Source organism: Pantoea sp. X-Soil-TKNS-1280 (assembly GCF_059730475.1).
The window spans coordinates 976,029-1,032,329 of the sequence record NZ_AP035962.1; the positions used below are offsets into that span (position 1 = coordinate 976,029).

General features: G+C 55.0%; 56 protein-coding genes and 1 tRNA gene (1 of these 57 cut by a window edge). 38 read left to right on the forward strand and 19 right to left on the reverse strand.

The annotated features are described in order from the left end of the window. Positions 1–998: the 5' portion of a pyridoxal phosphate-dependent aminotransferase gene (locus AC6I8X_RS04420; protein WP_299457210.1), read on the reverse strand. Its footprint begins 163 nt before the window's first position; only the first 998 of its 1,161 coding nucleotides appear in the window; the start codon lies at positions 996–998; its stop codon lies beyond the left edge, outside the window. A 132-nt stretch (positions 999–1,130) separates the two neighbouring features. Between AC6I8X_RS04420 and AC6I8X_RS04425 the strand changes: the two genes are divergently transcribed. The 3 genes from AC6I8X_RS04425 to AC6I8X_RS04435 are packed head-to-tail and all read left to right on the forward strand — an operon-like array spanning position 1,131 to position 2,969. Then, on the forward strand, positions 1,131–1,745 hold the full coding sequence (locus AC6I8X_RS04425) for a methylthioribulose 1-phosphate dehydratase (RefSeq protein ID WP_313690314.1): 615 nt from the start codon (positions 1,131–1,133) through the stop codon (positions 1,743–1,745). Continuing rightward, the gene (gene mtnC, locus AC6I8X_RS04430) at positions 1,742–2,425 is read left to right on the forward strand and encodes an acireductone synthase (protein WP_313690312.1); all 684 of its coding nucleotides are present in this window, start codon (positions 1,742–1,744) and stop codon (positions 2,423–2,425) included. The genes AC6I8X_RS04425 and mtnC overlap by 4 nt, the downstream gene beginning before the upstream one ends. Before the next feature lies 1 nt (position 2,426). Further along, positions 2,427–2,969, forward strand: coding sequence for a 1,2-dihydroxy-3-keto-5-methylthiopentene dioxygenase (locus tag AC6I8X_RS04435; RefSeq protein WP_497840632.1), 543 nt, complete (start codon positions 2,427–2,429; stop codon positions 2,967–2,969). 48 nt (positions 2,970–3,017) lie between these two features. Here the strand turns inward: AC6I8X_RS04435 and mtnA are convergent, their stop codons facing one another. Beyond that, entirely contained in the window at positions 3,018–4,037 is a 1,020-nt protein-coding gene (gene mtnA, locus AC6I8X_RS04440) for an S-methyl-5-thioribose-1-phosphate isomerase (protein ID WP_497840633.1), read from the reverse strand. Between the two features lie 105 nt (positions 4,038–4,142). Between mtnA and mtnK the strand changes: the two genes are divergently transcribed. After that, on the forward strand, positions 4,143–5,342 hold the full coding sequence (gene mtnK, locus AC6I8X_RS04445; protein WP_497840634.1) for an S-methyl-5-thioribose kinase: 1,200 nt from the start codon (positions 4,143–4,145) through the stop codon (positions 5,340–5,342). A 117-nt stretch (positions 5,343–5,459) separates the two neighbouring features. Here mtnK and fadE read toward each other — a convergent pair whose 3' ends face one another. Beyond that, the gene (gene fadE, locus AC6I8X_RS04450) at positions 5,460–7,904 is read right to left on the reverse strand and encodes an acyl-CoA dehydrogenase FadE (protein ID WP_497840635.1); all 2,445 of its coding nucleotides are present in this window, start codon (positions 7,902–7,904) and stop codon (positions 5,460–5,462) included. Between the two features lie 254 nt (positions 7,905–8,158). On the opposite strand from fadE, the gene lpcA reads away from it, so the two are divergent. After that, positions 8,159–8,737 (forward strand): D-sedoheptulose 7-phosphate isomerase, encoded by a 579-nt coding sequence (lpcA, locus tag AC6I8X_RS04455; protein ID WP_208714109.1) that lies wholly within the window; start codon positions 8,159–8,161, stop codon positions 8,735–8,737. Between the two features lie 52 nt (positions 8,738–8,789). Then, entirely contained in the window at positions 8,790–9,557 is a 768-nt protein-coding gene (locus AC6I8X_RS04460; RefSeq protein WP_084872965.1) for a class II glutamine amidotransferase, read from the forward strand. Here the strand turns inward: AC6I8X_RS04460 and dpaA are convergent. Beyond that, a complete protein-coding gene (gene dpaA, locus AC6I8X_RS04465) occupies positions 9,528–10,274 on the reverse strand; it encodes a peptidoglycan meso-diaminopimelic acid protein amidase (RefSeq protein WP_313682565.1) in 747 nt (248 codons plus the stop codon). The two genes, AC6I8X_RS04460 and dpaA, sit on opposite strands and share 30 nt — an antisense overlap. Before the next feature lie 242 nt (positions 10,275–10,516). On the opposite strand from dpaA, the gene dinB reads away from it, so the two are divergent. Beyond that, complete coding sequence (dinB, locus tag AC6I8X_RS04470; protein WP_497840636.1) at positions 10,517–11,575, forward strand: DNA polymerase IV; 1,059 nt, start codon at positions 10,517–10,519, stop codon at positions 11,573–11,575. A gap of 29 nt (positions 11,576–11,604) precedes the next feature. Here dinB and AC6I8X_RS04475 read toward each other — a convergent pair whose 3' ends face one another. The 4 genes from AC6I8X_RS04475 to pepD form a co-directional block, all read right to left on the reverse strand. Beyond that, positions 11,605–12,675 (reverse strand): sugar ABC transporter substrate-binding protein, encoded by a 1,071-nt coding sequence (locus tag AC6I8X_RS04475; protein ID WP_299457189.1) that lies wholly within the window; start codon positions 12,673–12,675, stop codon positions 11,605–11,607. 27 nt (positions 12,676–12,702) lie between these two features. Further along, positions 12,703–13,701, reverse strand: coding sequence for an ABC transporter permease (locus AC6I8X_RS04480; protein WP_299457186.1), 999 nt, complete (start codon positions 13,699–13,701; stop codon positions 12,703–12,705). Then, on the reverse strand, positions 13,698–15,203 hold the full coding sequence (locus AC6I8X_RS04485; protein ID WP_497840637.1) for a sugar ABC transporter ATP-binding protein: 1,506 nt from the start codon (positions 15,201–15,203) through the stop codon (positions 13,698–13,700). The genes AC6I8X_RS04480 and AC6I8X_RS04485 overlap by 4 nt, the downstream gene beginning before the upstream one ends. 259 nt (positions 15,204–15,462) lie before the next feature. Then, entirely contained in the window at positions 15,463–16,923 is a 1,461-nt protein-coding gene (gene pepD / locus AC6I8X_RS04490; RefSeq protein WP_313682574.1) for a beta-Ala-His dipeptidase, read from the reverse strand. A 257-nt stretch (positions 16,924–17,180) separates the two neighbouring features. Here pepD and gpt point away from each other — a divergent pair, with 257 nt between their 5' ends. The 3 genes from gpt to crl all read left to right on the forward strand — a co-directional run bounded on the left by gpt (position 17,181) and on the right by crl (position 19,453). Then, complete coding sequence (gene gpt, locus AC6I8X_RS04495) at positions 17,181–17,639, forward strand: xanthine phosphoribosyltransferase (RefSeq protein WP_021186168.1); 459 nt, start codon at positions 17,181–17,183, stop codon at positions 17,637–17,639. A gap of 118 nt (positions 17,640–17,757) precedes the next feature. Next, the gene (frsA, locus tag AC6I8X_RS04500) at positions 17,758–19,005 is read left to right on the forward strand and encodes an esterase FrsA (protein WP_313682577.1); all 1,248 of its coding nucleotides are present in this window, start codon (positions 17,758–17,760) and stop codon (positions 19,003–19,005) included. Between the two features lie 46 nt (positions 19,006–19,051). Next, entirely contained in the window at positions 19,052–19,453 is a 402-nt protein-coding gene (crl, locus tag AC6I8X_RS04505; RefSeq protein WP_084872982.1) for a sigma factor-binding protein Crl, read from the forward strand. A gap of 66 nt (positions 19,454–19,519) precedes the next feature. Here crl and AC6I8X_RS04510 read toward each other — a convergent pair whose 3' ends face one another. Next, positions 19,520–20,635: a porin gene (locus tag AC6I8X_RS04510; protein ID WP_299457171.1), complete on the reverse strand. Its 1,116-nt coding sequence runs from the start codon at positions 20,633–20,635 to the stop codon at positions 19,520–19,522. Between the two features lie 251 nt (positions 20,636–20,886). Between AC6I8X_RS04510 and proB the strand changes: the two genes are divergently transcribed. The 12 genes from proB to AC6I8X_RS04570 all read left to right on the forward strand — a co-directional run bounded on the left by proB (position 20,887) and on the right by AC6I8X_RS04570 (position 30,851). Further along, positions 20,887–21,990, forward strand: coding sequence for a glutamate 5-kinase (gene proB / locus AC6I8X_RS04515; RefSeq protein ID WP_332666519.1), 1,104 nt, complete (start codon positions 20,887–20,889; stop codon positions 21,988–21,990). A 10-nt stretch (positions 21,991–22,000) separates the two neighbouring features. Beyond that, positions 22,001–23,254, forward strand: a complete 1,254-nt coding sequence (gene proA / locus AC6I8X_RS04520; protein WP_497840638.1) for a glutamate-5-semialdehyde dehydrogenase — start codon at positions 22,001–22,003, stop codon at positions 23,252–23,254. A gap of 245 nt (positions 23,255–23,499) precedes the next feature. After that, entirely contained in the window at positions 23,500–24,231 is a 732-nt protein-coding gene (locus AC6I8X_RS04525; RefSeq protein ID WP_497840639.1) for a S24 family peptidase, read from the forward strand. A gap of 307 nt (positions 24,232–24,538) precedes the next feature. Next, the gene (locus tag AC6I8X_RS04530) at positions 24,539–24,817 is read left to right on the forward strand and encodes a transcriptional antitermination N peptide (RefSeq protein ID WP_497840640.1); all 279 of its coding nucleotides are present in this window, start codon (positions 24,539–24,541) and stop codon (positions 24,815–24,817) included. A gap of 160 nt (positions 24,818–24,977) precedes the next feature. Then, positions 24,978–25,445, forward strand: coding sequence for a glycoside hydrolase family protein (locus tag AC6I8X_RS04535; protein ID WP_299457160.1), 468 nt, complete (start codon positions 24,978–24,980; stop codon positions 25,443–25,445). Beyond that, positions 25,442–25,792 carry a DUF7940 domain-containing protein gene (locus AC6I8X_RS04540; RefSeq protein WP_299457158.1) on the forward strand — a complete coding sequence of 117 codons (351 nt, stop codon included), beginning with the start codon at positions 25,442–25,444 and terminating at the stop codon, positions 25,790–25,792. Before AC6I8X_RS04535 ends, AC6I8X_RS04540 begins: the two co-directional genes overlap by 4 nt. Positions 25,793–25,821: 29 nt before the next feature. Then, complete coding sequence (locus tag AC6I8X_RS04545) at positions 25,822–25,959, forward strand: hypothetical protein (RefSeq protein ID WP_497840641.1); 138 nt, start codon at positions 25,822–25,824, stop codon at positions 25,957–25,959. A 134-nt stretch (positions 25,960–26,093) separates the two neighbouring features. Further along, positions 26,094–26,169: transfer RNA gene (locus tag AC6I8X_RS04550), tRNA-Thr, on the forward strand. Positions 26,170–26,268: 99 nt separating this feature from the next. Further along, a complete protein-coding gene (locus tag AC6I8X_RS04555; protein WP_313682598.1) occupies positions 26,269–26,499 on the forward strand; it encodes a hypothetical protein in 231 nt (76 codons plus the stop codon). Between the two features lie 158 nt (positions 26,500–26,657). Next, positions 26,658–28,613, forward strand: coding sequence for a putative phage tail protein (locus tag AC6I8X_RS04560; protein WP_497840642.1), 1,956 nt, complete (start codon positions 26,658–26,660; stop codon positions 28,611–28,613). A 200-nt stretch (positions 28,614–28,813) separates the two neighbouring features. After that, complete coding sequence (locus AC6I8X_RS04565) at positions 28,814–29,278, forward strand: DUF6130 family protein (RefSeq protein ID WP_497840643.1); 465 nt, start codon at positions 28,814–28,816, stop codon at positions 29,276–29,278. Between the two features lie 283 nt (positions 29,279–29,561). After that, positions 29,562–30,851: an HAAAP family serine/threonine permease gene (locus AC6I8X_RS04570; protein ID WP_313682604.1), complete on the forward strand. Its 1,290-nt coding sequence runs from the start codon at positions 29,562–29,564 to the stop codon at positions 30,849–30,851. A 40-nt stretch (positions 30,852–30,891) separates the two neighbouring features. On the opposite strand, the gene AC6I8X_RS04575 is transcribed toward AC6I8X_RS04570, so the two are convergent. From AC6I8X_RS04575 to dbpA, 3 genes are all read right to left on the reverse strand, one after another. After that, positions 30,892–32,466: a methyl-accepting chemotaxis protein gene (locus AC6I8X_RS04575; RefSeq protein WP_497840644.1), complete on the reverse strand. Its 1,575-nt coding sequence runs from the start codon at positions 32,464–32,466 to the stop codon at positions 30,892–30,894. 269 nt (positions 32,467–32,735) lie between these two features. Further along, positions 32,736–33,698 carry a chemotaxis protein gene (locus tag AC6I8X_RS04580; protein ID WP_313682608.1) on the reverse strand — a complete coding sequence of 321 codons (963 nt, stop codon included), beginning with the start codon at positions 33,696–33,698 and terminating at the stop codon, positions 32,736–32,738. A 132-nt stretch (positions 33,699–33,830) separates the two neighbouring features. Further along, positions 33,831–35,210, reverse strand: a complete 1,380-nt coding sequence (gene dbpA / locus AC6I8X_RS04585; protein WP_497840645.1) for an ATP-dependent RNA helicase DbpA — start codon at positions 35,208–35,210, stop codon at positions 33,831–33,833. Positions 35,211–35,602: 392 nt separating this feature from the next. Here dbpA and AC6I8X_RS04590 point away from each other — a divergent pair, with 392 nt between their 5' ends. The 7 genes from AC6I8X_RS04590 to AC6I8X_RS04620 all read left to right on the forward strand — a co-directional run bounded on the left by AC6I8X_RS04590 (position 35,603) and on the right by AC6I8X_RS04620 (position 40,547). Beyond that, positions 35,603–35,800 (forward strand): hypothetical protein, encoded by a 198-nt coding sequence (locus tag AC6I8X_RS04590; protein WP_299457143.1) that lies wholly within the window; start codon positions 35,603–35,605, stop codon positions 35,798–35,800. 325 nt (positions 35,801–36,125) lie between these two features. Continuing rightward, positions 36,126–37,781, forward strand: coding sequence for an L-lactate permease (gene lldP / locus AC6I8X_RS04595; protein ID WP_497840646.1), 1,656 nt, complete (start codon positions 36,126–36,128; stop codon positions 37,779–37,781). Further along, positions 37,778–38,563, forward strand: a complete 786-nt coding sequence (gene lldR, locus AC6I8X_RS04600) for a transcriptional regulator LldR (RefSeq protein ID WP_299457139.1) — start codon at positions 37,778–37,780, stop codon at positions 38,561–38,563. The genes lldP and lldR overlap by 4 nt, the downstream gene beginning before the upstream one ends. Beyond that, the gene (lldD, locus tag AC6I8X_RS04605; protein WP_313682613.1) at positions 38,563–39,753 is read left to right on the forward strand and encodes an FMN-dependent L-lactate dehydrogenase LldD; all 1,191 of its coding nucleotides are present in this window, start codon (positions 38,563–38,565) and stop codon (positions 39,751–39,753) included. Before lldR ends, lldD begins: the two co-directional genes overlap by 1 nt. A gap of 61 nt (positions 39,754–39,814) precedes the next feature. Then, the gene (locus AC6I8X_RS04610; protein WP_084873003.1) at positions 39,815–40,243 is read left to right on the forward strand and encodes an OsmC family protein; all 429 of its coding nucleotides are present in this window, start codon (positions 39,815–39,817) and stop codon (positions 40,241–40,243) included. Positions 40,244–40,323: 80 nt separating this feature from the next. After that, the gene (gene yniD, locus AC6I8X_RS04615) at positions 40,324–40,431 is read left to right on the forward strand and encodes a small membrane protein YniD (RefSeq protein ID WP_223300457.1); all 108 of its coding nucleotides are present in this window, start codon (positions 40,324–40,326) and stop codon (positions 40,429–40,431) included. Further along, positions 40,422–40,547, forward strand: a complete 126-nt coding sequence (locus AC6I8X_RS04620; protein WP_276329367.1) for a hypothetical protein — start codon at positions 40,422–40,424, stop codon at positions 40,545–40,547. The genes yniD and AC6I8X_RS04620 overlap by 10 nt, the downstream gene beginning before the upstream one ends. Here the strand turns inward: AC6I8X_RS04620 and AC6I8X_RS04625 are convergent. Next, positions 40,544–40,774, reverse strand: a complete 231-nt coding sequence (locus tag AC6I8X_RS04625; protein ID WP_084873005.1) for a hypothetical protein — start codon at positions 40,772–40,774, stop codon at positions 40,544–40,546. The two genes, AC6I8X_RS04620 and AC6I8X_RS04625, sit on opposite strands and share 4 nt — an antisense overlap. Before the next feature lie 112 nt (positions 40,775–40,886). Next, positions 40,887–41,057 carry a hypothetical protein gene (locus AC6I8X_RS04630; RefSeq protein ID WP_299457127.1) on the reverse strand — a complete coding sequence of 57 codons (171 nt, stop codon included), beginning with the start codon at positions 41,055–41,057 and terminating at the stop codon, positions 40,887–40,889. A 214-nt stretch (positions 41,058–41,271) separates the two neighbouring features. On the opposite strand from AC6I8X_RS04630, the gene AC6I8X_RS04635 reads away from it, so the two are divergent. Then, positions 41,272–41,433: a hypothetical protein gene (locus AC6I8X_RS04635; protein WP_313682618.1), complete on the forward strand. Its 162-nt coding sequence runs from the start codon at positions 41,272–41,274 to the stop codon at positions 41,431–41,433. 116 nt (positions 41,434–41,549) lie between these two features. Here AC6I8X_RS04635 and AC6I8X_RS04640 read toward each other — a convergent pair whose 3' ends face one another. After that, positions 41,550–42,197: a CPBP family intramembrane glutamic endopeptidase gene (locus AC6I8X_RS04640; protein ID WP_084873007.1), complete on the reverse strand. Its 648-nt coding sequence runs from the start codon at positions 42,195–42,197 to the stop codon at positions 41,550–41,552. A gap of 217 nt (positions 42,198–42,414) precedes the next feature. On the opposite strand from AC6I8X_RS04640, the gene AC6I8X_RS04645 reads away from it, so the two are divergent. Continuing rightward, the gene (locus AC6I8X_RS04645; protein ID WP_497840647.1) at positions 42,415–45,003 is read left to right on the forward strand and encodes a bifunctional diguanylate cyclase/phosphodiesterase; all 2,589 of its coding nucleotides are present in this window, start codon (positions 42,415–42,417) and stop codon (positions 45,001–45,003) included. A gap of 259 nt (positions 45,004–45,262) precedes the next feature. Beyond that, a complete protein-coding gene (locus tag AC6I8X_RS04650; protein ID WP_299457121.1) occupies positions 45,263–45,562 on the forward strand; it encodes an I78 family peptidase inhibitor in 300 nt (99 codons plus the stop codon). 263 nt (positions 45,563–45,825) lie between these two features. Here the strand turns inward: AC6I8X_RS04650 and AC6I8X_RS04655 are convergent, their stop codons facing one another. After that, positions 45,826–46,077 carry a biofilm development regulator YmgB/AriR family protein gene (locus AC6I8X_RS04655; RefSeq protein WP_084873013.1) on the reverse strand — a complete coding sequence of 84 codons (252 nt, stop codon included), beginning with the start codon at positions 46,075–46,077 and terminating at the stop codon, positions 45,826–45,828. Between the two features lie 391 nt (positions 46,078–46,468). Here AC6I8X_RS04655 and AC6I8X_RS04660 point away from each other — a divergent pair, with 391 nt between their 5' ends. Then, a complete protein-coding gene (locus AC6I8X_RS04660; RefSeq protein ID WP_313682624.1) occupies positions 46,469–47,755 on the forward strand; it encodes a multidrug efflux MFS transporter in 1,287 nt (428 codons plus the stop codon). Here AC6I8X_RS04660 and AC6I8X_RS04665 read toward each other — a convergent pair. Further along, positions 47,712–50,792: a beta-galactosidase gene (locus AC6I8X_RS04665; RefSeq protein WP_497840648.1), complete on the reverse strand. Its 3,081-nt coding sequence runs from the start codon at positions 50,790–50,792 to the stop codon at positions 47,712–47,714. The genes AC6I8X_RS04660 and AC6I8X_RS04665 overlap by 44 nt on opposite strands. A 253-nt stretch (positions 50,793–51,045) precedes the next feature. Here AC6I8X_RS04665 and AC6I8X_RS04670 point away from each other — a divergent pair, with 253 nt between their 5' ends. The 4 genes from AC6I8X_RS04670 (at position 51,046) to AC6I8X_RS04685 (ending at position 53,853) form a co-directional block, all read left to right on the forward strand. Then, positions 51,046–51,204, forward strand: coding sequence for a hypothetical protein (locus tag AC6I8X_RS04670; protein ID WP_167379235.1), 159 nt, complete (start codon positions 51,046–51,048; stop codon positions 51,202–51,204). Positions 51,205–51,425: 221 nt separating this feature from the next. Continuing rightward, entirely contained in the window at positions 51,426–51,680 is a 255-nt protein-coding gene (gene iraP, locus AC6I8X_RS04675; protein WP_084873020.1) for an anti-adapter protein IraP, read from the forward strand. Positions 51,681–51,787: 107 nt separating this feature from the next. After that, complete coding sequence (locus tag AC6I8X_RS04680; RefSeq protein ID WP_299457112.1) at positions 51,788–52,090, forward strand: PsiF family protein; 303 nt, start codon at positions 51,788–51,790, stop codon at positions 52,088–52,090. 236 nt (positions 52,091–52,326) lie between these two features. Then, a complete protein-coding gene (locus AC6I8X_RS04685) occupies positions 52,327–53,853 on the forward strand; it encodes an FAD-dependent oxidoreductase (RefSeq protein ID WP_497840649.1) in 1,527 nt (508 codons plus the stop codon). A 96-nt stretch (positions 53,854–53,949) separates the two neighbouring features. Here the strand turns inward: AC6I8X_RS04685 and proC are convergent, their stop codons facing one another. Further along, on the reverse strand, positions 53,950–54,762 hold the full coding sequence (proC, locus tag AC6I8X_RS04690; RefSeq protein WP_084873027.1) for a pyrroline-5-carboxylate reductase: 813 nt from the start codon (positions 54,760–54,762) through the stop codon (positions 53,950–53,952). Between the two features lie 145 nt (positions 54,763–54,907). On the opposite strand from proC, the gene AC6I8X_RS04695 reads away from it, so the two are divergent. Continuing rightward, positions 54,908–55,354 carry a YaiI/YqxD family protein gene (locus tag AC6I8X_RS04695; RefSeq protein WP_084873030.1) on the forward strand — a complete coding sequence of 149 codons (447 nt, stop codon included), beginning with the start codon at positions 54,908–54,910 and terminating at the stop codon, positions 55,352–55,354. Here AC6I8X_RS04695 and AC6I8X_RS04700 read toward each other — a convergent pair. Further along, positions 55,351–56,067: a DUF2076 domain-containing protein gene (locus AC6I8X_RS04700; protein ID WP_497840650.1), complete on the reverse strand. Its 717-nt coding sequence runs from the start codon at positions 56,065–56,067 to the stop codon at positions 55,351–55,353. The genes AC6I8X_RS04695 and AC6I8X_RS04700 overlap by 4 nt on opposite strands. Positions 56,068–56,301 lie beyond the last annotated feature (234 nt).

Below are 56,301 nucleotides of genomic sequence, written 5' to 3' on the forward strand. Positions count from 1 at the left end.
TCCAGATCGGAAATCGCGCTGTAGTCCGCCAGCAGGAAGTAGGTGCCTTCACAGGGCAGCACTTCGAAACGACTTTTCGCCAGCGCCTGTACCAGACGGTCGCGGCGGGCGCGATAAAATTCTGGCAGCTCGCGATAGTGCTCCGGCTCGGCGCGCAGCATATCAGCAATCGCCAGCTGTGCCGGGGTATTTACCGAGAAGGTCAGATATTGGTGCACTTTGCGGATTTCCGCGCTGATCGCCGCGGGTGCCACGCAGTAACCTACTTTCCAGCCGGTCATATGGAAGGTTTTACCAAAGGACGACACGGCAATCGCGCGCTGACGCAATTCGGCATGGGCCAGCACGCTGGCATGCCCCTCTTCGGCGAAGCAGATGTGTTCGTAAACTTCGTCGCTCAGCACATAAATTTCCTGTGCGGCGATGGCCTGCCACAGCTGCGCGTAATCACTCTTGCGCCAGACAGTGGCGGAAGGGTTGTGCGGCGTATTCAGAATCACCAGGCGGGTTTTGGCGCTCAACAGGCTCTGGAATGCGTTCCAGTCCACGCGGAAACCCGGAGGCTGCAAGGCAATGCGTTTTAGCACGCCACCGGCCAGCTGCACGGCAGGGGCATAGCTGTCGTAGCTGGGGTCGAAGCAGATCACTTCATCGCCCGGACGCACCAGCGCGGTAATCGCGGCGTACAGCGCTTCGGTCGCTCCGGCGGTAACGGTGATGTCGCTATTGACGTCGGGTTTGTGACCATACAGCTCTGCCGTTTTGTCGGCGATGGCTTCGCGTAACGGTAATGCACCGGTCATTGGGGCATACTGGTTGGCACCCTGGCTGACGTGATACGCCAGGCGTTCCTGGAGATAGCGCGGACCGTCGAAATCAGGGAAACCCTGCGACAGGTTTATCGCGTTATGAAGCTGTGCCAGCGCGCTCATTTGGGTAAAAATGGTGGTGCCGAGCGCCGGTAATTTGCTCTCGGGAATCAGGTTGTGCTGCGTCATTGATCTTTTGCCTTAAGCGCGAATGTCGTTGCGGAGTTAACCCTCTGTTGCTGCCACTATAAACAGGATGTTAATATTTGGCAATCGAGACGCTTAGACGTCCAAACTAACCTGCGGGATATCAACATCGCTATGACCGATTTTCTTCCACTGGAACAGCTGGTGGCTGCCTGCCACTGGATTGGCGCAAAAGGCTGGGCACCGGCCACGGGCGGCAACATGTCGGTTCGTCAGGATGACGAGTATTGCCTGCTGAGCGCTTCGGGCAAGGATAAAGGCCGCCTGACGCGTGATGATTTTATTCAGGTGGAGATTGCCACTAACGAGGTGCCGTCCGGACGTAAGCCATCGGCGGAGACGGGTCTGCATACCCTGATTTATCGTCTGTTCCCGCAAGCCGGTGCCGTGCTACATACGCATACTGTCAATTCGACGGTGTTGTCACGGGTGGAGAAGGGCAGCGCGCTGCTGCTGAGCGGTTATGAAATGCAGAAAACGCTCGCCGGTCAGGACACCCATCTCAACACCGTGGCGATTCCACTGTTCGATAACGACCAGGATATCGATGCCCTGGCTGCGCGTATTGCGGCCTTTGCCGTTGAAACGCCGCTGCGTTATGGTTTTCTGCTGCGCGGCCATGGCCTGACCTGCTGGGGTAAAGACGTCAACGAGGCCCGTCGTCATCTGGAAGGGCTGGAATTTTTGTTTGAATGTGAACTACAACGTCGGCTGCTGGAGGCCAGATGATTCGCGCAATTGTTACCGATATTGAAGGCACCACCAGCGATATCCGCTTTGTCCACAACGTATTATTCCCGTATGCCCGTCAGCATCTGGCGACTTTTGTACGCGAGCATCAGGCGGAGCAGGCCGTGGCCGCCGCGCTGGAGGCGGTGCGTCAGGAATCCGGCGCACCCGAGGCCACGCTGGATGAAGTTATCGTCACACTGATTAGCTACATCGACCTGGATCGTAAATCACCCGGCCTGAAAGCGTTGCAGGGCATGATCTGGCGTGATGGTTATGTCGAAGGCCAGTTTACCGGCCATCTCTATCCTGATGTGCTGCCGGCGTTTGAACGCTGGCGTCAGCAGGGTAAAGCGCTGTATGTATATTCCTCCGGTTCGGTGGCGGCGCAGAAATTGTTATTTGGCTACAGTGACGAAGGTGATTTAACGTCGTTGTTTAGCGGCTATTTTGACACTGGCGTCGGTGCCAAGCGTGAAAGCCAGTCCTACCGCAATATCGCTCAGCAAATCGGTCATGATGCGTCTGAACTGTTATTTCTGTCCGATATTCACCAGGAACTGGACGCAGCGGCTGAAGCGGGCTGGCGCACCCTGCAATTAATTCGCGGCGAGGCGGATAGCGAAAGTCGCCATCGTCAGGTAAACGATTTTTCCCAGATTAACCCGGAGTCGATTTAGGATGAGTGCACTGACCATTTTTACCGATACTGAAGCCAGCCAGCCGGTGTGGCACAGCACCGATGCAGAAGCGATTCGCGAGCGTCTCAACGCCAAAGGCGTCCGTTTTGAGCGCTGGCAGGCCGATCGCGATCTGGGTGCCAACCCGGATTCTGACACGGTGATTAACGCTTACCAGCATGCGATTGATCGTCTGGTGGCGGAGAAAGGCTATCAGAGCTGGGATGTGCTGAGCATGCGTGCGGATAACCCGCAGAAAGAAGCGCTGCGCACTAAGTTTCTTAACGAACATACCCACAGCGAAGATGAAGTGCGTTTCTTTGTCGAAGGTTCCGGTTTGTTCTGCCTGCATCTTGATGGTCAGGTGTATCAGATTCTGTGTGAAAAACAGGACCTGATTTCCGTGCCAGCCGGAACGCCGCACTGGTTCGATATGGGCTCTGAACCCCACTTCACCGCGATCCGTATCTTCGATAATCAGGAAGGCTGGATTGCCAATTTCACCGGCGACAGCATTGCGGATGCGTATCCGCGTCTGGCGTAGTCTGGTGCGGAGTTGAACCCGGTCGGGATAAATCCCGACCGGGTTTATTTATGGCTGAAAAATCCCTTCCTGAACCTGCTCAGGCGTGACCACGCCGGTATCCAGCACCCAGCCACTGATCAATGCAGCGGGCGTTACATCAAACGCCGGGTTGTAAACTGCCGCATTCTCGGGTGCCCATTGTACGCTACCAAAACTGCCGGATACGCCGGTGACTTCACTGGCGGCACGCTGTTCAATTGGAATGGCGTCTCCATTCGGGCACAGGCGGTCCAGCGTGGTATGCGGTGCAGCCACATAGAACGGGACGCCGTGATAATGCGCCAGCACCGCCAGACTATAGGTGCCGATTTTGTTCGCCACATCGCCATTGGCAGCGATGCGATCCGCACCGACCCAAATCGCATCCACCACGCCGCGCGCCATCAGGCTGGCGGCCATCGAATCGGTGATCAGGTGATAAGGAATCCCCAGTTCACCCAGCTCCCAGGCGGTAAGGCGGCCACCCTGCAACAGCGGGCGGGTTTCATCCACCCAGACATTTTTCACTTTGCCCTGCTGATGCGCATGGGCAATCACTCCGAGCGCGGTGCCGACACCCGCCGTAGCCAGGCCGCCGGTGTTGCAGTGGGTCAGCAACTGGCTGCCCGGTGTGACCAGTGCGCTCCCCGCGCGGGCGATGTTGTCGCACAGTTGTTTATCTTCCGCCACCAGACGCAGCGCTTCTGCCGTCAGTGCGGTGACAAAATCGTTCTCTGCCAGCACCACTTTCATGCGGTCCAGATTGTTCATCAGGTTGACCGCCGTCGGGCGTGCCGCCCGCAGCACCTCCAGCGCCTCCGCCAGACCGGATCTGTTCATCCCTTGCTCGGCCAGCAGCGCCAGCAGCAGACTGGCGGAAAGGCCAATCAGCGGTGCGCCACGCACACGTAACGCGTGGATATGAGCGACCAGCTGCGCGACATCGTGCGCAGGTAGCCAGTTTTTCTGCTGTGGCAATGCCTGCTGGTCAAGGATCCACAGCTGGTTATCACGAATTTCCAGGCTGGTTGTGCGAAGTGTTTGCATGGTGTGAAATCTCTGTTGCGTTAATGGCGGCTATTGTGCCAACATGCGTGACGGATGTATAGACGTCTGAACGGCTTATTACTTACGATTCACGAGGAACAGGCAATGTCGCAATACCGTACGTTCACCGCTGCCGATGCTGTGGAATATGCAAAACAATTTGGCGGTGTGGACGATCCGTCAGCGCTGGTGAGCGCCGAGGAGATCGGTGATGGGAATCTCAACCTGGTGTTCAAGATTTACGACAATCAGGGCGTCAGCCGTGTGGTGGTGAAACAAGCGCTGCCATATGTGCGTTGCGTGGGTGAATCCTGGCCGTTAACCCTTGACCGCGCACGCCTCGAAGCACAGACGCTGGTGGAACACTACAAACATTGCCCGCAGCACACCGTGCATGTCACCCATTACGACGCTGAGCTGGCGGTGATGGTGATGGAAGATCTCTCCAGCCATCGTATCTGGCGTGGCGAGCTGGTGAAAGGCGTGTATTATCCGCAGGCCGCCAGCCAGCTGGGCGAATACCTGGCGCAGACCCTGTTCCATACCTCGGATTTCATCCTGCATCCGCATAAGAAAAAAGCGGAAGTGGCGCGCTTTATTAACCCGGAAATGTGTGAAATCACCGAAGACCTGTTCTTTAACGATCCTTACGTTGATCATGAACGCAATAAATACCCGGCGGCGCTGCAATCGCTAGTGGAAAGCCTGCGTAGCGATGACGCACTGCGCATTGCGGTGGCTGGTCTGAAGCATCGCTTCTTCGCCGATGCCGAAGCCTTGCTGCACGGCGATATCCACAGCGGATCAATCTTTGTGGCGGATGGCAGTCTGAAAGCGATTGATGCCGAGTTTGGCTACTTCGGGCCGATTGGTTTTGACGTCGGTACCGCGCTGGGCAACCTGCTGATTAACTACTGCTGCCTGCCGGGTCTGCTGGCCCCGCGTGAAGCGGCGGAAGCGCGTGAACGTCGCCTGAGCGATGTGCATCAGGTATGGAGCACCTTTGCCAGCCGTTTCCTCGAACTGGCACAGGCCAAAACCACCGATGTGGCGCTGGCGTATCCCGGCTATGCTGCGGCTTTCCTGCGCAAAGTGTGGAGCGACACCCTCGGTTACTGCGGCACTGAGTTGATTCGCCGTACCGTGGGTATGTCACATGTCGCTGATTTCAAAAATATTGGCGATGACGCCATGCGTACCGAGTGCATTCGTAACTGCATCACGCTGGGGCGCACGCTGATTCTGGCGGCCAACCATATTGATGATGCGGATGGGTTGATTGCCCGCATCCGTCAGGCGAGTTAAATCCTCTGGCACATTCCGTAGCGGCGCGATTTATCGCGCGTCTTTTGCGGACAACGCGCACGGAATTACGCGATAAAACGCGCCGCTATGAATTCGTGCGGCGCGTTTTGTCATCGTTTACGCCGCTTCGCTGGCGCGTGCGGGTGTTTTAGTTTGTGGCTTTGGCACCGCCAGGGCTTCCGGCGCAAACTCATCCACGTTGATGGCACGCAAACGGCTGGCCTCGGCGCGGGTCAGGATCTTCGCTTCGGCTTCGTCAATCCAGCCTTCTTTCAAACCACGTTGTGCCAGCTGATCCAGCTGGGTGAAGGAAAGATTTTTCTTCAGTTGCAGGCACAGACGATCGTGAATCACTTCCGCCGCCATCACATCCTGTAACGCCTGCTCCAGTTGGCCCGCAGGGTTGTGCGCGCTCGGCGTCAGATACTGACCACGACCCAGACGCGTGCGCGTCGCGGAGGGCAGTTGCAGCAGTTTCGCCAGCTTATGATCAAGCTTATCCGACGGGGCCGGACAGTGATGTCCACCGACGAAGATCACCATACGCAGCGCACCGGCGACAAAACGGTTTGGGAAGTTGCGCAGCAGGTCGTCAATGGCCACTTCTGCCTGATGCAGTGCATCCTGGACGCCCCAGTGCACCAGCGGCAAATCGGCTTCGTTACGGCCTTCGTCCTCATAACGTTTTAAGGTTGCTGATGCCAGGTAAAGCTGGCTCAGGACATCCCCCAGACGCGCAGAGATGCGCTCACGACGTTTCAGACTGCCACCCAGCACCGCCATGGCCACATCAGCCAGCAGCGCCAGGTTAGCGCTCAGACGGTTCATTTGCTGATAATAACGGCGGGTAGCGTCGCGGGTGGGTGTCGCGCTGGTGCGGCCACCGGTCAGACCCAGCCACAGGCTGCGAACTTTATTGCTGCCCACATGGCCGATATGGCTGAACAGCGCACGGTCAAAGGCCGCCAGATCGTTTTTCGCCGCGGCATTCATCTCTTCCAGTACCCACGGATGGCAGCGAATCGCACCCTGACCGAAGATAATCATGCTACGCGTCAGAATATTGGCCCCCTCGACGGTAATGGCAATCGGTGCGCCCTGGTAGGCGCGAGCGAGGAAGTTATTCTCGCCGAGCATGATGCCTTTGCCCCCGGCGATATCCATCGCATCAATGATCGACTGCTGACCGCGATGGGTGCAGTGATATTTGACAATCGCCGACAGCACTGCCGGTTTTTCACCCAGCATAATGCCGCTGGTGATCAGTGTTGCTGCTGCATCCATCACCCAGGCATTTCCGGCAATGCGTGCCAGCGGTTCTTCGATCCCTTCCATTTTGCCGATGGAGACTTTGAACTGGCGGCGAATGTGCGCATAGGCACCGGTTGCCAGCGCGATACTTTTCAGGCTGCCAGTGGAGTTGGACGGCAGGGTGATACCACGTCCTACCGAGAGGCATTCCACCAGCATACGCCAGCCCTGACCGGCCATCGCCGGGCCGCCGATAATGTAATCAATCGGTACGAAGATATCTTTGCCTCGCGTCGGGCCGTTCTGGAACGGCACGTTTAGCGGGAAGTGGCGGTGACCAATTTCCACGCCTGGCGTATGGGTGGGGATCAGCGCGCAGGTAATGCCCAGCTCCTCGGTATTGCCCAGCAGATGTTCCGGGTCGGAGAGTTTAAAGGCCAGGCCGAGCACGGTAGCAATCGGTGCCAGGGTGATATAGCGCTTGTTCCACGTCAGGCGCATGCCGAGCACTTCTTTGCCCTGCCATTCACCCATACACACCACGCCGGTATCCGGGATGGCTCCGGCATCAGAACCGGCTTCCGGGCTGGTCAGCGCGAAGCAGGGAATTTCGTCGCCGCGTGCCAGTCGTGGCAGGTAGTGATCTTTCTGCGCATCGGTGCCGTAGTGTTGCAGCAATTCGCCTGGACCGAGAGAGTTAGGCACACCAACGGTGATGGCGAGGATTCCGGACACGCCCGCCAGTTTTTGCAGCACGCGCGCCTGAGCATAGGCAGAGAATTCGAGGCCGCCATATTCTTTTTTAATGATCATGGCGAAGAAACGATGTTCTTTCAGATACGCCCACAGCTCCGGCGGCAGATCGGCCATTTCGTGGGTGATCTGAAAATCATTCGCCATACGGCAGGCTTCTTCTACCGGGCCATCGAGAAAGGTTTGTTCCTCTTCTGTCAGACGTGGCTGTGGATAGTTGTGCAGTTTCTGCCAGTCCGGCTTGCCGCGGAACAGATCACCTTCCCACCAGGTAGTACCGGCGTCGATGGCTTCTTTTTCAGTACGCGACATCGGCGGCATCACTTTCTGAAAGCTGTGCAGCATCGGCTTCGAAAACATACTGCGACGCATCGCGGGCAGGTTAAAGGGTAACAGGATGATGGCGAGCGGCAGCAGCAGCCAGGGCGTCCACAACCCGCTGAAGGCGAGGGCTGCGGTCCACAACAGCAGGATAGCGCTGCTGAAACGCAGGGAAAGTTGATGGTAGAAGAGGGCGCTAATCAATATCAGCGTCGCAACGATTGAGGCAACCAGCATAATGAACCGCTCCGTAAGTTGTAAGAGGTCTGACCTGTTATGTATAGAGGTTTAGAGCAGCGCCGGAAATTTATCAATCTGTTTACAACACAATTACAACCCAACTCACAAAATCGCCGGGATAGGTTGATCTGACACACGACTTCACGCTTTTTACCCTTCAGGGCCGGGCTTTCACCTGCGCCTGTGCTTTGCGCCTCCACGCCATTCCGTTAAACTTGCAGGGGTCAATCTTTCCTCTAAAGGACATCCCTATGTATCAGGACATTATCCGGTCAGAACTTAATGAAGCCGCCGATACGCTGAACAATTTCCTCAGCAATGAAGCCAACATCCATGCGATTCAGCGCGCGGCGGTGTTGCTGGCGGATAGCTTCAAAGCGGGTGGCAAAGTGCTCTCCTGCGGCAACGGTGGCTCGCATTGCGATGCCATGCACTTCGCCGAGGAGCTGACCGGGCGCTATCGTGAAAACCGTCCTGGCTACCCGGCGATTGCCATCTCTGACGTCAGCCATCTTTCCTGCGTCAGCAATGACTTTGGTTACGATTACGTGTTCTCGCGTTATATCGAAGCGGTGGGGCGTCCGGGCGATGTGCTGCTTGGCTTGTCTACGTCCGGCAATTCCGCCAACATCATCAAGGCGGTGGAAGCGGCGCGCGCGCAGGGGATGAAGGTCATCACCCTGACCGGCAAAGACGGCGGCAAAATGGCCGGTACTGCAGACATTGAAATCCGTGTGCCGCATTTTGGTTATGCTGACCGCATTCAGGAAATTCATATCAAAGTCATTCATATCCTGATGCTGCTGATTGAAAAAGAGATGGTGAAGTAAGTCGTGGCTTCTCCTCCCACGTCGGTGGGAGGATTTTACTAAGGCGGTAGCTATGTGCGAATTGCTCGGGATGAGCGCCAATGTCCCCACGGATATCTGTTTTAGTTTTACCGGGCTGGTGCAGCGTGGTGGTGGGACCGGACCGCACAAAGATGGCTGGGGCATCACCTTTTATGAAGATAAAGGCTGCCGCACCTTCAAAGATCCGTTGCCGAGCTATAACTCGCCGATTGCCCGTCTGGTGCAGGAGTATCCCATCAAATCACATTCGGTGGTGGCGCATATTCGCCAGGCCAACCGCGGTGAAGTGTCACTGGAAAATACCCATCCGTTTACCCGCGAGCTGTGGGGCCGTAACTGGACCTACGCCCATAACGGTCAGTTGAAAGGCTATCGTCAGCTGGAGACCGGTCATTTCCGCCCGGTGGGGGAAACCGACAGTGAAAAAGCCTTCTGCTGGATCCTGCATAAACTGACCCAGCGTTACCCTCGCACGCCCGGCAACTGGCCAGCGGTGTTTCGCTATATCGCGGAGCTGGCGGCGGAGTTACGGCAGAAAGGGGTGTTTAACATGCTGCTGTCGGATGGACGTTATCTGATGGCGTTCTGTTCCACCAATCTGTTCTGGATCACCCGTCGCGCGCCGTTTGGCAAAGCTAAGTTGCTCGATCAGGATGTGGAGATTGATTTTCAGCAGCAGACGACGCCGCAGGATGTGGTGACGGTGATTGCTACGCAACCGCTGACGGGGAATGAAACCTGGCACCGGATAGTGCCAGGCGAGTGGGTATTATTTTGCCTGGGAGAGCGCCAGGAATGATTTTGAAGCAGCGTCTGGCGCGGTCATTACCGCCGGGCTGCTGTTTACCGCGTACTGGCCGCTGCCGGTGACGTTCACCGTCGGTGGCTGGTGGTACTTCGCAAAGTACGCATAACCCGGCTGCAGCTGACGCCAGAAGCTGGCGTAAGTGGAGTAGCGGTGACGCTGCATGTTGCTGTCGGTCATACGGAACGGGAAGATGCCTAACGACACTTCTTCCTGCCCGTTACGCAGCGCAGCGTTAACGTAGGTGTAGATCTCATCCATATAGGCGTTGGTCATGGCATAGCAGCCAATGGATTTACAGTCGCCGTGGATCATCAGATATTTGCCGCTGTAACCATTGTCACGGTCAAATTGGTTCGGAAAACCGGTATTAATCGCGCGATAATAATGGCTATCTGGTTTTAACTGATTCAGTTTGACGCTATAAAAACCTTCCGGGCTTTTAAAATCCCCTTCGCGGCGCTTGGGACCCAAACCGCCAGAGAAATTACAAATGCGGTAGCTATCCAGCAGACGATATTCATTACCGATCTTGCCGTACAGTTCCAGCGTACGCTCTTCCTTGAAAATCTGAATATAAACCGGGGTGCCAAGTAATTGTTTTTTTAGTTCTTTGCTTACCGGAGCCTCAGGGTTAACTGGCTCAGGATTGATTGCCCAGCTAAGGACCGGCATAAGAATCATCGCAAGCAATAATGCGATTCTGCCCATTCTGTGTGTACCTTGAAGTAAAGAGGAACTCTGACGCATGACGTCTCTTATTGCATTATCGGAAATATCCGCTACCGCTGCGCAACATTAACATTGTCTGGCGTTTAATCAAGCCAGTGTCTGAGAAAATAGCCATTTACCACAGGGATTACGGCCATAAATTTGTAAACTTTCATGCGTGCCCCGACAAATATTGCCGAGAGTTTGTAATGCTGTATACTTATCCAGTATTCGGAGGGGGTATGCGTAAGATCATTCATGTCGATATGGACTGCTTTTTCGCGGCGGTTGAAATGCGCGACGATCCCTCTTTGCGTGATATCCCGATCGCCATCGGTGGCAGCCGGGTGCAACGTGGCGTGATCAGCACCGCTAACTATCCGGCGCGGGAGTATGGCGTGCGCAGCGCGATGCCCACCGCCACGGCGCTGAGACTCTGCCCCCACCTGCGTCTGCTGCTCGGTCGCTTCGAAGCCTATAAAGAAGCCTCCCGGCAGATCCGTGAGATCTTTTTGCGCTACACCTCGCGGATTGAGCCCCTGTCGCTGGATGAAGCTTACCTTGATGTCACTGATAGCCCGCATTGCCAGGGGTCAGCTACGCTGATGGCACAGGCGATTCGCGCCGATATTCTGCGTGAAACCCAGCTGACCGCTTCGGCAGGCATCGCGCCAATCAAGTTTCTCGCCAAAATTGCCTCCGACCTGAACAAGCCGAATGGCCAGTTCGTGATCACGCCGCAGGCGATGCCCGATTTTCTGCTGACGTTGTCGCTGAGTAAAATTCCCGGCGTTGGTAAGGTATCGGCGAAAAAACTGGAAGAGATGGGACTACGTACCTGCGGCGATGTGCAGCAGGCGGATCTGGCACAGCTGCTCAAACGCTTTGGCAAATTTGGCCGGGTGTTATGGGAACGCAGCCATGGCATTGACGAGCGCGGCGTAGTGGTGGAGCGGGAACGTAAATCACTCGGCGTTGAGCGTACCCTGATGGAAGATATTCACAACTGGGAGCAATGTCTTGAAATCATTGATTATCTCTACGAGGAGCTGGATCGCCGCTTGACGCAGATTCGCCCGGACAAGTTAATCGCTCGTCAGGGAGTAAAGCTGAAGTTCAATGATTTCCAGCTGACGACCCAGGAGCATATCTGGCCGGTGCTGAATAAAGAGGACATGATTGCGGTGGCGCGCAAAACCTGGGACGAACGCCGTGCCGGGCGTGGTGTCCGGCTGGTGGGGTTACATGTGACGCTGGTGAATCCACAGCTGGAGAGGCAGTTATTATTGGGATTGTCGTAGCGGCGCGATAAACCGCGCCGCTCCAGCCATTATTTGTTGCCGTACTTCGCTTCCAGGGTGGCAAACCACGGTGCAACGAAATCGTGGTTCTCACCCCAGCCTGGGATAATTTTGCTCAGCGATGCCACGTTTACCGCACCCTGCTCGCTGTTCAACTGCTGCTGAGTAATCGAGGAAGCCTTAAACTCGTAGCTCGCGGGGGTGCTTTCACCGGCAATCTTATTCGCCACCAGACGCATATTCACTGCGCCAATGGTTTTCGGATCGACTGCCACAGTCTGCACCCACGGGCTGTTCTTCTCGTGCATCAGCTGCAGATCCTGGTTGGAGACGTCAATGCTGTACAGCTTGATCTCAGTACGGCCATTCTCCTGCAACGCTTTGTAGGCACCCTGGCTGAAGGCATCCCAGGAACCCCAGATCGCATCAATCTTGCCTTTCGGGTACTTCGCCAGAATCGCGCCAATCTTGTTCGCAGTGTCGCCCTGCACGTCAGAAGAGACCGCACCGATTGACTCCAGCTGATGGATGCCCGGATTTTCCTTCATCAGTTTTTCATACACCACCTGACGACGATCCATCGCCGGGAAGCCTGCGACCCACAATTTGACGATGTTTGCCTTGCCGTTAAAGTCTTTGATCAACTGACCCAGGGATTCCTGCGCCAGTGAGGCGTCATTCTGGGCGGTGACCGTCACGCCGTTCACCGGCGTATCAACCGGGGTATCAAACACCGACACCTTAATACCAGCATCAGCAATGCGTTTTACCAGCGCGGTGGAGTAGGGTTCTTTGCCATGCGACAGAATAATGCCGTCATATTTCTGACTGATCGCCTGGCTGACGAAGTCCTGGAAACGTGCGTCATCGCCGTTGCTCAGGAAGGTGCTGACTTTGAAGCCCAGCTTACGTCCCTGCTGGATGGCACCGGCAACAAACTGGGTGGTGTTATCGTCAGAACCGAGGTTACGGATAATGGCGATACGCACCGGTCCCTGGTGATTAGCGATGGCGGCAGGCACCGGTACGACGGTGTCGGCAAAGGCGGCGCTGACATTCAGCAGGCCTACGGCCAGCAGTGAAAGGGTGATTTTTTTCATGTTGTTCTCTTTCTTCAGGGAAGCGCCTTAGCGGCGCTGAATATAGGTAATCGCCAGGGCCAGAGCCAGCACCAGGCCTTTAATAATGTCCATGGCGTAGTAGGGCACGGAAAGCATCACCAGTCCGTTTTGCAGCACGCCAAGGATGATCGCGCCGACCAGGGTTCCGAGTGCATTCGGTTTGCCGGAACCGGCCAGCGAGAAGCCGATCCAGGCCGCCGCCACCGCATCCATCAGGTACCCGCCACCGGCATTCACCTGGGAGGAACCAATACGCGAAGCCAGCAGAATGCCGCCGACCCCTGCCAGCAGTGAAGAGATGACATAAGCCAGCACGCGATAACGGTTAGTACGGATGCCGGAGAGACGAGCAGCTTCCGGATTGCCGCCGAGGGCATACATCCGACGGCCATGTTTGGTGAGCGACAGCGCCAGCTGTGCTACCACGGTCACCACCAGCATAATGATAACGATGGTGGGGACCTGGCCGAGCAGGTTAAAACCGGCCGGAATGGTACCTTCCGCCATATCCCCGTTCGGCATTACCATATTTTCGGTAATGGAGCCGCCAAAGCTGTAGGTCATCGCCACGCCCTGGACCACAAACAGCGTCGCGAGGGTCGCCAGCATGTCAGGGATGCGCAGAATCACAATCAGGAAGCTGTTAAACAGCCCGACCAGGGTACACAGCAGCAGGGTGATAACGATGGCTTCGGTGGAATTGAAGCCGTACCAGACGAACAGCGAAATCACCAGCGCATTTGCCAGCGAGGCGGTAGAGCCGACAGACAGGTCAAAGCCGCCAATGGTCAGCGAAATCGACACGCCAATCGCAATGACTGTGACAATCGCGATGGAGCGCAGAATGTTGATGATGTTGGTAGGCTCAAGGAAGCTGTCTGAGGCGAGGCCAAATGCGGCGATCAGGATCACCACCGTCAGCAACATGCCCCATTTATAGAGAAAATCAAACAGTTGATGGCGCAGAGAAGGCTGCGGGTTCAGGATTATATCTTTGCTGCTCACGCAGGGGTTCCTCCGGTGGAATAAAGCAAAAGCGTCTCTTCTGTGGCCTCACGTCCTTCCATTTCTGCCACAATGCGCCCGTCCCAGAGCACACAAATTCGGTCACACAGGCCTACCAGTTCGGAAAACTCACCCGAGGCATAGATGATGCCTTTGCCTTCCCGCGCTAATCCGTCGATCAGGCTGAACAAATCGGTTTTGGCCTTGATATCGACCCCTTTGGTCGGTTCATCAAAAATCAGCACATCGGCGTTATTACGCAGCCATTTACCGATCGCCACTTTCTGCTGATTCCCGCCCGACAGACGGCGCAGCGTTTGCGCCGGTCCGGTGGTGCGCACGTTGAGGCGGTTAATCACCTCTTCTGCCCAGCGCCACGCCTGACGATGGCCGAACAGGCTCCAGCGCGAAAAACTGCTATCGGCGCTGACGCTGAGGTTCATCGTCACCGATTCATCGATAAAGATGCCTTCTTTACGGCGTTCTTCCGGTACCAGCGCCATGCGGTTTTCCACCGAGTCGTGCGGTGAGCGCGGACGCCACGGTTTGCCATGCAATTCGCCGTGGCTGACGCGGCTTTTGCTGGCACCAAACAGCGCTTTGCACAGCTCGGTTTTACCGGCTCCGGCTAATCCGGCGATACCGAGGATTTCACCTTTATGCAGGTGCAGCGAAATATCCTGGAGCAGCTGGTCATCATGCAGGCCTTCCACCGCCAGTAGTACTGGCTGTTGCTGACGTTCACGGCGCGGCGGATAAACATCGGTCAGCTGGTGGCCGAGCATCTTCTCCACGATCTGTTCGCCGCTCAGTGCCGCCATCGGGGCGGTTTCGATCAGGCGTCCATCGCGCAGCACGGTCAGCTGGTCGCAAATCGCTTTCAGTTCGTGAATGCGGTGGGAAATAAACACCACGCCGATGCCATTGCCCTGTAAACGACGCACCACGCTAAACAGACGCTCGCTTTCATGCTGGTCCAGCGGCGCGGTCGGTTCATCCAGAATCAGGAAACGGCAGTGATGGGAGAGGGCGCGGGCCAGCAAAATCTGCTGCTTTTCCGCCAGTGAGCAACGCTCCACCAGACGTTTGACATCAATGTTCACTTCCAGCTGATCCAGCAGCGCACGCGCCTGACGACGGATCTCGCCCCAGCGATAGCCGTGACCGGGTTCGGCCAACTGATCGAGCAGGATGTTTTCTGCCACGCTGAGCTGCGGTACCAGGGCGACGTCTACCTCCTGCTGTACCAGGTGGATGCCCAGCTTTTTGGCATCGCGCGGGGAGCGAATGGTGACGGGCACGTCATCAAGCAGAATCTCGCCGTGATAATGGCTGTGGGCACCAGAAAGCACCGCCATCAGCGTCGATTTTCCGGCACCGTTGGCTCCGGTCAGTGCATGCACCGAGCCGCCGTGGGTGACAAAGTCTACCTCGGTCAGCGCGGCAAAACCGCCAAAAGCGATGGAGATATTACGCATCTCCAGGCGGTTAATCGCACTCATGGACTGGGCCTTTAATAGAGAGAATTGGGCGCATTTTTTCCTGAACATCCAGGATCGGCAACGAACGAAAGCGCATAAGCTAGCACAAAATCTTATTAGCCATCCAGACATCTGGGCGTAACGGCGTCTAAAACTGGCAGGTGTCGGGAAGGGTAGTGAAAGAGGGAAGTCAGGTTGGAAAATGTCAGCATATTATGCTGGTTTGTTAACGGGCATAAAAAAACCAGGCCGAAGCCTGGTCAGTTATTTAACGAAAGCGTTACGCTTTTTCCGGCACCACGTTAAGCAGGGAGGTCAGCAGTTGCCAGTAAAGGCCAACGCTGGCGACATGTACCTGCTCATCCGGCGAGTGCGGGCCGGTGATGGTTGGGCCGATGGAAACCATATCCATGTCAGGATAAGGTTTCTTGAACAGGCCACATTCCAGACCGGCGTGGATCACCTGGATGTTTGGCGTTTTGCCAAACAGCGCTTCGTAGGTCTTACGCGTCAGCGCCATGATCGGCGAATCCGCATCCGGCTGCCAGCCCGGGTAGCCGCCTTTTGGCGCGGTTTTGGCTCCGGCCAGCTCACCCAGTGAGGTCAGCACTTCCACCACGTAATCTTTACCGGTGTCGATCAGCGAACGAATCAGGCAGATGATCTCGGCATTATCCTGATTCATGGTCACGACGCCGACGTTGAGCGAGGTTTCCACCACGCCTTTGGCCACGTCTGAATTGCGGATCACGCCATTCGGGGTGGTGTTGAGCAGGTTAAGGAAACGATCGCGGCAGTCAGTGGTCAGCGCCTGGCCCTGATGCGCCAGCGGTTCGCTCAGCAGCGTGATGTTTTTCTCTTTAATACCCAGCTCGTTTTGCAGCGTGGCCTGGAAATGTGCCGCAGCCGATTTCAGGGCATCCACTTTGTGGCTGTCGATAGCCAGGGTGGCGAAAGCTTCACGCGGGATAGCGTTACGCAGCGTACCGCCAGTGAATTCGATCAAACGCACATCCAGATCGCGCGCATGTGCCGCCAGGAAGCGTGCCAGCAGCTTGTTGGCGTTGCCCAGGCCGAGGTGGATATCCGCACCAGAGTGACCGCCTTTCAGTCCTTTCAGCGTCAGACGCAGGGATTCATAACCGGCAGGCACCGCTTCACGCGTCAGGGGCAGGGTGGTGATAAAATCGATACCACCAGCGCAACCCATATAGATCTCACCTTCTTCTTCTGAGTCGGTGTTGATCAGAATATCGGCCTGCAGCCAGTTTGGCTGTAAACCAAAGGCACCATCCATACCGGATTCTTCCGTCATGGTCAGCAGCACTTCAATCGGGCCGTGTGTCAGGCTGTTGTCTGCCAGCACCGCCAGCGCCGATGCCATACCGATACCGTTATCGGCACCCAGCGTGGTACCCCGTGCTTTCACCCATTCGCCATCCACATACGGCTGAATCGGGTCTTTGGTGAAGTCATGTACGGTGTCATTGTTCTTCTGCGGCACCATGTCGAGGTGAGCCTGCAGCGCGACCGGAGTGCGTTTTTCCATGCCTTTGGTAGCGGGTTTACGAATCAGGATATTTCCGACCTGATCGCGTTCCACCCAAAGTCCCTGCTCTTTGGCCCAGCCGACAATGTATTCGGCCAGGGCTTCTTCATGGTAAGACGGGTGTGGAATGGAGCAGATTTTGGCGAAAATATCCCACAGTGGCTGGGGTGAAAGTTGCGACAATTCAGACACAACGCGTCTCCTGTGTCAGCGTGGCGGACGAGCCGCTCGCACGCGGGGTTCCAGTGAAAGATCGCCGTCAGCTCATCTGACGTGATGGGGCTGAGAATACCACTGTTTCTGACAGGGTGCGTAATCAGCCGCGCTAAAAAGCCGCAACCGATGCGTCAGATGCTGGTTTTTAACGCGACAGATCCTTATAATCTCGCGCAACCTTTTCCCCCTTGCACATTTTTTAAGCCAACTTCTAATTGGCCGGGACTCCTTTTATGAGCGAAAAATACGTCGTCACCTGGGACATGCTACAGATCCATGCCCGTAAACTGGCCCAGCGCCTGCTTCCTGTGGAACAGTGGAAAGGTATCATCGCGGTCAGCCGTGGTGGTCTGGTTCCGGCATCGCTGCTGGCGCGTGAACTGGGTATTCGCTATGTCGATACTGTGTGCATCTCCAGCTACGATCACGATCACCAGCGTGAAATGACCGTGCTGAAGCGTGCCGAGGGCGATGGTGAAGGATTTGTGGTCATTGACGACCTGGTGGATACCGGCGGCACCGCGCAGGCGATCCGTGATATGTACCCCAAAGCACGTTTTGTCACCATTTTTGCTAAGCCTGCTGGCCGTGCTCTGGTGGACGACTACATTGTCGATATTCCGCAGAACACCTGGATTGAACAGCCGTGGGACATGGGCGTGGTCTACATTCCCCCCATCGTTAAAAGCTGATTGATGCAACGCAAACAACGCCCGGTTTCGCCGGGCGTTGTGCTTTCTGGATATCGCACAGCACCGCAGTGTGCAGTAAACTGATCCTCGCCGTGACTGCCGCAGAAGAGAGTTTACGATGTCCAGCAAAAATCTCAGCGAAGAGCTGTTTAAACCGCGTTTCAAACACCCTGAAACCTCCTCTCTGGTGCGACGTGAGCACCATCAGCCCATCCAGGTGCATAACGCGCTGGAGGGGGATACTCAGCATTGCTGGTATCGCATGCTGAATAAGCTGTTGTGGACGTGGCGTGGCCTGTCTCCGCAGGAAATCAGCGAAGTGCTGGCGCGTATCGCCATCTGCAATCTTGAACATACCAGCGATGCCCTGTTGGATACGGTGATTGGCTACCGTAGCGGTAACTGGAACTTCGAGTGGACGAAGCAGGCAGGGATGTGGCAGCAGGAAGCGATGCAATGCGAAAACCATGATCTGGCGGGTCAGCACTGGCTGCATGCAGCAAACCTCTACAGCCTTGCGGCTTATCCCTATATTAAAGGCGATGAACTGGCCGATCAGGCTCAGGTGCTCGCCAATCATGCCTATGAAGAAGCCACCCAGCGGCTGGCTGGCGAACTGAAAACCCTGACCTTTCCTATCAGTGGCGGCAGTCCGGTGACGGGCTTCCTGCACATGCCGGCGCAGGCGCAGGCACCGTATCCGACGGTGATGTTATGCGGTGGCCTGGATTCGTTGCAGATTGACCATTATCGCCTGTTCCACGATTACCTTGCACCGCGCGGCATCGCGATGCTGACGCTGGATATGCCATCGGTCGGCCTGAGCAGTAAATGGACGCTGAACCAGGACACCAGCCAGCTGCATCAACAGGTACTGCGTGAGCTAAGTAACGTGCCATGGATTGATCACACCCGCGTGGGGTTGTTTGGTTATCGTTTCGGGGCCAATGTGGCGACGCGGCTGGCCTATCTGGAAGTGCCGCGCCTGCGTGCTGTGGCGACGCTGGGAGCGATGGTGCACGGCGTGTTTGTCGATGAACAGCGTCAGGACCAGCTGCCGGATATGTATATGGATATGCTGGCAAGCCGCCTTGGCATGTCGTCCACCCCGGACAGCAATCTGCGCACGGAACTCAATCGTTACTCCCTGAAAGTGCAGGGCCTGCTGGGACGCCGTACGCCGATACCGATGCTGGCGGCGTACTGGAACAACGATCTGTTTAGCCCCGAAGAGGATGCGCGGATGATTGTCAACTCCTCGGCGCAGGGTAAAGCCCTGTTGATTCCGGCAGCGCCGGTTTTCAGCAGTTTCGACAAAGCGCTAAATCAGATTTGCGACTGGCTGGCAAAGCAGTTAAAAGACTAAGTAGCGATCGTTAAAAGGTCTGTTAACCAGTTAAGGGAGAATTAGCATGTCGTTACCGAGTGGTCACCCCCGTAGTCGCCTGCTTAAGCGTTTTACTGAGCTGGGGCCCTATATCCGCGAAGGGAAATGCGCAGAAACACGCTTCTTTTTCGATTGCCTGGCCGTGTGCATCAATGTGAAACCGGCACCGGAAAGCCGTGAGTTCTGGGGCTGGTGGATGGAACTGGAAGCGCAGGAAGATCACTTCACCTACCAATACACGTTTGGTATGTTTGATAAAGCGGGGAACTGGAGTGCCTCAGCGATCAAGGGCAAAGACAATAACGCCAGAGTAGAAGAGACGCTGCGCAACTTCCACGAGCGTCTTAAAGCCACACTTCATGAACTGAAGCTGGATCTCAAACCTGCTGCCGGATTTGATGAGCAGCCGGTAAAATTAAGCGCCTGACGGCGATAAAAAAGGGCAGGTGATGAGCCTGCCCCTGGTTTCAGACACATTGAGGGTAAAGCTAAATCAGAACTGGTAAGTCATACCCACAGCAACGACGTCGTCGCTGTTGAGTGCCAGTTTGTTGTCGTCAGACAGCTGGTTGATCTTGTAATCCACCATCACAGACATGTTTTTGTTGAAGTAGTAAGTCGCACCCACGTCGATGTATTTCACCAGGTCGGCATCGCCGATACCGTTTTCGATATCTTTGCCTTTGGTCTGTACGTAACCCAGTGACGGACGCAGGCCGAAATCAAACTGATACTGTGCAACCAATTCGATGTTCTGTGCTTTGTTCGCTGCACCAGAAACTGACGCACCCTGATAAGTCCCGCTGATTGGGGTCATGTTGCGGGTTTCGGTGTAGATAGCCGCCAAATACACGCTGTTGGCGTCATATTTCAGACCAGCACCCCAGGATTCAGCTTTCTGGCCTTTACCGTAGGTACGGGCTTCCTGCTGATTGGTACGGTCAGAAGAAGTGATGGCACTGATCGCGCTGATGCCAGTATCACCAAAGCTATAGCCCAGTGATGCACCGTAACCGTCGCCATTCTGACGAGAAGTATCGGTGGCGCTACCACGGGCGTTGGCGCTGGTGGAATCGTTTTTGCCCTGGTATTGCAGCGCGAAGCGCAGACCATCAACCAGGCCAAAGAAGTTGTTGTTACGGTAAGTGGCTACACCGGTAGCACGCTGAGTCATGAAGTTATCCGCACGCGCAGTACCGTCGCCGCCGAATTCCGGGAATACGTCAGTCAGACCTTCCACGTCATACAGCACGCCGTAGTTACGACCGTAGTCGAATGAACCGTACTGGCTGAATTTCAGACCGGCAAAGCCCAGACGGGTTTTGTTGCCGGTGTTAGCGTCTGAACCTTCAGAGTTGTTGACGTTGTACTGATATTCCCACTGGCCGTAACCGGTCATCAGGTCGTTGATCTTTGTCTGACCTTTGAAGCCGATACGAACATAGGATTTGTCACCGTTTGAGCTTGCGTTATCGCTCATGTAGTTCTCGGCTTTAACTTTGCCGTAGAAGTCCAGTTTGTTACCGTCTTTGTTGTAGACTTCAGCGGCATGCGCGGTTGAAGCCAGAGCCAGCGCGGATACGACTAATGCCAGTTTGCTTTTCATCATTTTGCTATCAATCCCAATGAGTAAAATTTGTTGTGCTCGTGAAAGAGCTTGTAATAAAACACGGGGACTTTTTACCGGTTAGCGATGAAAGTTTTATGACAGTTTTTCTGATTTCTTGTTAATCGCGAACTTTTGGTCTACCGCATTGTCCGGGGATTTTTGTGCTTTTCCCCCGGCGGCTGTTGGCTTCCTTGCTCACTCCTGATAAAACGTCCCTTCGCAGAACTTTTTTCTTATATGGCAGGAAAAACATGAGTGGCAGTCAGACCCTTGTGGTCAAGTTGGGTACCAGCGTTCTTACCGGCGGTTCACGTCGGTTGAATCGGGCGCATATGGTGGAGTTGGTTCGTCAGTGTGCGCAGCAGCACGCGGCGGGACATCGTATTGTTATCGTCACCTCGGGCGCGATGGCGGCCGGGCGCGAACACCTGGGTTACCCTGAACTGCCACCTACCATCGCCTCAAAGCAGCTGCTGGCTGCGGTGGGGCAAAGCCGTCTGATCCAACTGTGGGAACAGCTGTTTTCGATTTACGGCATTCATATCGGGCAGATGCTGCTGACGCGTGCTGATATGGAAGACCGTGAGCGTTTCCTCTACGCACGCGACACGCTGCGCGCGTTGCTCGATAACCATATCGTGCCGGTTATCAACGAAAACGATGCCGTTGCCACCGCCGAAATTAAAGTTGGCGATAATGATAATTTGTCGGCGCTGGCCGCCATGCTGGCGGGTGCTGACAAGCTGCTGCTGCTGACCGATCAACAGGGGCTGTTCACGGCCGATCCGCGCAATAACCCGGAAGCGGAATTGATTAGTGATGTGCACCAGATTGACGATGCGCTGCGCACGCTGGCCGGGGGTAGCGTCTCGGGTCTGGGTACCGGTGGTATGGCGACCAAACTCCAGGCGGCAGATGTTGCCTGTCGTGCAGGTATTGATGTGATTATCGCCGCCGGCAGCCGCAGCAACGTGATTGGCGAGGTGATCGACGGGAAACCGGTTGGCACCCGCTTCCACGCGCAACAAACGCCACTGGAAAACCGTAAGCGCTGGATCTTTGGTGCGCCACCGGCCGGTGAAATTACCGTGGATGACGGCGCGCTGACCGCGATTCTTGAACGCGGCAGCTCGTTACTGCCAAAAGGCATCCGTGAGGTGCAGGGCAACTTCTCGCGTGGGGAAGTGATCCGTATTCGCAGCCTTGAAGGACGCGATATTGCCCATGGCGTAACACGTTATAACAGCGATGCGATGCGCATGATCGCCGGACATCACAGCCAGCAGATCAGCGAGATCCTCGGTTACGAATATGGCCCGGTAGCCGTGCACCGTGACGATATGATCGTCAGCTAAGGAGCGATTGATGTTAGAAGAAATGGGGAAAGCGGCGCGTGCGGCGTCGTACAAACTGGCGGAACTCTCCACCGCAGAAAAAAATCAGGTGCTGCTGACTATCGCCGATCGGCTGGAAGCGGAAAGCGCCGACATCCTTGCGGCGAATGAGCAGGATCTGGCTGATGCGCGCCAGAACGGCATGAGTGCCGCGCTGCTGGATCGTCTGACGCTCAACTCACAGCGCCTGAAAGGCATTGCTGATGATGTCCGTCAGGTGTGCCGTCTGGCCGATCCGGTCGGACAACTGATTGATGGCGGGCTGCTTGACAGCGGCCTGCGTATTGAGCGCCGCCGGGTACCCTTAGGCGTGGTGGGAGTGATTTATGAAGCACGTCCTAACGTCACGGTGGATGTTGCCTCGTTGTGCCTGAAAACCGGTAACGCAGCGATTCTGCGCGGCGGTAAAGAAACTTATCGTACTAACGCGGCGACGGTGCGAGTGATTCAGAACGCGCTGGTGCAACACGGTTTACCGGCGGGTGCCGTCCAGGCAATTGAGAACCCGGATCGTGAACTGGTTAATCAGCTGCTCAAGCTGGATCGCTATGTCGATATGCTGATCCCGCGCGGTGGTGCCGGGTTGCATAAGCTCTGCCGTGAAAACTCGACCATCCCGGTGATCACCGGTGGCATCGGGGTGTGTCATCTGTATCTTGATGAAACCATGGATACTGAGGCAGCGCTGACGGTGATCGTCAACGCGAAAAAGCAACGCCCGAGTGCCTGTAACTCACTGGAAACGCTGCTGATCCATCGTGATCAGACCGAGCGCTTCCTGCCTGCTTTCCTGCAACGTATGGCGCAGGAAAACATTGCATTGCATGCTGATGAGAACATCATCGCACTGGTGCAGAACGGTCCGGCCAGCGTGGTGGCGGTTAAGGCTGCCGAATATGACGATGAATGGCTGTCGAACGATCTGAATATCAAGCTGGTGGATAGCATTGATGAGGCGATTGACCATATTCGGCTTCATGGCACTCAGCATTCGGATGGCATCCTGACACGCAGCATCGGCAATGCTAACCGTTTTGTGAATCAGGTCGATTCGTCGGCGGTTTACGTTAATGCCAGCACGCGCTTCACCGATGGCGGTCAGTTTGGCCTGGGTGCCGAGGTCGCTGTCAGTACGCAAAAACTTCATGCGCGTGGGCCAATGGGCCTCGAAGCTTTAACCACCTACAAATGGATTGGCTGGGGCAACGATACGCCACGCGGTTGATGTTTAATCAGAGTAAAACAAGCATCCTGAAAGGGTGCTTTTTTTTTTACTTTGGATCCTGACTTTTCCTGCGCATTTTGACTTTCTGCCATTCATTGCTGATTTGTGACGTCAGTAAGGGAATAATGATCATTCAGTTTGATTGATAAAAGCGGTTAGGTAGTAAACTAGCGGTAATATAAAATGAACTGGTAGCAAAGATAAAAACCCTACTTCGTCTCTACCTGATGGCAGATTATTAACTGATGGTTAAAAAAGACAGTGCAAAACAGGATTTTACTGCCAGGCTGGTTGCTGCATGCGATAGCGCGGGGATTGCTGGACACGGGCGGAACCAACAGATTGCGAAAGCCTTGCAGGCAAGAGGATGCAAAATCTCAGCGCCGGGCGTCTGGAAATGGTTCAACGCCCAATCCATTCCAGATGACAGCAACCTGCTGGCGCTGAGTCAACTGCTGGATGTGCGCGTGGAATGGTTACAGTATGGTATGGAAAAACCGGCAGCAAGGGTGACTCAGTATCCTTTTAACCCACAGCGGCCCGTATTTCGGGTTGAGAGTCTCGATATCGGACAGCACAGCGCGCATGGCATTGCGGCTCGTGACCAACTGTTGGAAACCCTTCAGGCGATCGAATATAGCCCTGACGAAGCACGCCTGTTATTCAACGGGCGATCGGCAGAGCATATCCGTCTGATCGCCATAAACAGTGACTCGATGGCGGGCACGTTTGCGCCGCGTGACCAGCTATTTGTCGATATCAGCGTACAGCGTTTCGATGGCGACGGTATTTATCTGTTTACACTGGATGAGCAGTTTTATCTGAAACGCCTGCAATTACAGCATCACCGGGTCGCGGTTATCTCAGACAACAAACGCTATGAAACCTGGTATCTGACTCTGGAAGAGGCCGCTCGTCTCCAGGTGATTGCCCGGGTTGTCATGAGCCAATCACGCAATTATCAATTTCCAGGTTAGTCTTAGTGGTTAAAAATATTCTGGCTGAAATCAGAAATTTAACTGATGGTAAATAAAAAATTAACTACTGGTGTTTGATAAAGCATAAGAATAAGTTAATAATTTGAGCATGCAAGGACGTCATCATGGCTGAGGAATAGCCCGCTCTTAAACAATCGAGGCGCTGCACAAGCGCGATGCATACCATCCAAAGTCAGTGGATTTTGGGATGGGGTGGATACGCATGTTGCAGCGTTACCGGTTGATCTCCGTTGTTACTCTCCCATGCGGCCCCCCCATCGCCAAAGACTCATTCACAGGAGGAGTTATGGCGATTATCCAGTATGGCAAATCTGTATTTCCCGGAAATGCGCGCACGCGTCGACACCGACGCCGTCAGTCTCTCAGTCGTCTGAAGTGCTGCATTGATAACGCGTTTGGCCTGGAACCGATGGCGTTAACACTGCGCAATGCAGAACGCATTTGCCAGCGTCAGCATCTTTCCAGGGTTGATCGGGCCGTCATCGCACCTTTGTTTCTTCGCTGCAAACCCGTCGTGTTTGATCACTGCGGCCTGCCCCATGTTCATCTCTACGCCGTGCGCTAACTCTCAGTCAGCGGTTTTCTCCAGATTTAAGCGGAACACTTCGTTTTTCTCATTAATTAACGGCGCTTGTGCGAAGTGCAGATGTGCTGCGGTGTTTTTACGGCTGATTGATCAGCAGGTTTTATGTTTTACGCCGCGCCAAATCAACGAGGAGGATGTTATGAGCCAGATTATTGCCATTTTGAATTTTGAAGAGGGCTATCGGGAAACGCCTTATCTCGATAGTCAGGGGTTCCCGACGGTGGCCGGGGGGATTCGCATCGGTCCAAAAGGGGCCACTCTGAGCAACTATATCTTTTTGGTTCCGCGCCTGGTGGGCGATACCTGGAAGCAATTGATTGTTGAAGGCAAGGCCCAGCAGATGCATAGCCGGGCAGCATTGCAGCAGGCATTATCCCAGTGCAATGAAGCGCGTTGTGACGTGCTCTACAGCATGGCATATCAGCTTGGGGTTGAGGGTCTGGCGTTGTTCAGAAATATGCTCACGGCCATCACCCAGAATGACTTTGATGCTGCCGCTGATGCCATGCTCAATAGCTTGTGGGCGAGCCAGACGCCAGGGCGGGCACGTCGCCATGCTGAGGTCATGCGCAGCGGTACTTACGATATTTACCGGGGGCTGCTATGAAATGGCTAATGTTCCTGGTCGCGGTACTGACCGTGGTCATCATTCTGCTGTTACTCCAGCGTTTTACTACGCTGCAATTCGTTTCTCATGCTCGCCTGTTGTTTAAAACCTGGTCAGTGTGGTTAGCTTCACTCGGTTCGATCCTCAGTGCCTGGGTGCAATCTTTTCCTTCTTCCGCCCTGACGGCATGGAACACGCTGCCTGAAGATGTCAAAGCGGTGCTCCCGCACAACTACCTCGGTCTGATAGGTGCATTTATGGTGGCGATGGGGGTAATGGCCCAGTTCGTCCGCCAGAAAAATCTGCTGAAAGAACAACAGGAGGAAATCCATTCAAATCAGTCCTGAATCCTTAACGTATGCCTGAGGAGGCTAAGATGATTGAAAGTCATTTATTTGCTGAACTGGATGCGAGTTTGCCAGCGCAGTCTGGTGAGGTTGCAATAGTAAAACACGACTCGGTTTTCAGGGGGAGGGTGCGTTTTATCGCACAGGTTTTGAAAGGGGTACGATAAATCGCGTCACGACATTTTGTTTACGGTATAAGCAGTTTTGGCCGGTAATGCGGGAAAAGCAGTCGCACCTTTGCTGGTCCTTGACTCATCTGCCGGTTTTTCCTAACTTATTTCACCGTAGTTCCCGCCCCAACGCCGGTATAGCTCAGTTGGTAGAGCAGCGCATTCGTAATGCGAAGGTCGTAGGTTCGACTCCTATTACCGGCACCAGTCACGCTAAATAAAGCGGTGCTGGAATAACCCCGTTGTAAACCCCCTGATGTCAACACGTCCCGTCAATTCACCTGAATCAATTTTAAGGATCCAACCATGCAAACGATCTCTATTGCCCTAACCAGCAACTGGACTCAGCTCGCCACTGGCACAGGTATCGTCACCGCGCAGCTGATCGATCAAAGCACCGCTTACCTTTATATTGGCGACTCGGCTCCCTCTGATAATGCTCCGTGTCTGCGTATACCCGCTGACGGTGTCACCCTGGCGAATGGTGCCATCGCGTGGGTCAAAGGGGCGGGTACGTTGGTCGCCGCGACCGTATAAGGAGGAGCCAAACGATGGCAAAATCCTCCCACAAAACGCATCTCGTCTGACCCCTCTCGCGCTGATCCCCCGCTAAATAACCCGAACCCATTAACCTCACGGCTCCTGCCGTGGCGGGGTTTGCGCGTGTCTCAAATTCAACTGAGTAAGGATTGAAAATGTTAAAAATTGGTAATACTGATGGGCTTACCGTACAGGAAGCCACCACGATTTCCCGGACAAATCTCGCCGGAGTCAGCACCTTCGCATCGCTCAGAGCACGTCAACCCGCGTTTGAAGGGGAGCGTGTCTGGATTAGTGGCCACACCAAAATTGGCTGGGGTGCTGGCTGGTTTAGGGGGCACCTCAGCACAGCCAAGGATGACGGCGGGTTTACTGCCGCTGGAACTGGCTGGTACTGGACCAGAGAGTGCGATCTGAATGATCTGACCGTTTGTGAATTTGGAGCCATCCCGGATGGTGTCACAGACGCAGGCCCCGCATGTACCGCGATGCTGGAATTTATGCTGAGTGGCGCAGCGGTAGCTGTCGCAGGACTCAGCACCATCAAGCAGGCAGGCATTAAGTTTCCGGCAGGAACATTCTTTATCAAGCCTCTGGATTGGCGCGGGTACGGTACTGCCATAGCCTCGGGGTCTGCTGACCTGAAGTATTATCCTTCAGGATACACCGCCCATGGTGGCATCCGCATTCAGGGTATGAGCACCCCTTACGGTAAGCAGATATTCACCCGGATTATCAGTGATGGCTCAGCCAGTACCGTGTTTCAACTGAACCACCGCCGGATGATTGTCGAGGGTATCGCCTGGGACGGTCAGCAGAAAACCGCATACGACACCAGTAGCTACCTGCTCAAGGGGGCAACCCTGGGGGTATTTAATGATACCGCCTCGAATAAGCAGGGCTTTATGTCGAATGAGTGCGTGGCGGGATGCTATATGTACCTGAAAAATTGTTCCGCCACGAATACCGGCTCCTACATGTTCTATGTGCTTGATACGCTGGACAGCATTGTTGAGCAGGTGTACGGATCTGTCACCGCTGGGCCGGTGGTGCAGGTGGGGTGGTCGAATTACCCCGCTGGCGTATGGGATCACAGCACCTCTCTGGAAATCCGTAACTGTAACTTCCTGACCAACCTGGCCCCGGCTATCTGGGCGCCGCGCTGTCAACAGGCCATTATGCGTAACGTCTGGTTCAGCGGACCGGGTACGACACCGTTCGATATCAATAACGGTCAGTGGATTCTGGACATGGTATGTATTGAAGGATGTGTGCATAACCCGGTGCTGTATGCCTGTAAAGGACAAGGTAACGTGATCTCTGTGCCGACCGGTAACGCCCTTGACTACGACACCACACCGAACGGTGGCAGCTGGCCAAGTTACAGCACAAACCCGGATGGCTCTGGCATTACATCATGGCTGAGTAACTATGAGCGTGGACACATCAGGGTTGAAAACCACGGTGTGGAACTGTTCGGCACCCTGAAGACTAAATGGACTTCAGGTGTTCTGCGCGGTACTAACAACTCAGCAACCCCCCTCTGGCTGAATATTGGGGCATTCTCATTCCCAACGGTAGGGCAAATCTGGGAGATAGAGATTATCTGTCGTAACGGGTACAGCACTATCGGTAGCGGGAACTATAGCCCTGCAGGTGCGGACCGTACCCCAGGCAAGACCATCATCAAGTTGCAGAGAACCAGCGCGACTCAGCAGATTGTTCAGTACTGGCATGAGGGGGCAAGTGGTGTGACGGCGGTGCAATACCCCACCAGCGTCTACAGTACAGATCTCACCGCATTGTGGGTTCGATTTGCTGCTTACACGGGTGAGTACGTCATCAACGTTAAAGGCACCGGCCCAACCCGGTTTGATGCGGGTACCTGTTCGCTGTTCACGCCGGACGGTAGTACGCAGACCGACTCTCCCGGGCTGAATGATGCCACGCCACGCTTCAGTCTGCACAACGGGAGTGCTGGAGTCGGAGCGCAAGGCTCCCTGCTGGCCTTGGCTTCTGCGACAGGAACCCCCGCTAATTCCACCAAGCCTGGTGGATATCTCCAGGTTGTGGTTAATGGCAATGTTGTGTTTCTGCCCTATTACGCCTAGCTGAAGTCTCCCCTGGCGGCTGAAACAGGAAGCGTCAGAACACATAACAAACGCTGCGCCGCCACTTTTTTGCATCCCACTGTATCTCTGCGTCCGGTTGTTACAACGCGATACATCACGCCCCATAACGCAAACAGGCTCGATACATCCGCGTGGTCTTCTGTACAGGACGTCATGAACGATTCACTGGAGAAACCACTATGTTGCGTAAACTGATCCTTATTTCACCCATTTTATTCTCATCTGCCACCTGTGCATGGGCTGCTAATGTCGGCGAACTCAGCGCGGGCGACGTGCTGGGGCCAGCAGCGGTTGCGCCGCTGGAGAAACCTCAACCACCGGCAAGACTGATTGTTGATGCACCTCTCGCCGGCCCCCTGCGTAAGGGGGCGGTGTTTATTCAATATCGGGCAGAAAACCTGCGTATCGAACCCGTTTTTGGCCCTGAAGCCTTAAAAGTGATGCCCCGCATCGGTCACCTCCACATCATTGTGGATAACAACCCCTGGCATTGGGCCGATACCAGCGGTGAACCAGTGATTCTGGTCGGGTTGCCTGCGGGTAAGCATAAGGTCACCCTGATCCTTGCCGACCCAACGCATAAGCCGCTGGATAGCAAAACAGTTGAGTTTATCGTGCCAGAGCACACTGCCACGATGCATTAAGCGTTTAGGCTCGTGTTAACTCCGGCAGTGATGTTCTTACTTGCACTCTCCTGATGTCTCAGGTCAAATAGCGCCCAGGCAAACGGTTGCTTGCTTGTTTTGTGCATTTTTTGTCCATTAAATGGATGATATGAGCATTAATTACACTTTTGTGACCGATTTTCGCGTTTGTGCCATCCGTGCCATCAAAAAACGGTTAGCATGAGGGTGTCGCGCCGACCGCGTCATAATTCGCAGCCGATACCGGCTGTGCTTTGGATCAAGATTCATTCTGGAGAGACAGATGGAAACCACGCAAACCGGCACGGCGGGTGCCGTCGAGGTAGCCGCAAAGGGCTGGCGAAAAAGTGATACCGTGTGGATGCTGGGTTTGTACGGTACGGCGATTGGGGCAGGGGTGTTGTTTCTGCCCATCAATGCCGGGGCAGGCGGTTTGATTCCGCTGATTATCATGGCGATTCTCGCCTTTCCGATGACGTTTTATGCCCACCGTGCACTGACGCGGTTTGTGCTCTCCGGGAAAAATCCCGGCGAAAATATCACTGAAGTGGTGGAAGAACATTTTGGCGTGGGCGCGGGTAAGATCATCACGCTGCTCTACTTTTTTGCCATTTATCCCATCCTGCTGATGTACAGCGTGGCGATTACCAACACTGTCGATAGCTTTATCGTGCATCAACTGGGCCTGGTGTCACCCCCGCGTGCCGTGCTGGCACTGATTTTGATTGTTGGCATGATGACCGTGGTGCGTTTTGGCGAGCAGATGATCGTCAAGGCGATGAGCGTGCTGGTGTTCCCGTTTGTGGCGGTTCTGATGCTGCTGGCGTGTTATCTGGTGCCGCACTGGCATGGCGCAGCGCTGCAAAGTCTGTCATTCAGCCAGAGTAACGGCGACAGCAATATCTGGATGACGCTGTGGCTGGCGATTCCGGTGATGGTGTTTTCCTTTAACCATTCACCGATCATCTCCTCTTTTGCGGTGGCAAAGCGCGAAGAATATGGCGCAGGGGCCGAGCAGAAGTGTTCACGTATCCTGGCCTGCGCCCATCTGATGATGGTGCTGACGGTGATGTTCTTTGTGTTCAGCTGCGTGCTCAGCCTGTCACCGGCGGATCTTGATGCGGCCAAAGCGCAAAACATCACCATTCTGTCTTACCTGGCCAATCACTTTAACGTGCCAATGATCGCCTGGCTGGGACCGATTGTGGCGATGGTCGCGATCACTAAATCATTCCTCGGCCATTACCTTGGCGCACGTGAAGGTTTTAATGGGCTGGTGATTAAATCGCTGCGCAGTCGGGGTAAGCGTGTCGCGCCGCAACGTCTGAACCGTTTGACGTCACTGTTTATGCTGCTGACCACCTGGCTGGTGGCGACGCTCAATCCGAGCATTCTGGGGATGATTGAGACTCTGGGCGGGCCGATTATTGCCATGCTGCTGTTCCTGATGCCGATGTATGCCATTCAGAAAGTGCCGGCAATGCGCCAGTACAGCGGGAAGATCAGTAATGGATTTGTGGTGATTGTCGGCGTGCTGGCAATTTCATCCATTTTTTATTCACTGGCGAATTAATGCTATGACGGTGGCGAACTCTCGCCACCGTTAAATTGCCTTACACCGCGCTCAGTTCTAACGTGCGGCCAGTTTTAAACACACTCATCGATTGCGCCAGACGTTCAGCCTGGTCCTGCAGCGCCTGGGAGGCTGCCGACGCTTCCTGCACCAGTGCGGCATTCTGCTGCGTTACCGCTTCCATCTGGGTAATCGCCAGATTGATTTCGCTGATGCCGCTGCTCTGCTCGTTGCTGGCAATGGTAATTTCACCCATGATATCCGCCACGCTTTTCACGCTGTTGACCACTTCACCGATGGTTGAACCGGCATGAGATACCAGACGGCTGCCTTCATCCACTTTCGCCACCGAATCTTCAATCAGCACTTTGATCTCTTTTGCTGCGGAGGCCGAGCGCTGTGCCAGATTGCGGACTTCGCTGGCGACCACAGCAAAACCACGTCCCTGTTCACCGGCACGCGCTGCTTCCACTGCGGCGTTGAGTGACAGGATGTTGGTCTGGAAGGCAATGGAGTCAATCACGCTGATGATATCGACAATTTTCTTCGACGACAGCGCAATGGCTTCCATCTTCTCAATCACCTGCTCCATCACCTCGCCACCTTCTTTCGCCACATCAGAGGTGTTGGCGACCAGCTTGTTAGCCTCACGTGCGTTCTCGGCGTTGTGTTTCACCGTTGACGTCATTTGCTCCATCGCCGAGGCGGTTTCTTCCAGCGAACTGGCCTGCTGTTCGGTACGCGAGGAGAGGTCAAGGTTGCCACTGGAGATCTGATTGGATGCCACGGCAATGGTGTCAGAACCGGCACGCACATCAGAAACGATGGTCAGCAGGTTATCGTTCATGCTTTGCAACGCACGCATCAGCACGCCGGTTTCATCTTTGCTTTTCACTTCAATGTGGGTACTGAGATCGCCCGCCGCGACTTTACCGGCAATCTCAACCGCTTCATTCAGCGGACGTACGATCGAACGGGTCAGTAAAAAGCCGAGGATGATTGAGGCGACAATGGCGATAGCGGAGAACACCAGCGTCACCATGATGGCAGTTGAACCATCGGCAATGATGGTAATTCCTTCCTTTTGCAGCTGTTCAGACTGCGAATTGGCAAACGCGTTAGCACTGTCGAGATAGGTATTCTGAGTATCGGTGATCGATTTCAGCACATAGGTGCTGGCACCTTCGAGATTGCCTGCACGCACCAGATCCAGCAGCGCATTTTTCTGCTGTTCAAACTTGTGACTGGCTTCCAGCAGACCGGCGATCTTCTTTTTCCCGACGGCGGTCACCTGGATCGCTTCGATTTTTTTCATCGCCGTATTGGTACGATCGGTCGCTTCAGCCAGTTGTTTAAAGCGTTTTTCGTTGTTCGCCGGGCGCGAGGTATCGATAACGATGCCACGCAGGTATTTGATCTGATCATTGACGCCATCGCGCACATCAAATCCCAGGCGCACTTTGACATAACGATCTTCGACAATGGAGGTGATGCCATTTTTGATGTTGCTGATTTTCGTGATGGAGGTAATCCCCACCACGACCAGCAGCGCCACCACCAGGCCAAAGGCGATGCCCAGCCGGACGCCGACCTTCAGGTTCTTAAAGCTCAACATAGGTTCTCCCCGTGATGCCAAAATGTATGGTTTTCAAGATAGAAAAGCAGATGAGACATCTGCAGCAGGTTGATGTTTTTTAAGGAAAAAAAGTGTACTCACTTCGGCGGGACAAGCATGACCGGCACGCGCAAGCGCTATGGTTATCGGATGTTAATGTTTTTACTTTAATTTTTTAGAGGTGTGTCACAAAAATTTGACCGGAAATGACATCTTGCAGGCGGGATGTAACATGCAGCGGCGCGATAACTCGCGCCGCCACGCGTGATTTAGCGCACCGCTTCCAGTACGCGGTAAATCACATTCGACAATTCGTTAATTTCGAATTTTGCTACATAACCATCGGCCCCGACTTTGCGCACATGGTCTTCGTTAGCGCTGCCGGAAAGGGAAGAGTGGATCACTACCGGAATATGGCGCAGCACATCATCACGTTTGATGTTACGCGTCAGGGTAAAACCGTCCATCTCTGGCATTTCGAGATCCGTCAGCACCAGCGCAATTTTGTCATGGATTGACTGACCCGCAGCCTGTGCTTCCTGCTGCATCTGGGTGATTTTCTGCCACGCCTCAAGACCGGTGTTGTGCATGATGGCGGGGATGCCCATGCTTTTCAGACCCTGCTCCAGCAGCTGACGCGCCACTTTGGAGTCTTCCGCCACAATCGCGACCTGGCCTGGCTTGAGGTTGAAGTTTTTCACCGTCTCTTCGCCCGGCTCTACGCCGCGTACCGATGGGATGATGTCATACAGGATCTGTTCGACATCCAGCACCATGGCCAGATTGTTGCTGTCACCGTCGCTATCGAGGCAGGCAATACTGGTGATATTGCGGCTACCGATGCCCGCCTCAGCGGTGTGCACCTGATTCCAGTCGAGACGCACGATGTTTTCCACGGATTCCACCGCGAAGGCCTGGGTGCTGCGCGCATATTCTGTCACCAGCAGCAAATTCAGCCCGGTTTCCGGGGTACAACCGGTCACGGCAGGCAGGTCGATCACCGGAATAAACTGATCGCGAATGCTGGCCATACCCAGCAAAGGTGACTGCATACCCGCAGCACGGGTGATATTCGGCATTGGTACGATTTCACGCAGTTTGAATACGTTAATCCCGTACAGTTCGGATTTGCCTTTCCGCTGATCGGAGCCGAGGCGGAATAGCAGCAGTTCGAATTTGTTTGATAACGCGAGGTTAGCGCGTTCATCGATCTCTTTCTGGAAATTATCCATCCTGGCCTCGCTCAGGGCTGTGTTAAGGGCATGGCAACATCGCCGTGATCGAGTTATCGGCAGGTTGGTTAAAAAATAGAGAGTGGAGAGGGGAATTTTAGCGTGAAGGCGATCGCCCTCACGCTGGCCGGATCATTTCAGCAGAATGGCACGCACGCTTTTGCCTTTGATCTTGCCTTCTTTTAGCTTAATCAAGGCCGCTTTGGCCTGGGAGGCCGCAATCGCCACATAAGCATGGGTAGGGGTGAGATCGATCTTACCGATCTGATCGGCATTGAAACCGGCCTCGCCCGTCAGTGCGCCGAGGATATCTCCGGGACGGATTTTGGCTTTGCGGCCACCATCGATACACAGCGTCATCATCGTGGCAGGCAGCGCTTTCACCGCATTACCTTTCAGGGTACTGGCGGCAACCCATTTGAGCTTCTGTTGCAGATAATCTTCCAGGGCATGGGCGCGCACCATCTCATCGGCGGCGACAAAACTGACCGCCAGACCGGTTTCTCCGGCGCGGCCAGTACGACCAATACGGTGCAGGTGCACTTCCGGATCCCACGCCAGCTGGAAATTCACCACCAGCGATAGCGCTTTAATGTCCAGACCACGGGCTGCCACATCGGTAGCGATCAACACCCGGCTGCTGCCGTTGGCAAAACGGATCAGCACGCGTTCACGATCGCGTTGTTCCAGATCGCCATGCAGGGCGAGGGCGCTAATCTGCCGATCGTTCAGGGCGGCGGCAATGTCATCGCACTCACGTTTGGTGTTGCAGAACACCACACAGGAAGCGGGTTGCTGCTGGCTGAGCTGCGCGCTCAGCAGATTGATACGTTCGCTGGCGCTGACTTCGATAAACTGCTGTTCAATGGCGGGTAGTTCGGCTTCGGTTTCGGTCGCCACTGCCAATGCGTCACGCTGATAGCGCTCGCTCAGACTGGCGATGCTATCTGGCCAGGTGGCGGAAAACAGCAATGTCTGACGGGATGCCGGGGTAAAGCCGATAATGGCTTCCATGTCGTCACGGAAACCCATCTCCAGCATACGATCTGCTTCATCCAGCACCAGAGTTTGCAGCTGGCTGAGGTCGAGGTTGTCGCGCTTCAGATGATCAAGGATACGGCCCGGCGTACCGACCACGATATGCGGGGCGTGCACCAGTGAATCGCGCTGCGCGCTCATCGGCTGACCACCGCATAACGTCAGAATTTTTATGTTACGCGTGAAACGCGCCAGCTGACGTAACACGTTGCTAACCTGATCTGCCAGCTCGCGCGTCGGGCACAATACTAACGCCTGAGTATGAAACTGGCTGTTTTCAATCCGTTGCAGCAGACCGATACCAAAGGCGGCGGTTTTGCCGCTACCGGTTTTTGCCTGCGCACGCACGTCGCGCCCCTGCAAAATGGCGGGCAGGGCGGCAGCCTGAATTGGCGTCATGGCGTCAAAACCCATCTCGCGCAGGTTGTCGAGTTGGCTGGCGGGCAGTTGCGTCAGGGTAGAAAAAGCAGTCACGGAACAGTCTCTGATATCGGGCGGAGTTGCGGCGGCCAGTCTGGCAGAAAGGGGCGGTCTCATCAATGATAAATCACGCGGGGGCAGTGAGGTGATTACTGACGGGAACCAATAAAAATCTGGAAATATTTGGTTTGTTTTTCGACATAAATCATCGCAAAGTTTTGATGTTTTTTCCGAAATTTCTGACAGTCTGAAAATCTGCATCAGACAAAAAAGACTGACTTTACAGCAAAATGGTTGCAGGTTAACACCAGGATCACCCTCATTCACTGATGTTATGCTTATCTTTCCTGTCTGTTACAGGAAAATCTGATTAAACGAGGCGGTCACTCTGTTTTATATTTAGCGCGCCATTTGGCAAATATAAAACAACTTCAGAGGTCACTTCATTGAGTCACTACGTTCAGGGACATAACGAGGACATTCTGAAAATCGTCGGCCGCGCCGTGTTGACCCTACACATTCATGGAGAGACGCTGTCATCTGACAAAGTCAGTTCCATGATTGCCTGTTACGCGGAAGAAGAGCCTGTCAGCGACGAAGAAAACCAGCGGCTCTATGCGCTGGCTATTCAGATGTTATCGTAATCATCCAGCATGGCATGGGATGCAGTCGTCTATGCCTGATTATTCCTAAAGCCTCCGCACCTGGAGGCTTTCTTGTTTCAGAAGATAGACTTCGATAGCTTATTGGTCCTACCAATTGGCTTTAAATGTTGCCATGTCGTCACATAACACGAAAAATCACCCCAGCCTCGTTGCTTTAGATTAACAATGCGTTAACTATCTGGAGCCAGAAAGCCCGGTTAGCTGAATTTTGGTCGGACCAATTTGGCTAAAAACAGCGGCAAATCACGTGTGGTGCACCTCTGATGCGTCACGCAGACTTCTGGTGACCTCTGGAGATCGCAGTATGCAAGTCTGGCAACAAAATTATGATCCTCTCGACAATATCTGGCTCTCCAGCCTGGTGGCGGTGATCCCGATTGTGTTCTTTTTCTTCGCGCTGATTAAGCTCAAGCTGAAAGGCTATCAGGCGGGGACGGCGACGGTGGTACTGGCACTGCTGGTGGCCTTGCTGCTGTACGGTATGCCGGTGGGGCAGGCGCTGGCCTCGGTGGTTTATGGTTTTCTCTACGGCCTGTGGCCGATCGCCTGGATCATTGTCGCGGCGGTGTTCGTTTACAAAATTTCGGTGAAAACCGGTCAATTCGACATTATTCGTGCTTCGATTCTGTCGATCACCCCGGATCAACGTTTGCAGATGCTGATTGTCGGCTTCTCATTTGGTGCCTTCCTTGAAGGGGCTGCGGGTTTTGGCGCACCGGTGGCGATCACCGCCGCGCTGCTGGTAGGGCTGGGTTTCAATCCGCTGTATGCCGCTGGCTTGTGTCTGATCGTCAACACCGCGCCGGTGGCGTTTGGCGCGATGGGGATCCCGATCATTGTTGCCGGGCAGGTCACCGGGCTGGACAGCTTCCATATCGGACAGATGGCAGGGCGTCAGCTTCCGTTCCTGACCATCATCGTGCTGTTCTGGATTATGGCGATTATGGATGGCTGGCGTGGGGTGAAAGAAACCTGGCCGGCGGTGATGGTGGCGGGGGGATCGTTTGCTATCGCCCAGTTCCTCAGCTCTAACTTCCTCGGCCCGGAACTGCCGGATATCATTTCCTCGCTGGCATCCCTGATATGCCTGACGCTGTTCCTGCGTCGCTGGAAACCGGTGAGGATTTTCCGCTTCAATGATGTGGGCGCTTCGCTGGTGGCTCAGAACCTGTCACGTCAGCGTTATAGCGCCACGCAGGTCATCCGCGCCTGGATGCCGTTCCTGTTTCTCACCGCCACCGTTACGCTGTGGAGTATCCCACCGTTCAAAGCGTTGTTTGCCAAAGGCGGTGCGCTGTATGACTGGGTATTCACCTTTCCGGTGCCGTTGCTGCATGAACTGGTGGCGCGTATGCCCCCGGTGGTCGGTAGCGCGACGCCCTATCCGGCGCTGTTCAAATTTGATGTGGTATCAGCGACCGGTACCGCGATTCTGGTGGCGGCAGTGCTGTCAGTGATTTGGCTGCGGATGAAGCCGCAAGCGGCGCTGGAAACCTTTGGCGAGACGCTAAAAGAGCTGGCGCTGCCGATTTACTCGATTGGCATGGTGCTGGCCTTCGCCTTTATCTCCAACTATTCCGGTCTGTCTGCCACCTTAGCGTTGGCGCTGGCCCATACCGGCGATGCTTTCACCTTTTTCTCACCGTTCCTCGGTTGGCTTGGCGTGTTCCTGACCGGCTCGGATACCTCTTCAAACGCGTTGTTTGCCGCTTTGCAGGCGACCACGGCGCAACAGATTGGGGTGTCCGATGTGTTGCTGGTGGCGGCCAATACCACCGGCGGGGTAACGGGCAAGATGATTTCACCACAGTCAATCGCCATTGCCTGTGCCGCCGTTGGGCTGGTGGGCAAAGAGTCGGACCTGTTCCGTTTTACCGTCAAACATAGCCTGATCTTTACCTGCATGGTGGGGGTGATCACCACGCTACAGGCTTATGTCTTAACCTGGATGATTCCATGACAGAAAACACGCCGCGTTTAGCGGAGACGTTGCGGGCGCGGTTGCGCGCCTGGATTGATGAGCACCAGCTGCAACCCGGCATGCGCCTGCCGGCAGAGCGGCAGCTGGCGGCTGAGTTTGGTGTTTCGCGCTCGTCGCTGCGTGAGGCCATTCAGCAACTGATCAGCAGCGGCGTGTTAATCAGCCGACGCGGCGGTGGCACCTGGCTTTGTGAGCCGCAGGAGCCGTGGTCAGAACAACGTATTGTTGCCCCGATTCGTCAGCTGCTGGCTGACGATCCTGATTACCGTTATGACATCCTCGAAGCGCGTCACGCCATTGAAGCCAGCACCGCCTGGCATGCGGCGTTACGCGCTACAGAGGCGGATAAAGAGAAATTGCAGTACGCCTTCGATGCCACGCTGAAACTGAGTGAGCGTGATGATCCCGATTTGGCCGCTCAGGCTGACGTGCGTTTTCACCTTGCCATTGCCGAAGCCTCGCACAATGTGGTGCTGTTGCAGACCATGCGCGGCTTCTTCGAACTGCTGCAATCTTCCGTGATGCAAAGCCGCCAGCGCATGTATACCCAGCCGGTGATTTTTGACCGCCTGACGGAACAACATCAGGCTTTGCTGAACGCGATTCTGGCGGGGGATGCTGAAGCGGCACGCCTCGCGGCGATGGACCACCTCGGCTTCGTCCACACCACCTTAAAAACCCTGCATGAAGATGAAGCCCGACAGGCGCGCATTACCCGTCTGCCGGGGCATGAACTGGATAAACGCAAGGACAAATCCTGATGATCATTTCTGCTGCTAGTGACTACCGCGCCGCGGCGCAACGTATTCTGCCGCCGTTCCTGTTTCACTATATCGACGGGGGGGCCTACGCTGAGCATACGCTGCGGCACAATGTCTCGGACCTCGCGGAAATCGCGTTGCGCCAGCGCGTGCTGAAGAACATGTCCGATCTCAGCCTTGAGACCAAATTGTTTAATGAAACCTTATCGATGCCAGTGGCACTGGCACCGGTGGGGCTGTGCGGCATGTATGCCCGGCGTGGTGAAGTGCAGGCAGCACGCGCCGCCGCGTTAAAAGGTATTCCGTTTACTTTGTCGACGGTGTCGGTGTGTCCGATTGAAGAAGTGGCTCCGGCGATTAATCGTCCAATGTGGTTCCAGCTGTATGTGTTGCGCGATCGCGGTTTTATGCGCAATGCGCTGGAACGCGCCAAAGCGGCGGGTTGTTCAACGCTGGTGTTTACCGTGGATATGCCCACGCCCGGGGCGCGCTACCGTGATGCGCACTCCGGGATGAGCGGGCCAAATGCGGCACTGCGTCGTTACTGGCAGGCGGTGACCCATCCGCAGTGGGCGTGGGATGTCGGTTTGCATGGCCGTCCGCACGATCTTGGCAATATCTCCACCTATCTCGGCAAACCGACCGGGCTGGAAGATTATATTGGCTGGCTGGCCAATAATTTTGACCCGTCGATTTCGTGGCAGGATCTGGAGTGGATTCGTGAATTCTGGGATGGTCCGATGGTGATCAAAGGCATTCTTGATGCAGAAGATGCGCGCGACGCGGTGCGGTTTGGTGCTGATGGTATCGTGGTCTCCAACCACGGTGGGCGTCAGCTGGATGGCGTGCTGTCCTCCGCACGGGCGCTGCCAGCTATTGCCGATGCGGTGAAAGGCGATATCACCATTCTGGCGGACAGTGGCATTCGCAGCGGTCTGGATGTGGTGCGGATGATCGCCCTCGGTGCCGACAGCGTGCTGCTCGGTCGTGCTTTCCTGTATGCGCTGGCGACACAGGGTCAGCGTGGCGTTGAGAATCTGCTGACGCTGATTGAGAAAGAGATGAAGGTGGCGATGACGCTGACCGGGGCGAAAACCATTGCGGATATTACGCGGGATTCACTGGTTCAGGCTAACGCGCTGCTGTCCGAAGCGGGGCTGGCTCCGGCGCGTCCGCGCGCGGTGAGTTGATCCGGCAGAGTGAAGGGCGTTGTCTATACTTACTCCCTGTCTGACTAACAGGAGGAATGACATGACCATTCATAAGAAAGGATCGGCCCATTGGGAAGGTGACATCAAAGGCAAGGGAACCGTCAGTACCGAAAGCGGCGTGTTGAGCAACCAGCCTTATGGCTTTAACACACGCTTTGAAGGGCAGAAGGGCACTAATCCGGAAGAGTTGATTGGTGCCGCGCACGCAGCCTGTTTTTCCATGGCACTCTCCCTGATGCTCGGCCAGGCCGGACATCCGCCAAAAAGCATTGATACGACTGCGGATGTCTCGCTGGACAAGCAAGGTGAAGGCTTTGCCATCACCAAAATTGCCCTGACCAGCAGCGTATCGCTGCCCGGTATTGATAAAGCCCAGTTTGATGAAATTATTCAGAAAGCCAAAGCCGGTTGCCCGGTGTCCCAGGTACTGAATGCCGAGATCACTCTCGACTATACCCTGAATAATTGATCGCCTCAGCGGCGGACCAGAGCTAAACTCGACGATGCGCCTGCGGGCGCATCGTTACGTTCAGCCATCCGGGAGGGTGCGTGGCAAAATATCTGGCTGCGAAGAAACACTGGAAAATGGTTTTGGTATTGTTGTGCATCTGCGGGGCGTTGCTGCTGATTCGCTGGGCGGCAATGATATGGGCTTAAAAGACTGGATTAGCCGCCACAAACTCGGTGTGCTGGTGATGGTCATTCTGGTACTGGAGCTGGTGCATTATTTGCTCACTGCCAGCTGGTTGCCGTGGCAGCTGGGCCAGGCTTAGGCGTATTCGTTGTCCGGCCGCGCGCTGCGTACGTTACTGCGCGCAATACGATAGGCTTTGCGCGGATCCCCCACCACAAATTCGAAGGTGGGTGAGTAATAAAAGGGCAGCCAGCCGCCATAGCCGCTCTCCCACTCCCAGCGTACCGGGCAGGGCCAGAGAATGCCGTCATACAAAATGTAATAAACCCAGCGTCCGTTCGGACGACGGGGGCGAGAAGTCTTCATGGGATTCACAACGGTAAAAGTGTACAACAGCTTATATTTTGAACGCGAAGCCGCGTACTTGCAATGCCGTCTGGTTAATTTATACACAGACAGCAGACTCGCCGGCACCAAATTAACGGTGTACTTCACCGCAAATCAGTACCACTTTGGGCCGGACTTTATGAATCCGGTCCGCCATTTGCTCACAGGCCACTTTGGTCGGATAAATATATTCCGACACGGGCAAGGCATCACAGGCATCGTGCCCACAAGCGCTCACTAATAAAACAAAACCAATCAACATGGTTTGGCTCCTGATACACATTTTCTCTGGTACGGAAAGTGTGACTGTTTGTTCCTTTTTTACGATCCAGTATAGCCAAACGAAACGGGAGCATCTTATCAGCCTGAGCGGCTTTTTTTACCCGAATTTCGATATTATAACTGCACCAGGGCTTAACAGCAGCGCAATCTGAGCTAAACTGTGCGGCCCTGGAAAAATGAGAAGTGAGTCAAAGATGTCTACTGAAATTGCCCACCCGGACAGCAGCCCGAAACAAGCCGCCCTGCAACTGGTGATTGAGCTGGTGCGTGCCGGGAAACTCAGCCCGCTGCATGGCGATGCCTCGAATATGATTTCAATCTACGAACAATTCAAAAAGCATTTCGAAGCGCAGTAGCGGCGCGATTTATCGCGCTCAGCGGTGCATCAACGCAAAGGCGCACGATAAATCGTGCCGCTACAAAATGGTTTGATGTGTTAAAGGTCTCTGCGGCGCGAGTTATCGCGCTGTTTTTATGCGTAATACCAGACCGGCAGAATAGCGATAAGGTTATTCAGCGTGTGCAGGAACACCGGCAGTGCCAGGCTGTTACTGCGCAGGCGCGCGTAGCACAACAGCAGTGAGAACAGCGTCAGCGCCACGATGGTTTCCCAGTGCACGTACTGTGTGTGCATCACGGCGAACAGCAGCGACGTCAGCAGCATGCAGGCGAAGCGGCTTTTCGGTGCCCACAGCAGAAAACCCTGTAGCAAAAATCCCCGAAACAACACTTCTTCAAATACCGGTGCCAGCAAAACTGCCGTCAGCAACAGGATCAGCATTGAATTGCGTCCCTGCTGGGTTTGCGCCACCAGCCAGCCTTCCGGTTGCAGGAACTGGGTTTGTGCGGCCATCAGAATAAACAACGCACCAATAAACATCAGCGTCTGGCCGGGACGCAGGTAGCCCAGCGGAATGTCATTACGACGCTGACAATAGAAGCGATACAGGGGGTAGATCACCGCAAATTCGAACAGACACAACACCGGTACCAGCAAACCATCATTCCGCAGCACCCCGTAGTTAGGAAACAGCGTAATCAGCATGGTGACGAGGTAATAAACCACAAAGCTGCCAACGTAAAACAGCGTCAACGTAACTTTGTCGGATTGGGTGTCCATAGGCGACTCAGCGAGCAGAGGAAAACGCATAGTAGCAATGGCGGTGATCGCTGTCGAGGTGGCGGCGCGCAGTTTTCTGTTGCTCAATTATTCTGCCATTGGGCTAAATCTGCTGCGTGTCACGCCGATAACCGAAAAAACCATTACAGGCGTCGCTGCGTGATTGAAACGCAGCCTGCCACCTCTTTCCGCTGTCTGTTTTTCGCGAGCATTACGCATGAATTCTGAGTTTCACCGGGATACGTTGTTGTCTGCCAGGGACAACATGGAAGCGCACACGGTGCGTGTGACGCGGCGTAGCCTGCGCACGCTGACTGTGTTGCTGTTTGGTGTCCTGATACTCTCGATGCTGATGGTGCTGGTGATTGCCCATCGCCAGAATATTGCATCGGTCGGGCATGACGAGATGATGCTGCGTCAGGCGTGGCAGGCGCGTCAGCAGGAGATGCTGGTTGATGTGCGGGATTATGCCTTCTGGGATGACGCTTATAAGCATCTGCATCAACAGGTGGATAAAGTCTGGGCGTTCGATGAAGAGAACGTCGGGCCGGGATTATATAAGGAGTATCACTACCAGGGCGTGTTCGTGGTTGATGGTGCGGGCCAGACGCGCTATGCGCTGATCAATGGCGAGCTGGCGGATACCACGCTGGAAGCCTGGCTTGGCGCGCAAGCCGCTCCTCTGCTGGCGACCGCAGGTAAACTCACACATGATGCGATCGCGCGCAATGCGCGGGTCAATAAACAACCCGCTATCGTGGTCGCTGCCCCTATTTTACCGGGTAAAGTCGCCAGTTTGCCGCTGCCTCCTGGCCCGCCCTCGGTGCTGGTTTTCGTCAATATCTTTACTCCCGCCAGGTTGCAGGCGATGGGCAAAACAATAGATGTGCTTAGCCCGCATGCACCAGCTGACGACCGGGATGCGCGCAGCGAACCTCGCCTGACCGAGCCGGTTCCCGGTGGAGAGCCACCGTTGGTGATTCGCTGGCAGCCTAAAAATCCGGGTATGGGTTTGATTTGGCTGCTGCTACCCCTGTTGCTGTTGACGGCGCTGACCATTGCGCTGGTGACACGGCGGGTGAGCCGCCATGCCTTATATAACGCGGTACTTTCCGATCGACGCTTTGAAATGCTGGTGATCAGTCAGCGTGAGCTGGCCGACAGCGAGGAGCGTTTTCGCGATTTGGCCGAAGCCGCCTCCGACTGGATTTGGGAAACCGACGATCAGGGACGCCTGTGCTATCTGTCTTCCCGTTTTAGCGAAGTGACCGGCCATGATGTGAAACGCTGGCTGGGGCGACATCTTGACCATCTGCTCAGTCATCCCAGCCACTCGCTGGTGGCCTGGCTGATGCGGCAGGGGGAGGATGTGCAGCGCGTGCCGCTGCGTTGCCAGTTTATGTCTGCTGCGGGAGAGCGCCGTATCGGGCAGTTGATGGCGAAAACCATTCGTCGTAACGGATTACGTGCCGGTTTTCGCGGTACCGTCTCGGACATTACCTATGAAGTCGATGCGCAGGCGCGCATCCAGTTCCTGTCACGGCATGACATTCTCACCGGGCTGGCAAACCGTATGCAGTTGCAGGAGTACCTGACTGCACATCTCGACCAGGCCACCGATGACGATCCCTTAATCGTGATCAGCCTCGATCTCGATCAGTTCAAGCCAATCAATGATACCTGGGGGCACACGGTCGGTGATGCGGTGCTGAACCAGATTTCACAACGCCTGCGTAGTCTGATGGGGGCGCATGAGCTGGCTGCCCGACTGGGCGGCGACGGATTTATTCTGGTGATGCGTGAGGCCTCGCGCGCGGGCGTTGAATACCGCTGCCGTGCCCTGCAACGTGCGGTGCATCAGCCGGTGTTGAGTGGTACACATCAGCTGAACCTCAGCGCCAGTATGGGAATTGTCTGTGCGCCACAGGATGCCAGCCAGCCGGAGGCGCTGCTGCGTCTGGCAGATATCGCGCTTGGACAGGCGCGGGCCGCCGGGCGTAATCAATGGGTGTGGTATTCCAATGAGATGTCGAGCCATTTGCAATCAAAACGCGAAATGGTACAGGCGATAGAAGCCGCCCTTAGCAACGAGGCTTTTAGCCTGCATTATCAACCGCGTTATCAGCTGCAAAGTGGTCAGCTGGCGGGGGCTGAAGCCTTGATTCGCTGGCAGGTGGCGGAGGACAAGTGGATCACGCCAGATCGCTTTATTCCCCTCGCGGAAGAGAATGGGTTGATTACCGCCATCAGCGATTGGGTACTGATGCGTGCGTGCACCGATGCCTGTGCGTGGGGCGAGCAACGTTATGTGTCGGTCAATATTTCACCGGTTGAATTTCGTACCAGCGATCTGGTGCAGCGCGTGGCTCATGCACTGGCTGTCAGTGGACTGCCAGCGACCCGTCTGGAGCTGGAGATCACCGAAAATATTACCTTTGAAAATCCGGACCGCGCACTGGAGATCATGCAGGGATTGCGGACATTAGGCGTGCGCCTCACCGTGGATGACTTCGGCACCGGCTATGCCGCTCTGGGTTACCTGAAAGCGTTTCCGTTTAACGGCCTGAAAATTGATCGTTCATGGATGAAGGAGTTTCCGGAGTCACAGCAGGCGCAATCGGTGGTGGCGGGGATTGTGGCACTGGCACGGGCATTCGCGCTGACTATCACAGCCGAAGGGATTGAAACAGAAGCGCAGTTGAACGAGTTGAAAGTATTGTCGTGCGAAGAGGGGCAGGGCTACTTTCTTGGGCGACCGATGCCGCTGGCGGCGTTCAGTGCGCTGCTGGAAAAACAGGATGTTTAACGAACTTTGACGGCCACGCAGGTCATCAAAATTGCCACAACGATAAAAATTGCTAATTCCATCATCATCACCTCAGATAAATCTTAGGTTATTTTACGCAATACCTGCTGAGATAATGGGCAAATTGTGTGATTAATCCGAAAAAATGGGGAAGGAGTCGCCATTTTACGAGGTTTTTCTGCTGGAAATCTTTGCGCATCACGGGCACGCTTAGTGACTCTCGGGCATCCGTTTGTCTGAAAATCCAGGAGGAGAAAACGTGAAATATTATGGAAAAGCGCTACTGGTGCTGGGATTTTTTGCCCTGACCGCCTGCCAGTCGGCGACCAAACCTGACACCGCGGCGGGGACGACCCAGGATGCGGAAAACGATATGTGCGGCGCATCGCAGTATCAAAACACTATCGGCCAGCCCTTATCGGTGTTGCATGACAAACGCTTTGATGTGCCGGTGCGCGCCATTCCGTGGAATTCGGCCGTCACCATGGACTTCAATCTGCGTCGTCTCAACTTTATGGCTGACCAGAGCGGCAAAATCAGCAAGGTCTATTGCGGGTAACATCAAACCGACATGGCATTGTCATCGGGCTGTCACAGCCTCAGGCGAGGATAGCAACGCATTTAGGAGATTTCCTCGTCACTCTCGAATATGCAATGCTCGTCTTGTTTCTTCCCGCTTCGGCGGGAATTTTTTTTACCCGTCATAATTCAAGTGGCAGGTGCGTTGGCTGTACTCGCTCACCCCAGTCACTTACCCTTGTAAGCTCCAGGGGATTCACTCGTTTGCCGCCTTCCTGTCACTTGAATTATTTAGGGTAAATATTACTCATGGGGGCGTGCTTCCAGCAGTTGTGCCAGCAGATTGCGATAACTTTGCAGTCGTTGCTCATCGCCCTCGAATTCCAGTTTGGCAATCACTCTGGCGATTACCGCTTTGCTGGTTGCGGGCTGACCATCATCCATCAACTCACGCATAATGGCGGCCAGCAGATCGGTCTCGTGCGGTGCATGCCATGCAGGACTGTTAAAATAGTCGGTAATCGCCCGACTGGCGCTGTTGGGATGCGTTCTCATAGCTGACCTCCGCAGAGACAACGATGCCCGCCGCCCGGAACAGGCAACCGCGGGGAGATAGTGGTTTATGCATGCTCGCTGACCAGAACGGGTAGCGTCCCACCAGCGGTCGCTGGTGATTTTTTAAACATAGTTGCGACGCCAAAAATTGTCAGTAACCGCCAGAAATATTTTTTCACGTTTTGAGCTATTGGCGCTGAGCGAAAATCATCCCCGCAATGTTTTTACACATTAACCGGCTGAGAATTGCCGCCTGCGTAATATTTGCTATGCACAGAAGTAAGCTGTACAGCGGAAAACTGCGTTTTTATCCTGATGCCATGTTTTGCCGTCCAGTAATGTCAGCTGATTGTTAAACTGAACCTTCATTTCATTTTTGATGTGCTTTCTCATGTTACGCTCCGTTGAACCCTGGAAAATCAACCTGATCTCGGTATGGTTTGGTTGTTTTTTTACCGGACTGGCGATCAGCCAGATCATCCCGTTTCTGCCGTTGTATATCGAACATCTTGGGATACGCGGAGATAATGCGCTCAGCCTGTGGTCGGGGCTCACCTTTAGTATCACTTTCGTGGTTTCCGCTGCGGTAGCACCGCTGTGGGGCAGCCTTGCGGACCGTAAAGGGCGCAAGCTGATGCTGCTGCGTGCTTCTTTTGGCATGGGGGTGGTGATCCTGTTGCAGGCCTTTGTCACCCACGCATGGCAATTGCTGCTGTTGCGCGCCCTGATGGGGCTGACATCCGGCTATATTCCTAACGCGATGGCGCTGGTGGCAGCGCAGGTGCCGCGCGAGCGCAGTGGCTGGGCGCTGAGCAGTGTGGCTACCGGGCAGATCGGCGGCGTGATCCTGGGGCCGATGATTGGCGGCCTGCTGGCTGACTGGCTTGGTCTGCGTCTGGTGTTTATCGTCACCGCCGCGCTGTTGTTGATCAGTTTTCTGGTCACGCTGTTTCTGATTAAAGAAACCGGCTATACCCCGATCAGCAAGCAGGACAAGATGAGCGGACGCGAAGTGTTTCGCAGTCTGGATAATCCGCGTCTGATGGTCTGCCTGTTCGTCACCACCATGGTGATTCAGATGTGCAACGGATCGGTGAACCCGATCCTGACATTGTTCGTACGTGAACTGGCACCGAACGCGCAAAACATTGCTTTCCTCAGCGGCTTTATCGCGGCGCTGCCGGGCATTTCAGCGCTGATCTCTGCGCCACGCCTTGGCAAACTCGGCGACCGCATCGGCACCCAGCGCATTCTGATCGCCACCATGATCACCTCGCTGGTGTTGCTCACCGCCATGTCGTTTGTGACCAGCGCCACCCAGCTTGGCATACTGCGTTTTCTGCTGGGCTTTGCCGATGGCGCGATGATGCCCGCCGTGCAAACGCTGCTGGTACGTCATTCCCGCGATAATGTCACCGGACGCATCTTCGGTTATAACCAGTCGTTTATGTATCTGGGTAATGTGGCGGGACCACTGCTGGGCGCGGCCGTTTCGGCGGCGACTGGCTATCGCTGGGTATTCTTTGCTACCGCGATGGTGGTGCTGCTTAACGTGCTGTTGCTGCGTCGTTTCTATCGCCGCCCGAAAACCACGCTGACTCAACCGGTGAGTCAGCGTGAATCGGCGGAGAAAACTACTGACGCAGCGTCAAAGCGAAGTGCCAGCGCTGCTGAGTAAGCAGGAACTCCGGGCTAACGCTCGGACTCCAGGAATCATCACCGCCGACACCCATATGGAAGCCATCGAGATGCAGCCAGCACCCCGCTTCCGGTTGCAGCAGGTGGCGATGTGAGGTGTCACGCAGCTGTTCCAGGCTGTGCGGGCTGAGCGAAAATGCAAAATCACCGCTCACCTGCCAGCTGCCACTATCCAGCTGACGAGTGCCACCCCGCAGGCCATTTTCGCCCGGAAAGACGTAATCAGTGCGCATCGCGTCCAGCGGCAATTGCCAGCGGGAGAACTGCGCCGCCAGCTGGCGATCGGGATAGTTTTCATCGGGTCCCAGCCCCAGCCAGCTAACCTGCTGTGGTGTGTGCGCCAGCTGGCAGCGTAAACCGATACGCGCCGGGGGCGGCAGCCCGGCAGCCTGCTCCACTTCGATGTCGATAGTCAGTTCACCCGTACCGCGAATCTGATAGCGCTTACGGCTGGTAAAAACCACTTGCCCGGCAAACAGCCACTGATGCCGCGTGTCGATCAACACGCTGTGCTTCAGGCTATCCAGCTCCATGTCCACCAGCTGCGGCTCCAGTTGCTCGTAACCGGCGCGTTTCCAGCGTTCGACCCAGGCGTTAGGATCAATATTGGCGGCCTCGCTGGTGCCAATGTCGTTATCAATGGGCGCGCGGATAAAACAATCCTGCAGCGGCGTCAGCAGCGTCTCTTCATCATTAACAAACCACTGCACCAGTTCGCCGCTGCGGCGGGAAAAATGCCAGCGTTGATGTGGCAGGCAGACGGCAATCAGATCGTGATTCGATTCGATAACCGGAGCCGGTTCGTGGTTCACCAGCGTGCGCGCAGGGAGAGTGGCGGGCAGCGGCCACTGCTGCCAGGCAACGCGAGCATCGGCTTCCGACCAGGACGTCGGCTGCACCTGATGAACTGCCAGATTGAGCCAGCAATTGCCCTGTAAATTCTCCACCGGCGGCAGGCTGAATGACTGACTACCGCGCGGTGCGATCGCCAGTGCCAATTCGCCATGGGCTATCGATTCTCCTTCCTGCTCAATCGACCAGCGCAGCACCTCGTTGTCGCTGTGGCGAAACAGATAATCACTGCTGACGGTAAAGCGCCAGGGATCCTGAGTATCCGGGGTGAACTGGAAAAACTGCTGGGCGCGCTGCGCTTCGAATAACGCCGGATGCGGAGAGCGGTCGGCAAACACCAGCCCGTTCATACAGAACTGACGATCATTAGGTGTGTCACCAAAATCTCCACCGTAGGCCTGCCACGGCTGTCCTTGCTCGTCGTAGCGGGTCAGGCTTTGATCAACCCAATCCCAGACGAAACCGCCCTGCAGACGCGGGTGCTGGCGAAATGCCTGCCAGTATTTGGCAAAGCCGCCAAAGCTGTTGCCCATCGCGTGGGCATATTCACACAGGATCAGCGGGCGCGTTTCGCCAGGCAAACCGATCCATTTTTTCAGCGACCATTTCGGCACAGCCGGAAAGGGTTGATCCTGATCGACGCGTGCATACATCGGACAAATAATATCGGTGGCGGCGGTGTTGGCTCCGCCGCCTTCATATTGCACCGGACGGGTGGGATCGCTGCTTTTCACCCATTGATACAAGGCATCATGCGTGCTGCCATGGCCGGATTCATTGCCCAGCGACCAGATAATGATGCAGGGATGATTTCGATCACGCTGCACCATGCGCGTAACACGTTCGCTGTAAGCAGCAAGCCAGCGCGGATCGCTGGAGAGGCGATTCATCGGCTGCATACCGTGAGTTTCGATATTGGCCTCATCCACCACGTATAAACCGTATTCATCGCACAGGCGATACCATAATGGATGATTGGGATAATGGGCGCAGCGCACCGCGTTGAAGTTGTGGCGTTTCATCAGTTCGATGTCGCGTCGCATACTGGCTTCATCCACCACCTGACCGTTTTCCGGATGGTGCTCATGGCGATTGACGCCGCGAATCAGCAGCGGCTGACCATTCAGACACAGCAGACCGTTCTCAATGGCGACGCGTCGGAAACCGACATCATAAGCCTCGGATTCCAGCAGTGCGCCTTGCTCATCCAGCAGCGATACCACCGCCCGATACAGATGGGGGGTTTCGGCACTCCACAGCAGAGGCTGGCTGACAGGCAGCACCAGCAAGGACTGCTCCGGGTAGTGACCGCGCTCGTCAATAATGGCGCTGCCCGGTGCCTGTTCATGTTCGCCAATCAGGGTAGTGCCCTGCCACAGGCTCAGGCGTAACCGACAGCCTGGCAGCGGGCGTGTCGGGCTGTGGATCTTCACGTTCACGCGCAAATCGCCGCGCACATATTCCGGGCTGAGTGCGGTTTCGATCTGCACATCCGCCAGCTGTGTCGCCGGTTTATGCAACAGGGTGACATCGCGGAAAATACCGCTCATGCGCCACATATCCTGGTCTTCAAGGTAGCTGCCGTCGCTCCAGCGCAACACCATCACCGCCAGGCGATTATTGCCGGGGCGCAAGGTGCGGCTCAGGTCAAATTCGGCGGGTAAGCGGCTATCCTGCGAATAACCGATCCACTGACCATTGCACCAGAGAAAGAACGCAGAATTGACGCCATCAAAAATAATGCGCGTCTGGCCCTGTTGCAGCCAGGCATCATCGACACTAAATGTGAGCGAGTAACATCCGGTGGGATTACTGGCTGGCACGAAAGGCGGATTGACAGGGATCGGGTATTGCACATTGGTATAAATCGGTGCGTCGTAGCCCTGCAGCTGCCAGTTTGCCGGGACGGGAATGTTGTCCGCGTCGGCCAGATCCTGCAATAGCCAGCTTTGCGGTACCGCTTCCGGCTGAGTGAAATAACTGAATGTCCACTGACCATTCAGACTCTGGCGTGAAGGGGAGGGACGATCATCGCGCGCGGCCAGTTCCTCACGCCAGCTGGCAAAGGGCGGATGCGCGTCAAGCCGGTTCAGACTGGTGACGACCGGATTTTCCCAGTCGCGTCGCGCCAGAATGTCACTGAGGGAAACAGATAAAGATGTCATGTTGGGATCTCATTAATTGTAATGCGCTCACATTGCGTGAAATTCCCCCAGCTGTAAAGCGCCGTGACGCCTTGCCGGAGCGGATTTTTTATCGCTTTCATTACGTCTTTGTCGGTTTTCCCCTGGCTTAGTGCCAGTAAATTGTTAAGCATGGTGAGCAGAGATGAATAGCGCCAGCTTACGGAGAATTCTGTGTTGTCGGGCGTAACGGCGGCTCATACACTCAGCCCGATTTCTCCATCCTGAGGTAATTATGGTCCGTATTGTTAAACTCGCAGCCGTAGTGGCATTGGTGACCGCGCTGAGCGGTTGTATTTTCCCGCCGCCGGGTGGCGGAGGTGGTTGGGGTGGCGGTGGTGGTGGCTGGGGCGGCCATGGCGGCGGTCCGGGCCGTGGATTTATGGGTCCATAAGTGATTAACGTCCTGCATTAATCACTGCTTTTTGCGCGCGAAACGTTTCACGAGAACATTATTTCTGAGAGAAACGTTTCGCCGCTTAATAATAAAATCCTGCGCTGAGTTTTCTTTCCCGCCATTTTTAGCTGTGTTATCTGGATCCGACAAAAATCCCTGTTGTTTTATTCTGCCCAATGCTAACGTCAACATTTCCCTCAACTAATTGAGTTGGTCGCATGAAAAATCTGATTGCGGAACTCCTGCTTAAGCTGGCTGAAAAAGAAGAAGAGTCTAAAGAGTTAGTGGTCCAGGTTGAGGCGCTGGAAATTGTGGTCACGGCCTTGTTACGCAAACTGGAGCCGGAACAATTAAAAGACATCACTTCGGGTATTAACGTTGCAATGTCCCCGGTTGCGCATCATGAAGCATCATCGGACGCTATCCTGCTGCGCAATTACGTGGAAAAACTGTTAAACCATCCCCGCATATGAATTCGCATGACGCCTGTGATCGCCACAGGCGTTTTTCGTTATATTTATTTCTGCTTTGCTTATCTCATGCCAGGCTTATCAGGCAATAACTTTATGGAGAAGGTGCAATGAAATCGTTTCTTATGGCAATGATGGCTGCGGGTCTGCTGATTGCAGGCAGCGCGGGTGCGGCAGAGAAGACCGCACAGCAGGAAAAAATGACCATGTGTAATCAACACGCGTCCTCTCAAAACCTGAAAGGTGACGCGCGTAAAAGCTTTATGAGTTCCTGCCTGAAAAAAGACAGCAAGATGGGCACTATGACGCCACAACAAATGAAGATGAAAACCTGTAACACCGAAGCGGGTGATAAAAAACTCAGCGGTGATGCACGTAAAACCTTCATGAGTTCCTGCCTGAAAAAAAGTTGATCTCCGGATAGCGGCCTGCGGGCCGCTAATTATTTGTACCTGTCATGGTGTTATTAATCTGTTTCTGTCGGCGTATTCCCTTAATTACATTTTCTTTCATCTGAAAAACGGCGAATAAACAGGCTGTTATTACCCACGTTGTTTTCCTCTTCCTGCCAAATCATCAGACTTTGCCACACTTACTGTTTGTATGGATTTATTGCTTCATATCTGACTACAGCGTAGGGAGGCACAACGTGAGCTATCAATCTGTCGTTGAACTGAAGGCGCTCAGGCAACATAAACCCACTAAATTCTCTGTAGGTGAGAAGGATATTTTACTGATCCGCGAAGGTGAACGTGTCCATGCCCTTCAGGCGAAATGCCCACATGCCGGAGCGCCGCTGGAGCAGGGGGCGGTCTGTGGCGGCGAGCTGGTATGCCCCTGGCATAAAGCGGTATTTGGCATCGAAGATGGCAGGATGCATGAACCGCTGGCTCTGGCGGACTTGAAAAACTACCCGGTGCGCATCGAACAGGGCAAGGTCTGGGTCGATACCAAACCCATGTCTGCCGCGTCACTGCCTGCTGTTGAACGGGAAACGCCGGTCTGCGTGGTGCTGGGATCAGGTGCCGCAGGGAGTGCGGCCTTGTGGACGCTGCGCCATGAGGGTTTTAAAGGGCATCTGGTGTTAGTCGAACGCGAAGCGGAAGCCCCTTACGATCGTACCGCATTAAGTAAATTTGTTCCGTCCGGGAAAATGGCGATTGAAGATGTGCCGCGTTTGCTGAAGCAGGATGTGCTGAGCCATGTGGAACGTATTCAGGCCAATGTGGTGGAACTGAATAGCGCGGAACAGCTGCTGGTCTTTGCTGATGGCAACAACTTACATTTTGATCAGTTACTGATCGCCAGTGGTGGCACGCCACAGCCGCTGGCGATTCCGGGACACGATCTTCCCGGCGTGCATCTGCTGCGTTCGCTTAATCAGGCCAGCTCACTGCTGAACGACGTCGATGAAACTCATCAAATCGTGATCATCGGCAATAGCTTTATTGGCATGGAGCTGGCGGGAGCATTGCGCAACCGCGATATTGACGTCACGGTGCTGGCACGTCACCCGCTGCCATTTGCGAAACAGTTCGGCGAGGAAATTGGCCAGCATTTCCGCGATCTGCACACCAGCAATGGCGTGAAAATGATCGTGGGAGAGCCGCAGGCGCTGGTCGGCAATGACAGAGTCGAGGCAGTCGCGCTGAAAAATGGCAAAAGTCTGGCGGCCAGCCTGGTACTGTTTGCCACCGGAATTAAACCGGTAACCGGCTTTGTTCATGATCTGGCGATGCAGAGCGACGGCAGCCTGACCACCGATAGTCAGCTTCAGGTGGCAAAAAATATCTGGGCGGCAGGTGACATCGCCAGCTATCCCACCCAGCAGGGACCACAACGGATTGAGCACTATCGGGTGGCGCACCAGCAGGGACGAATTGCCGCGCTGAACATGCTGGGCAAGCGTGAGCTATATGACCGAGTGCCGTTTTTCTGGACTGCGCATTACGGCACGCGTTATGAGTATCTGGGACATGCTACCGAGTGGGATGAGTTCCACTTGCTGGGTTCGCTGCCGGATAAACGTTTTATCGCTTTTTATGGTCAGCAGGGCAGGCTGGCGGCGGTGTGTTCAGCTGGCATGTACACGCTGACGGCGGCACTGGTGGAACATATGCAGCAGCCAATGACCGTGGCGCAGGGGATCGCGCTGTTTGAGGATTATCAGGGATAGCGAAACCCGTTATCTGCCTGTGTAGCGGCGCAATTTATTGCGCGCCTTTTTCCGGCAATGCGCACGGAATTGCGCGATAAATCGCGCCGCTACGGGTTACGACTTACTCAATGCATCCGATTTTTTCATACATTGCTGCATCGCTTCGATCACCGCCGCCCGGAAGCCTTTTTCTTCCAGCACCTTGACCGCTTCAATGGTGGTGCCGCCGGGGGAGCACACCATATCCTTCAGTTCGCCGGGATGTTTACCGGTCTCCAGCACCATCTGCGCGGAGCCTTTCACCGCCTGCGCGGCAAACTGATAGGCCTGAGCTCGCGGCATACCGCCGAGAACCGCTGCATCCGCCATCGCTTCAATAAACATAAACACATAGGCTGGGGCAGAGCCACTCACGCCAACAACCGCGTGAATCAGGTATTCACTCACCACGGCGGCTTTACCGAAACTCTCGAAAATCGCCACCACTTCGTCGGTTTCATGCTGCTCAACCAGCACATTCGGTGTGACTGAGGTCATCCCCTCATTCACCAGTGACGGCGTATTCGGCATCACGCGGATGATTTTACGATCGTGACCCAGCACGGCGGCCAGCGAATCCAGCGTTACACCAGCGGCGATCGATACCACCAGCGCCTCTTTTTTCAGCTGGCTGGCCAGATCCTTCAGCACCTTGAGAATCACATTCGGTTTCACTGCGCCAAAAAGGATATCGACTTCACGCGCCAGGCTTTCGGCGCTCTCGGCTGCCGTGACGCCATACTGCTGCGCCAGTGCCTGATTGGTGGCGGGTTTGCGGTCAAACACCCAGATGTTGGCCGGGGCGATTTGTCCACTGTTCACCAGGCCGCTGATGATCGCTTTCGCCATATTACCGGCACCAATAAACCCGATTTTCTTCTCCAGCATCGCTTGATCCTTTAGATGGTTCGATTTTCTGTATCGGCTAGCTTACGTCGCTGGGCAGGGGTTGCAACGTTCCGATCAAATTAAATTTGCCATTCTGGCGCAGAACGGGAAGATCACCTGCATTCACCGAGAGAAAGGATTAACTATGTCGATTTGGGTTGATGCCGATGCCTGTCCCAATGTCATCAAAGAAGTGCTCTACCGCGCCGCCGAGCGCACCCAAACTCAGGTCACCTTTGTGGCTAACCAGCCACTGCGCGTGCCGCCGTCACCCTGGCTGAAAACGTTGCAGGTGGCAGCGGGTTTTGATGTGGCCGATAACGAAATCGTCAAACGTGTACAGCCAGGTGAGCTGGTGATTACCGGAGATATTCCGCTGGCGGCGGAAGTGCTGGAGAAGGGGGCAGCGGCGCTGAATCCGCGTGGTGAACGTTATTCGCCGGACACGATTCGCCAGCGTTTAACTATGCGCGACTTTATGGAAACCATGCGCGCCAGTGGTATTCAAAGTGGCGGCCCGTCGGCGCTAAGCCCACGCGACCGCCAGCAATTTGCTAACGAACTGGATAAGTGGTTACGTCAACGGCGTTAGACAAAATTGTCATCGTCGTCGTCGAAGTCGCTGCCGCCGAAATCGCTGAAATCGTTGTTATCGGCGAAGCTGTTATCCCAGCCGTTATTATTGTCATTCAGGAACGCATTGTTGCTGTCGTTGACGCCATTAAAGGTATCAAGATTGTCATCAACCTGCGGCAGCGCGGGTTCATTGATGATGTTCACAATCTCTTCCGGCTGCGAATGGTGGAACAGGCTGGTTAGCATGTCCGCCATCACCACACCACCGGCCACACCGACGGCGGTCTGCAACGCACCACCGAGAAAACCGGTACCGCGTGCGGGTGGCGCGCTGGCGTATTGCGGCTGCTGAGGCGGTTGCTGCTGCGTCGGGGCACTGTTCCACACCGGCTGCTGCTGCTGTGGCTGTGCAGCAGGGCGCGATGCGCCACCACCAAACAGGCTGGAAAGGAATCCGCCACTGCTTTGCTGCGGAGCCTGCTGCTGCTGTGCCTGCGCCTGCGCCTGCGCCAGACGATTTTCCAGCTCACCCACCTGGGCATTGAGCTTTTTCATCGCCGCTTCCTGAATCAGGATGGCCTGCGCCATGTAATAAGGCGCTCCGGGCTGCGACAGCAAATGCTGTTTGATTAACTGCTCGGCGCCGACATCACGCGGGCCGCTCTGGCTCTCAGCCTGTTTCAGACGGCTGAACAGGCTTTCAATTAACTGTTGTTCTTCGCTCTGCATGGTAAACCTCCGTTTGCGAGTTACCCCACTATATGAGGGCGAGATGACAGAAAGTAAATCAATGCGCTGGTAAGCAAATGTTGCCCAGACTTACACTTTTGTCGATGCACAAAAATTGCATGATTTTTTCTATGTAAATCATAGAGGTGCGAGATTGTATGGGCAAGATACGCGTAAATCGTGCTTCGCCGGTGGCTGATGAAATGAAATCCAGGTATCATGCGACGCAATATT

Bases quoted from the DNA above. Each gene is read 5' to 3' on its own strand.
- AC6I8X_RS04425 (WP_313690314.1), top strand. From the start codon at position 1,131: ATGACCGATTTTCTTCCACTGGAACAGCTGGTGGCTGCCTGCCACTGG.
- mtnC (WP_313690312.1), top strand. From the start codon at position 1,742: ATGATTCGCGCAATTGTTACCGATATTGAAGGCACCACCAGCGATATC.
- AC6I8X_RS04435 (WP_497840632.1), top strand. From the start codon at position 2,427: ATGAGTGCACTGACCATTTTTACCGATACTGAAGCCAGCCAGCCGGTG.
- mtnA (WP_497840633.1), bottom strand. From the start codon at position 4,037: ATGCAAACACTTCGCACAACCAGCCTGGAAATTCGTGATAACCAGCTG.
- mtnK (WP_497840634.1), top strand. From the start codon at position 4,143: ATGTCGCAATACCGTACGTTCACCGCTGCCGATGCTGTGGAATATGCA.
- fadE (WP_497840635.1), bottom strand. From the start codon at position 7,904: ATGCTGGTTGCCTCAATCGTTGCGACGCTGATATTGATTAGCGCCCTC.
- lpcA (WP_208714109.1), top strand. From the start codon at position 8,159: ATGTATCAGGACATTATCCGGTCAGAACTTAATGAAGCCGCCGATACG.
- AC6I8X_RS04460 (WP_084872965.1), top strand. From the start codon at position 8,790: ATGTGCGAATTGCTCGGGATGAGCGCCAATGTCCCCACGGATATCTGT.
- dpaA (WP_313682565.1), bottom strand. From the start codon at position 10,274: ATGGGCAGAATCGCATTATTGCTTGCGATGATTCTTATGCCGGTCCTT.
- dinB (WP_497840636.1), top strand. From the start codon at position 10,517: ATGCGTAAGATCATTCATGTCGATATGGACTGCTTTTTCGCGGCGGTT.
- AC6I8X_RS04475 (WP_299457189.1), bottom strand. From the start codon at position 12,675: ATGAAAAAAATCACCCTTTCACTGCTGGCCGTAGGCCTGCTGAATGTC.
- AC6I8X_RS04485 (WP_497840637.1), bottom strand. From the start codon at position 15,203: ATGAGTGCGATTAACCGCCTGGAGATGCGTAATATCTCCATCGCTTTT.
- gpt (WP_021186168.1), top strand. From the start codon at position 17,181: ATGAGCGAAAAATACGTCGTCACCTGGGACATGCTACAGATCCATGCC.
- frsA (WP_313682577.1), top strand. From the start codon at position 17,758: ATGTCCAGCAAAAATCTCAGCGAAGAGCTGTTTAAACCGCGTTTCAAA.
- crl (WP_084872982.1), top strand. From the start codon at position 19,052: ATGTCGTTACCGAGTGGTCACCCCCGTAGTCGCCTGCTTAAGCGTTTT.
- AC6I8X_RS04510 (WP_299457171.1), bottom strand. From the start codon at position 20,635: ATGATGAAAAGCAAACTGGCATTAGTCGTATCCGCGCTGGCTCTGGCT.
- proB (WP_332666519.1), top strand. From the start codon at position 20,887: ATGAGTGGCAGTCAGACCCTTGTGGTCAAGTTGGGTACCAGCGTTCTT.
- proA (WP_497840638.1), top strand. From the start codon at position 22,001: ATGTTAGAAGAAATGGGGAAAGCGGCGCGTGCGGCGTCGTACAAACTG.
- AC6I8X_RS04525 (WP_497840639.1), top strand. From the start codon at position 23,500: ATGGTTAAAAAAGACAGTGCAAAACAGGATTTTACTGCCAGGCTGGTT.
- AC6I8X_RS04530 (WP_497840640.1), top strand. From the start codon at position 24,539: ATGGCGATTATCCAGTATGGCAAATCTGTATTTCCCGGAAATGCGCGC.
- AC6I8X_RS04535 (WP_299457160.1), top strand. From the start codon at position 24,978: ATGAGCCAGATTATTGCCATTTTGAATTTTGAAGAGGGCTATCGGGAA.
- AC6I8X_RS04540 (WP_299457158.1), top strand. From the start codon at position 25,442: ATGAAATGGCTAATGTTCCTGGTCGCGGTACTGACCGTGGTCATCATT.
- AC6I8X_RS04545 (WP_497840641.1), top strand. From the start codon at position 25,822: ATGATTGAAAGTCATTTATTTGCTGAACTGGATGCGAGTTTGCCAGCG.
- AC6I8X_RS04555 (WP_313682598.1), top strand. From the start codon at position 26,269: ATGCAAACGATCTCTATTGCCCTAACCAGCAACTGGACTCAGCTCGCC.
- AC6I8X_RS04560 (WP_497840642.1), top strand. From the start codon at position 26,658: ATGTTAAAAATTGGTAATACTGATGGGCTTACCGTACAGGAAGCCACC.
- AC6I8X_RS04565 (WP_497840643.1), top strand. From the start codon at position 28,814: ATGTTGCGTAAACTGATCCTTATTTCACCCATTTTATTCTCATCTGCC.
- AC6I8X_RS04570 (WP_313682604.1), top strand. From the start codon at position 29,562: ATGGAAACCACGCAAACCGGCACGGCGGGTGCCGTCGAGGTAGCCGCA.
- AC6I8X_RS04575 (WP_497840644.1), bottom strand. From the start codon at position 32,466: ATGTTGAGCTTTAAGAACCTGAAGGTCGGCGTCCGGCTGGGCATCGCC.
- AC6I8X_RS04580 (WP_313682608.1), bottom strand. From the start codon at position 33,698: ATGGATAATTTCCAGAAAGAGATCGATGAACGCGCTAACCTCGCGTTA.
- lldP (WP_497840646.1), top strand. From the start codon at position 36,126: ATGCAAGTCTGGCAACAAAATTATGATCCTCTCGACAATATCTGGCTC.
- lldR (WP_299457139.1), top strand. From the start codon at position 37,778: ATGACAGAAAACACGCCGCGTTTAGCGGAGACGTTGCGGGCGCGGTTG.
- lldD (WP_313682613.1), top strand. From the start codon at position 38,563: ATGATCATTTCTGCTGCTAGTGACTACCGCGCCGCGGCGCAACGTATT.
- AC6I8X_RS04610 (WP_084873003.1), top strand. From the start codon at position 39,815: ATGACCATTCATAAGAAAGGATCGGCCCATTGGGAAGGTGACATCAAA.
- AC6I8X_RS04620 (WP_276329367.1), top strand. From the start codon at position 40,422: ATGGGCTTAAAAGACTGGATTAGCCGCCACAAACTCGGTGTGCTGGTG.
- AC6I8X_RS04625 (WP_084873005.1), bottom strand. From the start codon at position 40,774: ATGAAGACTTCTCGCCCCCGTCGTCCGAACGGACGCTGGGTTTATTAC.
- AC6I8X_RS04630 (WP_299457127.1), bottom strand. From the start codon at position 41,057: ATGTTGATTGGTTTTGTTTTATTAGTGAGCGCTTGTGGGCACGATGCC.
- AC6I8X_RS04635 (WP_313682618.1), top strand. From the start codon at position 41,272: ATGTCTACTGAAATTGCCCACCCGGACAGCAGCCCGAAACAAGCCGCC.
- AC6I8X_RS04640 (WP_084873007.1), bottom strand. From the start codon at position 42,197: ATGGACACCCAATCCGACAAAGTTACGTTGACGCTGTTTTACGTTGGC.
- AC6I8X_RS04645 (WP_497840647.1), top strand. From the start codon at position 42,415: ATGAATTCTGAGTTTCACCGGGATACGTTGTTGTCTGCCAGGGACAAC.
- AC6I8X_RS04655 (WP_084873013.1), bottom strand. From the start codon at position 46,077: ATGAGAACGCATCCCAACAGCGCCAGTCGGGCGATTACCGACTATTTT.
- AC6I8X_RS04660 (WP_313682624.1), top strand. From the start codon at position 46,469: ATGTTACGCTCCGTTGAACCCTGGAAAATCAACCTGATCTCGGTATGG.
- AC6I8X_RS04665 (WP_497840648.1), bottom strand. From the start codon at position 50,792: ATGACATCTTTATCTGTTTCCCTCAGTGACATTCTGGCGCGACGCGAC.
- AC6I8X_RS04670 (WP_167379235.1), top strand. From the start codon at position 51,046: ATGGTCCGTATTGTTAAACTCGCAGCCGTAGTGGCATTGGTGACCGCG.
- iraP (WP_084873020.1), top strand. From the start codon at position 51,426: ATGAAAAATCTGATTGCGGAACTCCTGCTTAAGCTGGCTGAAAAAGAA.
- AC6I8X_RS04680 (WP_299457112.1), top strand. From the start codon at position 51,788: ATGAAATCGTTTCTTATGGCAATGATGGCTGCGGGTCTGCTGATTGCA.
- proC (WP_084873027.1), bottom strand. From the start codon at position 54,762: ATGCTGGAGAAGAAAATCGGGTTTATTGGTGCCGGTAATATGGCGAAA.
- AC6I8X_RS04695 (WP_084873030.1), top strand. From the start codon at position 54,908: ATGTCGATTTGGGTTGATGCCGATGCCTGTCCCAATGTCATCAAAGAA.
- AC6I8X_RS04700 (WP_497840650.1), bottom strand. From the start codon at position 56,067: ATGCAGAGCGAAGAACAACAGTTAATTGAAAGCCTGTTCAGCCGTCTG.